Raw genomic sequence first — 55,510 nt, 5'->3', positions numbered from 1 at the left:
TTCGCCGATGAGGCGGGCCCTGCTCGAAGCGGTGGATTTCTGCATCGCTCGGGCGCGGTAGCCGCCCGCTCGTCGCTCGGAACGACCCGGGACGCGGCGCAAGCCGGAACGGCGAGGCTCGCCGCCTGCCGTCCCGGTCCGCGCGCTCCGCCGGCGGCGCGCGAATTCGGATCCTACCGCAGCAGCGTCGCCCGCACCCACCAGCCCGGCTGCGCCGCCGCGATGGTGCGCGCCGCCCGGACCGCCGCCGAACGGTGGCCGAACAACCCGAACACCGTCGCCCCCGAGCCCGACATCCGGGCGAGCCGGCAATCCGCCTGGTCGCGCAGGGCCGCGAGCGTGTCGCCGATCACCGGGGCGACCGTCAGGGCCGGGGCTTCGAGGTCGTTGCGGGCCGGCGCGATGCGGGCGATCACGGCGTCGAGACCGGACAGCCCGTCGACCGCCGGATGGGTCTCGGCGGCCAGGGGATGCGCCTCGCCGACCTTGAGCCCGAGGGCGCGGAAGACCGGCGCCGTCTCGACCGGGACGCCCGGATTGATCAGCACCGCCGGCATCGGCGGCAGGGGGAGGGCGGGGCCCACCGCCTCGCCGGCGCCCCGCATCATCCGGGCCCGTGGATCGAGGCAGACCGGCACGTCGGCGCCGGTGCGGCGCGCCGCCGCCATCAGGGCCGGGTGGTCGGGCGAGAGGCCGTTGAGGCGGCCCAGCAGCCGCAGCGCTGCCGCCGCATCCGACGAGCCGCCGCCGATCCCCGCCGCCACCGGCAGCCGCTTGACGAGGTGGAAGCGTCCGACCGTCAGGCCCGGCACTTCGGTGGCGAGGTGGCGGGCCGCCCGCACCACGAGGTTGTCGTCGAGCGGACCGGCCGGACCCGCGGTCGGGCCGGTGACCGCGAGATCGAGCGCCGGTCCCGGCTCCAGGCTCAGGAGGTCGCCCGCCGACGAGCCGGCGAAGACCACCAGGCTCTCCAGGGCGTGGTAGCCGTCGCCGGGGCGCCGGCCGAGGACGTGCAGGGTCAGGTTGATCTTGGCGGGCGCGCGGGTGGCGAGGGGGAGCACGGCGACGTCTCTCGAACGGCAGGTCTTCAACGGCGAAGGGGCGCGGTGCCTGTCCGGCACCGCGCCCGCGGTCGTAATTCCGATGGAGGAGAGGAGGGGCCTCAGCCCCCGCTCTTCGTCTCGGTGCCCATCGCCGGCGGCTCGGTCGGCGCCGGGGCGCCCTTCGGCATCTCGGGCTGGGGCGCCGGGGCGGGCTGGCTCTCGGCGGTGGCGGCCGGTTTTTCCAGCTCCGGCAGCCCGTCCTTGAGCTTCGCCTCGATCTTCGCCAGGTCCTCCGGCTCGGGGTTCAGGTCCTTGGCGTGCTGCCACTGGAACTTGCCCTCAAGCCGCCGGCCGGAGCGCCAGTAGGCGTCCCCGAGGTGGTCGTTGATCGTGGGATCGCCCGGCTTCAGCTCGATCGCCTTCTCGAGCTCGCGCACCGCGTCGTCCCAGCGGCCGAGGCGGTAATAGGCCCAGCCCAGGCTGTCGATGATCATGCCGTCGCGCGGCTGGAGGTCGACCGCCTGCTTCAGCATGCGGAAGGCCTCGTCGATGTTCATGTTCTGGTCGACCCAGGAATAGGCCAGGTAGTTCAGCACCTGGGCGCGGCCGTTCGGCTGCGTCGCCGGCACCAGCTCCAGCGCCTTCTTCAGGTCGGCCTCGGCCTTCGGCCAGTCCTTGGCCCGCTCGTAGGACGTGCCGCGGAAGTAGTACAGGGTCCAGTAGTTGCGTGCCGGCTGGTCGCCGATCAGGTCGATCGCCTTGGTGTAGGTCTGGGTCGACTCGATGTACTTCTTGCGCGAGCGCTGGACGTTGCCGAGCGCCGAGATCACGTCGATGTCGTTCGGGTAGGTCTTGGCGACCTGGTCGAGATGGGCGAGCGCCTCCTCGCCCTTGCCCATCTGCTCGAGGTTGAGCCCGATCTGGATGTCGGCGTTGAGCTTGAGCGGCGAGCTCGCCGGCATGCGGGCGAAGACCTCGTTCGCCCGGTCGGGCGCCTTCATCCGCTCCAGCGTGTCGGCCAGCGTCAGCAGCGCCAGGGAATGCTCGGGCGCGAGGTAGAGGGCGAGGCGCAGGTACACCACCGCCGGCAGCTCATCGCCCTGCGAGGTCCCGGCCGAGCCGAGACCGTAGAGCACCTCGGCGGCACCCTCCTGGGCCGAGTTGATCAGGGGGGTGAGCGGCTTTCCGGCCTTCAGCTTGTCGAGGGCGTCGCGCACGATCGGGTGGCGCGGCAGGACGTTGTCGAATTCCTGGTAGGCCGCCACCGCGAGGTCGGGCCGGCCCGACTCGGCCTCGAAGCGCCCGTAGGCGTCGACGATGCGCAGGGTGTTGCGGTCGGAATCGTAGGCCGATTTCAACCGGCGCTCCGCCTCGACCTTGTCGCCGACGAGCGCGGCGATCAGGCCCGCGTGGTAGTCGCGGAAGACGTTGTAGTAGCGCTCGCCCTTGAGCTTGTTGATCGTCTCCTGCGCCTTCTTGCCCTCGCCGGTCCCGGCATAGGACCAGGCGGTGAGCAGCGTCGAGGTCAGGTCGGCGGCCGCGCCCTTGCCGCCGCGCTGCAGGTTCTGGCGCGCCGCGGCGAATTGCTTGGCCTTGATCTTCTGCACGCCGAGCGCGAGCTGGGCGAGGCCGTTGGCCCCGTCGCGCTGCGTCAGCTTCTCGGCGGCGCGGAACGCCTCCGGCAGCGATCCGTCGGCGAGCAGCGCCACGAAGGAGCGCTCCAGGAGTTCCGCGTTGCGCGGATCGCCCTTCACCGCCTCGCGGTAGTAGGTGGCGGCGGCGGCCGTGTCGCGGGAGGCGCCGGCGATGTAGGCGGCGAGGAAGTTGCCCTCCAGCGAATCGGCCGGCTCGTAGGATTGCGGCGCCGCCACCTCCCGCATCGGAAGCCGCGCGGCGTTGGCCGGCGCCGTCGAGGCGGCGAGGAGCAGGGCCAGCGCGGCGAGCGCATGTCCGCGGCGGGGGGCGGGGATTCGGGTCTTGAGCACCAAACTCGTGGCTCCGTGGTCGCGCCGGCCGCGGCGCCGGCACGCGAAATCGGCGCGACATTGGACCCTGCGCGGGGCAGCGGCAAGACCAAAGGGCGGCGGCGATGTGTCGGGGTGGGCGGCGGCTCGCCCGCCCGGCGGGCGCCGCGGCGGCTAACCGTGATCTCGGTTGCAGTGCAACCTGTAAGATTAATTTTAAGCATTCGAAGCCATAACACGACACGGCATCAATCGAGGGTGCCTCTTCGGAGCCGCCGGGCATGTCGTTGCGTGCACAAATTTTCGTCATCTTGGGTTCGGTCGGCTGCCTTCTGGTCTGGCTCTCCGGTTATCAGGTCGCCGAGGCGTGGCGGCAGGCCGACGTCATGCGGCGGGCGGCCGACGCCAACCGCGCGACCGACGGATTCTCCGCCGCCGCCGCCGCGCTCGCGGCCGAGCGCGGGTTGACGAACGGCTGGCTCGCCAAGCCTCCGGCCGCCTCGGAGCACCCGGCGCTCGCCCGATTGCGGGAGGAGGGGGACCGCCAGCTCGCAGGCGCCCTCGATGGCCTGCGCCGGGACGCGGCCGTGACCCGGGCCGCGGCCGCCCTCGACGAGGCGCACCGCGACCTCGACGCCCTGCGCCGGCGGGTCGACCGTGTCCTGTCCGGCACGCCGGATGCCGACCTCGCCGCCGCCTGGTTCCCCGCCGCCACGGGCGTGATCACCCGCGAGCTCGCCCTGTTCGACGCGGTGCGGGCCGGGATCGCCGGCGCGGTGCCGGGCCCGATCCATCACGGCCTCGACGTGAAGCGGGCGCTGTGGGAGGCCGGCGAATATGCCGGGCGCGAGCGCGGGCGCCTCAACGGCGCGATCTCCGGGCGCCAGCCTCTCGCCGTCGACCAGATCCGCGGCCTGTCCGCCTTCGCCGGGCGCATCGAGGGCGCGCTCGCCGCCGCCCGCGCCTCCGGGGACGTGCTCGGCGACGGCGTCCGGGACGCTCTGTCCGCCGCCTCGCGCCGGGCCGAGGCGTTCGAGGCGACCCGTGCCGCCGTGTTCCGCGCCGGTGCCGCCCGCGAGCCTTATCCGGTGACCGCCGAGGAGTGGTTCCGCCAGGCGACCGAGGTGATCTCGGGCTTCGGCCAGGCCCGGGCCGCCGCCACCGCGGCGCTCGGCGCCGTCGTGGCCGAGGAGATCCGGGCGAGCGAGGGCTGGCTCGTCTCGGCCCTGGCGATCCTCGCCCTCGCCGTCGCCACGGTTGCCGGCGGCGCCCTGCTGCTGGTGCGGGGCGTCACCGGCCCGCTCGCCCGGATGATCGAGGCGATGCGCCGCCTCACCGCCGGCGACCTCACCGTCGCGATCCCGTCCGCCTCGTCCCGCAGCGAGATCGGCGCCATGGCGAGCGCGATGGCGCAGCTGCGCGACGGCCTCGCCCGCGCCGCCGGCCTGGAGCAGGATGCGGCCCTGGCCCGGGCGGGCGCGGAGGCCCAGCGCCGCGCGGCCCTGCGCGACCTCGCCGACCGGTTCGAGGGCGCGGTCGGCGGCGTCCTCGTCGCGGTGACGGCGGCCTCCTCGGAGATGGAGGCCACGGCGCGCGGCATGACCGAGATCGCCGGGCGCACCGCCGGGCAGAGCACCACGGTCGCGGCGGCCGCCGAGGAGGCCTCGTCCAACGTCGCCACCGTGGCGGCGGCGGCCGGCCAGCTCGGCGCTTCGGTGGACGAGATCGGCCGCCGGATCGGCGCCTCGGCCGAGATGGCCCGCACCGCCTCCGAGGCCGCCGGGGAGACGGCCCGCCTCGTCCACGACCTGCAGCAGGGCGCGGCCAGGATCGGCGACGTGCTCGGGCTGATCTCGTCGATCGCCGACCAGACCAACCTCCTGGCGCTGAACGCCACCATCGAGGCGGCACGGGCCGGCGCGGCCGGACGGGGCTTCGCGGTGGTGGCCGCCGAGGTGAAGGCGCTCGCCGGGCAGACCGGGCGCGCCACCGCCGAGATCGCCGAGCAGGTGACCCGCATCCAGGGCTCGACCGAGAAGGCCGTGGCGGCGATCGGCGGCATCGCCGGGCGTATCGGTGAGATCAGCGACGCCTCGACCGCCGTCGCGGCGGCGGTGGAGGAGCAGGGCGCCGCGACCCAGGAGATCGTGCGCAACATCGGCGAGGCGGCCAAGGGCACCGGCGAGGTGACGGGCGGCGTCGTCCAGGTCGCGGGCGCCGCCGACGAGACCGGCGCTGCAGCGAGCCAGGTTCTCTCGGCCGCCAGCGAGCTGGCGCGCCAGTCCGAGCACCTGCGCGGCGAGGTCGGCCGGTTCCTCGCGACGGTCAGGGCGGCGTGACGATCAGGCGCTCGCCGCGAGAGAGAAGTCGCGGGCTCCCCTCTCCCGTACGGGAGAGGGGAGGTGCGCTTCGGTCGGAAGCGCGGGTAGCGGAGAACAAGGTCTACATGTTCACGTAGTTCGGACCGCCCGGGCCTTCCGGGGTGACCCAGTTGATGTTCTGGTTCGGGTCCTTGATGTCGCACGTCTTGCAGTGGACGCAGTTCTGCGCGTTGATCTGGTAGCGCGGTGCGCCGCCCTCCTCGACCCACTCGTAGACGCCGGCCGGGCAGTAGCGGCCGGACGGCCCGCCGAACACGTCGTGCTCGGAGGATTTCTGCAGCCCCATGTCCTTCACCTGGAGGTGGACCGGCTGGTCCTCCTCGTGGTTGGTGTTCGACAGGTAGACCGAGGAGAGCCGGTCGAAGGTCAGCACCCCGTCGGGCTTGGGGTACTTGATCGGCGTCACGTCCTTGATCGGCTTGGTGCAGGCGTAGTCCGGCTTGCCGTGCTTGAGCGTGCCGAACAGCGACACGCCGGCGAGCTCGTTGAGCCACATGTCGAGGCCGCCCAAGCCCACGCCGACCATCGTGCCGTACTTCGACCACAGCGGCTTGACGTTGCGCACCCGCTTCAGGTCGTGACCGATCGGGCTCGAGCGCCAGCCCTCCTCGTAGGAGGTCAGCTCGTCCTGGGCGCGGCCGGCGGCGAGCGCCTCGTGGATCGCGCCGGCGGCCTGCATGCCCGACAGCACCGCGTTGTGCGAGCCCTTGATGCGCGGCACGTTGACGAAGCCGGCCGAGTCGCCGACGAGGCAGCCGCCCGGGAAGACGAGCTTGGGCACCGACTGCCAGCCGCCCTCCATGATCGCCCGGGCGCCGTAGCCGATGCGCTTGGCGCCCTCGAACACGTCCCGGATCATCGGGTGGGTCTTGAAGCGCTGGAACTCCTCGAACGGCGACAGGGTCGGGTTCTCGTAGTTCAGGTGCGTGACGAACCCGACCGAGACCAGGTGGTCGTCGAAGTGGTAGAGCCAGGAGCCGCCGCCGGCCTTATTCGGCAGCGGCCAGCCCATCGAGTGCCGCACCAGCCCCGGCTGGAATTTCTCGGGCTTGACCTGCCACAGCTCCTTCACGCCGAGCCCGTATTTCTGGTGGTCGGAATGCTGGTTGAGGCGGTAGCGGTCGATCAGCTTCTTGGTCAGCGAGCCGCGGGCGCCCTCGCCGAACACCGTGTACTTGGCGCGCAGCTCCATGCCGCGGGTGAAGTCGTCCCGCGCGTCGCCCGAGCGGGCGATGCCGAGGTCGCCGGTGGCGATGCCCACGACCGCGCCCGCCTCGTCATAGAGAATCTCGGCGGCCGGGAAGCCCGGGTAGATCTCGACGCCGAGCTCTTCCGCCTTGCGGCCGAGGAACTTGGTCACGTTGGAGAGCGAGCCGACGAAGTTGCCGTGGTTGCTCATCAGCTTGGGGAAGGCGATGTTCGGCAGCGAGAGGCCGCCCGCCGGCCCGAGGAACAGGAACTCGTCCTTCACCACCTCGGTCTTGAGGGGGCGGTCCGGGTCCTCGCGCCAGCCGGGCGTCAGGCTGTCGAGCCCGCTCGGGTCGATCACCGCGCCCGACAGGATGTGCGCGCCGACCTCGCTGCCCTTCTCGACCACCACCACCGACACCTCGGTGCCGGCTTCCGCGGCGAGCTGCTTCAGCTGGATGGCGGCAGCCAGCCCGGCCGGGCCCGCTCCGACGATCACCACGTCGAAGTCCATCGCCTCGCGTTCCGGCAGCTCCATCCTGTCTCTCCCTCTGTCTCGTATTAGTTCACATATAAACTATCGTGGACCGCCTCAAGCGGTTCCGTCGGCGGGACCGTGCGACGGCATGTCCCCCGGTGCAAGCGCCCGGGTCCGGGGCGGGGCACGAGATTGCCTGTGCGCGTCCTGTCGCGCCGGTTGTCCACAGCCGGGCGACACGCCACATCTCATCCCATGACGCCCGACGCTCCCGACAGCCGCGACCTGCTCTCCTTCCTCGACTTCCACGTCGAGGCCGGCGTCGACGTCGCGCTGGACGAGACGCCGCACGACCGCTTCGCCGAGCCGGAGGCCCCGCGCCGGGCCGTCCGGATGGCGGCCGCCGACGACGCGCCGTCCGCCGAGGCCGTGCCGCCGCGCGAGATGGAGCGCCACGGGGCGCAGGGCCAGGAAGCCGTTCGCCAGGAAGCATCTCGGCCGGAGACGTTTCGCCAGGAGACCTTCCGGCACGAGCCGGTCCGTCCGCCGCCGGCCCGGCCGGACGTTCCGCGTGCCGAACCGCAGACCACCTACGGCCGCTCCGCCGCCGCCGCCCCGGGCGAGGCGGCGGGCGATGCCCGGGAACTCGCCGCCACCGCGGCGAGCCTGGAGGAGCTCGAAGGGCTGCTCGCCCGGTTCGAGAGCTGCGCCCTGCGCTTCACCGCCAAGAACCTCGTCTTCGCCGACGGCAACCCGCAGGCACGGGTGATGTTCGTCGGCGAGGCGCCCGGCGCCGACGAGGACCGGATCGGCAAGCCGTTCATGGGCCGCTCGGGCCAGCTCCTCGACCGGATGATGGCGGCGGTCGGGCTCGACCGCACCAACGCCTATGTCGGCAACGTCGTGCCCTGGCGCCCGCCCGGCAACCGCAACCCGACCCCGCAGGAACTCGCGACCTGCAAACCGTTCGTCGAGCGCCAGATCGCGCTCGCCGATCCCGACATCCTGGTCTGCCTCGGCGGCGTCGCCACCCAGGCGCTCGCCGGCACCAAGGACGGCATCCTGAAATCCCGCGGGCGCTGGTTCCCGTACCGGACCGCCAAGCGTGAGATCCGGCTGCTCGCCACCCTGCATCCCGCCTACCTGCTGCGCCAGCCGCTCCAGAAGCGCCTCGCCTGGCGCGACTTCCGGGCCCTGCGGGCCGCCCTCGACGAGAGCGGGCAGTAGGCGCGTGCGGCGCGGCCGCCCAAAGCGGAACCGTGCCGGCTCCCGTTGATTACTCTTGAGCCTCAGGCCTGCGCCGCGTAGCCGTCGCGGCCAAGGTTCACGGGCCGACGGGACGCTGACATGCGCTGGGAAGATTTTCGCACCTCCGACAACGTCGAAGACCGCCGCGGCGAGGGTGGCGGCGGCGGTGGCGGATTCGGATTCCCCGGGGGCGGCGCCGGGGGGCTGGGCATCGGCACCATCGTGATCCTGTGCATCATCGGCTGGGTCACCGGCATCAACCCGGCGATCCTGATCGGCGGCGCCGAGACCGTGACGCGCCAGCGCGCCCCGCAGGAGCAGCAGGGCCAGCCGCAGCCCGACCGGCGCACCGGCGCGCCGAGCGACCAGACCGGCAAGTTCGCCGCCGCCATCCTCGGCAACACCGAGGACGTGTGGAAGACGGTGCTGCCGAACCAGACCGGCCGCCAGTACACCCCGACCACGATGGTGCTGTATACCGGCGGCACCCGTAGCGGCTGCGGCCAGGCGCGGGCCGCCATGGGCCCGTTCTACTGCCCGCTCGACAAGAAGGTCTATCTCGATACCTCCTTCTTCAAGGAGATGGAGCAGAAGTTCCACGTCAAGGGCGATTTCGCCTACGCCTACGTGATCGCGCACGAGGTCGGCCACCACGTCCAGGACGTGCTCGGCATCCTGCCCAAGGTGCAGCAGAAGCAGCAGCAGGTCGGCGAGCGCGAGTCGAACGCCCTGTCGGTGCGCGTCGAGCTGATGGCCGACTGCCTCGCCGGCGTCTGGGCCAAGAACTCGAACGACCGCTTCAACGCGCTGGAGCCCGGCGACATCGAGGAGGCGATGCAGGCGGCGAGCGCCATCGGCGACGACAAGCTGCAGAAGCAGAGCCAGGGCTACGTCGTGCCGGATTCCTTCACCCACGGCTCCTCGGCCCAGCGCATGCGCTGGTTCCAGACCGGCTATCGCAGCGGCCAGACCCAGTCCTGCGACACCTTCCGGGCCTCGCAGCTCTGATGGCAAGTCCCGACCAAGGCCGGCTCGACCAATCCCGGGACTTCGTCTCGCTCGGCATCGCGGTGCTGACCGTCTCGGACACCCGCACGCCCGCCGACGACCGCTCCGGCGACACGCTGGCGGAGCGGCTGACCGCGGCGGGCCACCGGCTCGCCGACCGGGGGATCGTGCCGGACGAGGTCGAGGCGATCCGCGCCCGGGTCCGGGCCTGGGCGGCCGATCCGGCGGTGGACGTGGTGATCACCACCGGCGGCACCGGCTTCACCGGGCGCGACGTGACGCCCGAGGCGCTGGAGCCGTTGTTCGAGAAGCGGATGGACGGCTTCTCGGCGATCTTCCACCGCATCTCCTACGACAAGATCGGCACCTCGACCCTGCAGTCGCGGGCGACCGCCGGGGTCGTGAGCGCCACCTACGTGTTCGTGCTGCCGGGCTCGCCCGGAGCCTGCCGCGACGCCTGGGACGGGATCCTGGCGGCCCAGCTCGACTACCGGCACCGACCGTGCAACTTCGTCGAGATCATGCCGCGCCTCGACGAGCACCTGAAGCGCGGGGCGGGCGTCAGCCCCGCAGCAGCGCCCCCCGCAGGGGCCTGACGGGCAGGCGGGCCCGGAGCGGCAGGCCGGCCCGCAGCGCCTCGACCCGCACGAGGTCGCCGGCCCGGACCTGCCGGGTTCCGGTCAGCGCCTCGCGCCGGCCGGCGATCCGCTCGAGGAGCGGCGCATGCGGGCGCCGCAGGCGGCCGACCGCCTCTGGCGTCGTCGTCGCGCCGAACCGGTCGAGCACCCGGATCCAGCCCTCCGCCGGCACGTCGCCCGCCTCCAGGCAGAGCATCCAGTGCCGGCGCGCCAGGCCGGCCGCCGCCACCCAGGGGCTGCGTCCCCGCGCCACCAGCGCCGCTCCGGTGCTCTCCGCCATGGTGGCGACCTCCGGGTCCTCGGGATGCGCCGCCGCGATCACCGCATCCCCCACCACCCCCGCCGCGACCCCGGCCACCAGGGCCGCGAGGGTATCGGCGAGGACGTCGATGCGCTCGGGATCGATCGCGCCGGGGAGATGGATGGCTGCCGTGAACATGATCGCGCCATAGCGGATGGCGGACGGCGCGTCCTGCCTCGATCGACGGCATTCTTACCGGCCCTTGCGTTTGTTCTTGTTATGTTCGATTTTCCGTCGCGGTTGCGGCGGAGGTTCGAATGGAAGCGGAATGCGGAGGGGAGGCGCGCCGTCTCGCCGGATCGACCCCGGCGGCGCAGACCCGCCGCGGACGCGGTGCGACCGCCAATCCGAGCGGCCGCTTCGAGCCCGCGGACCGGGAGGCCTTCGCGGATGGCTGGGACATCGACGAGGACCTGCCGCCCCTGCGCACCGAGGTGACCCTGGAGCGGGCGCGCAGCATCATCACCCGCAACACGTCGCCCGATATCGGCTTCGACCGGTCGATCAACCCGTATCGCGGCTGCGAGCATGGCTGCGTCTACTGCTTCGCCCGGCCGAACCACGCCTATGCCGGCCTCTCGCCGGGCCTCGACTTCGAGACCAAGCTCTTCGCCAAGCCGGACGCGGCGGCGCTCCTGGAAACGGAACTCTCGGCCCGGGGCTACGCGCCCCGCACCATCGCGCTCGGCACCGCGACCGACCCGTACCAGCCGATCGAGCGGCGCTACCGCCTGACGCGCCAGGTGCTCGAGGTGCTGGCGCGCTTCCGCCACCCCGTCGGCCTCGTCACCAAGTCCGACCTCGTGCTGCGCGACCTCGACATCCTGGGCGACTTGGCGAAGGACGGGCTGGTCAAGGTGGCGCTCTCGGTCACCACCCTCGATCCCGCCCTGGCCCGCCGGATGGAGCCCCGTGCCCCGCATCCCGAAAAACGCCTCGCGGCGATCCGGACGCTGGCCGAAGCGGGTATCCCCGCGATGGTCCTGGTGGCGCCGCTGATCCCGGGCCTCAACGACCACGAGATCGAAACGGTGCTGGCCCGCGCCCGGGAGGCCGGGGCGAGCGAGGCCGGCGGCGCATTGCTTCGCCTGCCGCACGAGCTCGCCGACCTGATGCGCGACTGGTTCGCCGAGCACTATCCCGACCGGGCCGGCCGGACCTTCTCGCTCCTCGCGCAGGCGCGCGGCGGCAAGGTCTACGACGCGACCTACGGGCGGCGCTTCACCGGGACGGGCCCGTATGCCGATCTCCTGGATCAGCGGATGCGCTTAGCGATGGCCCGGCTCGGCTATCCGCCGGAGCGGCTGCGGTTGCGAACCGACCTGTTCCGGGTGCCGGTGCGGGTGGGCGGGCAATACAGCCTGTTCTAACGGCAGATCTAAGTGAGATTTCCTGCTTACTGATAATTCTTTCGCTTGTTCCGGTCTTCAAATCATATCTTTCAACGAGGTTTCTATAAAAATCCACGGCCGCGCATCACGTCGCCGCTCGCCGCTCCGGATACAGCCCAAGCAGGCCCTCCGGCGTCGCCTCGGCCACGCCGCGCTCGGTGATGATGCCGGTGACAAGGCGGGCCGGCGTCACGTCGAAGGCCGGGTTCGCCACCGGGCTGCCCGGCGAGACCACCGCCACCGTCGCGAAGGCGCCGTCGTCGGTGCGGCCGGTGAGGTGGGTTACCTCGCGGGCGTCGCGCTCCTCGATCGGAATGCCGGCGACGCCGTCGGTGAGCGTCCAGTCGATGGTCGAGAACGGCAGCGCGGCGTAGAACGGCACGCCGCAATCGCGGGCGGCGAGCGCCTTCAGGTAGGTGCCGATCTTGTTGCAGACGTCGCCGGTCGAGGTCGTGCGGTCCGAGCCGACGATGCAGAGATCGACCTCTCCGTGCTGCATCAGGTGCCCGCCGGCATTGTCGGGGATGACCGTGTGGGGCACGCCGTGGGCGTTGAGCTCGAAGGCGGTGAGCGCCGCGCCCTGGTTGCGCGGGCGGGTCTCGTCGACGAAGACATGGACCGCCACGCCGGCATCGTGCGCGACGTAGATCGGCGCCAGCGCGGTACCCCAGTCGACCGTGGCGAGCCAGCCGGCATTGCAATGGGTCAGCACGTTGACCGGCCCGGATTTCCTACGCGCGATCGCAGCGATCAGCGCCGCCCCGTGCTCGCCGATCGCCCGGCAGCTCGCCACGTCCTCGTCGGCGATCCGGGCGGCCTCCTCGAAGGAGGCGGCCTCGCGCTCGCCCGGCGACAGCGGCTGCAGCATCCCTGCCACCCGGTCGAGGGCCCAAGCCAGGTTGATCGCCGTCGGCCGGGTCGCCGCGAGCCGCGTTCGCGCCCCGTCGAGGTTGCGGTCGGACGGGTCCTCCCGCATCGCCAGCGCCAGGCCGTAGGCGGCGGTGGCGCCGATGAGGGGAGCGCCGCGCACGATCATGGTGCGGATCGCGACCGCGGCCTCCGCTTCGCTCCTCAGCGTCTTCGTCTCGAAGGCGAAGGGGAGGCGGGTCTGGTCGATCACGCAGATCCCCTCGCCGTCGGGCGCGGGGAAGATGGTGCGGTAGTGGCGGCCGTCGATCTTCATGGACAGGGTTTAGCACGAGCTCGGTGCGCCGCGCGACCGCGTCGGGGGGACCGGATCGCTGCAACGCGTCCCGCCCCCGACCGCTTCAGAACCTCACCGCCCGCGCCCGCTTCACCTGCGGGATCGCCTCGATCGCCTTCAGCAGGTCGCCCGAGACCGGCTCGTCGACGGCGGCAAAGCAGATCGCGTCGCCGCCCGGCCGGTCGCGGCCGAGATGGAAGGTGGCGACGTTGACCCCGGCCTCGCCCATCAGCGTGCCGAAGCGGCCGATGAAGCCGGGCTGGTCGGCGTTGCGGATGTAGAGCATGTGCGGCGCCACCGCGGCCTCGAGCGCGATGCCGCGGATCTCGACGAAGCGCGGGCGGCCGTCGCCGAACACCGTGCCGGCGGCGTCGCGGGGCATGTCCTCGGCCTCGACCGTGAGGTGGAGGCGCGAGGCGTACGGCCCCTCGACGGCGGTGCGGGTCGCGGTCTCGACCTGGATGCCGCGGGCCCGCGCCACCTCGATCGCCGAGACCATGTTGACGCCCTCCAGGAACGGCCGCAGCGCGCCGGTCACCGCGGCGGCGGTGAGCGCCTTGGTGTTCAAGCCGGCCGCCTCGCCCTCGTAGACGATGCGGATGCCGCGGATCGGCGCCTCGGTGAGCTGGCCGAGAAACGAGCCGAGCTGCTCGGCGAGCGTCACGTAGGGCCGCAGCCGCGGCGCCTCCTCGGCGGAGATCGACGGGAAGTTGACCGCGTTGCGGATCGCCCCGTTGAGCAGGTAGTCGCTCATCTGCTCGGCGACCTGGAGCGCCACGTTCTCCTGCGCCTCGGTGGTCGAGGCGCCGAGATGCGGCGTGCAGACCATGTTCGGGTGGCCGAACAGCACGTTGTCCTTGGCCGGCTCCTCGGTGAACACGTCGAAGGCCGCGCCCGCGACGTGGCCGGATTCAAGAGCGGCGCGCAACGCCACCTCGTCGACGAGGCCGCCGCGGGCGCAGTTGACGATCCGCACCCCGGGCTTCGTGCGTGCCAGCGCCTCGGCCGACAGGATGTTGCGTGTCTTGTCCGTCAGCGGGACGTGCAGGGTGATGACGTCGGCCCGGCGCAGCAGCTCGTCGAGCTCGACCTTCTCGACGCCGAGCGCCACCGCGCGCTCGGGGGTGAGGAACGGGTCGTAGGCGACGACCCGCATCCGGAGGCCGATGCCGCGATCGGCCACGATCGCGCCGATATTGCCGCAGCCGATCACGCCCAGCGTCTTGGCGGTCAGCTCGATGCCGAGGAAGCGGTTCTTCTCCCAGCGGCCGGCTTGCGTCGAGGCGTCGGCCTGCGGGATCTGGCGGGCAAGCGAGAGCATCAGCGCGATGGCGTGCTCGGCGGTGGTCACGGCGTTGCCGTGCGGCGTGTTCATCACGATCACGCCGCGGGCGGTGGCGGCCGGCACGTCGATGGTGTCGACGCCGATGCCGGCCCGGCCGATCACGGTGAGGTTGCGGGCGCGCTCCAAGAGCGCGGCGGTGACCTTCGTGGTCGAGCGGACGGCGAGGCCGTCATACTCGCCGATCGCCGCGGCGAGGGCTTCCTTGTCCTTGCCGAGCTCGGGGCGGAGATCGGCCTGGATCCCGCGCTCGCGGAAGATCGCGATCGCCGCGGGAGAGAGGGTGTCGGAGATCAGGACTTTTTTGATGGGGGTGGGCATGGCGGCCTCGAATGGGGTCGCGCCATCGCCCCGCTGAGGGAGCGGGTCGGTCGGGGGCTGTCGTCACACCGGGTCGCGCGCATGTCTCCTCTCCCCGCCCGCGGGGAGAGGGCTGCGTTCCCGTTCAGGGAACGCAGCGAGGCGGCAGCCGAGGGCGAGGGGGTGATGCCGGAGGAGTCTCATCCGGAGACACCTCCTCACCCTCGCTCCGGCTTTCGCCTGCGCTCGTCACGGCCCCGACAGGGGGGCCGCGACCCTCTCCCCGCCCGCGGGGAGGGGAGAAACCCGCGCTTCATTAGGCGATGTATGATTGTCGTCAGCCTTGTTCGGCCGACACCGGCTCCCGCTCGCGCGGGGCTCCGGCGCCGAATCTTTGGCGATGATGGGCTCGGGGATCAGGCCGCCTTCGTCAGGCGGGTCTTCTCCTGGGCGAAGGCCCAGTCGAGCCACGGCGTCAGGGCTTCGAGATCCGAGGCCTCGACGGTGGCGCCGCACCAGATCCGCAGGCCCGGAGGCGCGTCGCGGTAGGAGCCGATGTCGAGGGCGACGCCCTCGCGCTCGAGCGCCGTGGTGATGCCCTTGGCCACCGCCGCCACCGCTTCGGGGCCGCGTCCGACCACGTCGGGATCGCCGACCACCAGGCAGACGCTGGTGTTCGAGGCGGTCGCCGGATCCTCGGCGAGGTTGGCGATCCAGGGCGTGCGGGCGACCCAGTCGGCGATCACGCCGGCGTTGCGGTCGGCGCGGGCGCGCAGGGCGGCCAGGCCGCCGAGCTTTTCGGCCCAGAGCAGCGCGTCGATGTAGTCCTCGACGGCCAGCATCGAGGGCGTGTTGATGGTCTCGCCCTGGAAGATGCCCTCGATCAGCTTGCCGCCCTTGGTCATGCGAAAGATCTTCGGCATCGGCCAGGCCGGGATGTGGCTCTCCAGCCGCGCGACGGCGCGGGGCGAGAGGATCAGCATGCCGTGCGCGGCCTCGCCGCCGAGCACCTTCTGCCAGGAGAAGGTCACGACATCGAGCTTTGGCCAGTCGAGGTCCTGCGCGAAGGCCGCCGAGGTGGCGTCGCAGATCGTCAGCCCCTCGCGGTCGGCCGCGATCCAGTCGGCGTTCGGCACGCGCACGCCCGAGGTGGTGCCGTTCCAGGTGAACACCACGTCGCGGGTGCGGGTATCGACGGTCGAGAGGTCGGGCAGGCGGCCGTAGGGCGCCTTGATCACGCGGGCGTCGAGCTTGAGCTGCTTGATCGCGTCGGTGACCCAGGTCTCGCCGAAGGATTCCCAGGCCAGCATGTCGACCGGGCGGGCGCCGAGCAGCGACCACATCGCCATCTCGACGGCGCCGGTGTCGGAGGCCGGCACGATGCCGATGCGATAGTCGTCCGGCACCTGCAGCACGCTGCGGGTCAGGTCGATCGCCTGCTTGAGCTTGGCCTTGCCGAGCTTGGCCCGGTGCGAGCGGCCGAGCGCCGCGTCGGAGAGGGCGTCGGGGGTCCAGCCGGGGCGCTTGGCGCAGGGGCCGGACGAGAAGAAGGGCGCGCGCGGGCGCGCCTCGGGGAGGCGGGTCGTCGTCATGCTGTGTCCATCCTTCCAGATGGGCGCCTCTCGGTGGGGAGAGGTGTCCCGCCGCCGGGGATGCGCCGCGCCGGCCCCCGCGTCAAGCCTGCCGTCGGCGCACCCTGGCCGGCCGGCGTCCGCCCGGATACGAGGAGACCCGGTGAGACGGGGGTGACATGGACGAGTTCGGGCGCGCGCTGGGGCTGGCGATGGCGATGATCCTGCGCGGGGATGCCGACCTCGTCGCCATCGTCGGCCTGTCGCTGCGGGTCAGCCTGACGGCGGCGGCCCTCGGCTTCGTCCTCGGCGCGCCGCTCGGCGCGCTCCTCGCCACCACGCGGTTTCCCGGCCGCGGCGCGGTGCTGGTGCTCGTCAACGCGCTCCTCGGCCTGCCGCCGGTGGTGGTGGGCCTGGTGCTGTACCTGCTGGTCTCGCGCTCGGGGCCGCTGGGGAGCCTCGGCCTGCTGTTCACGCCGGGTGCCATGGTGATCGCGCAAGGGGCGCTCGCCCTGCCGATCGTCGCGGCGCTCTCGCATCGCACCTGCGAGGCTTTGTGGGCGGAATACGGCGACGCGCTGCGGGTCGACGGGGTCGGTCCCGGGCACGCGGCGCGGATCCTGCTCGCCATGGCGCCCGCGCCCCTCGTCACCGCCTTCCTGGCGGCGTTCGGGCGGGCGATCGCGGAGGTCGGCGCCATCCTGATGGTGGGGGGCAACATCCGCGGCTACACCCGCACCATGACGACCAGCATCGCGCTCGAGACGAGCCGCGGCGACCTCGCGCTGGCGCTCGGCCTCGGGCTCGTCCTCGTCAGCCTGACCCTGGTGGTCAGCGCCGCCGCCTTCGGCATCAACCGGGTGGCGGCGGCGCCTCGCGGGTGATCACTGCGTCGGCATCGTGCCGGTCGGAAAGAACAGCTGCTCGCCGCCGACCTTGAACGAGGCGATGGCCGCACGGCCGCGCTCGGAGGTCAGCCACTCGTGCCAGATCCGGGCGTCGGCCGCGTGGATCTGCGGGTTCTTCGCCGGGTTCACCAGGATCGAGCCGTAGGGGTTGAACAGCGAGGTATCGCCCTGGACCAGGATCGCGAGGTTCTGGCGGTTCTTGAAGTTGGCCCAGGTCGCCCGGTCGGTGAGGGTGTAGGCGTCCATGGCGGCCGCGGCGTTCAGCGTCGGGCCCATGCCCTGGCCGAGCTCGCGGTAGCTCGCGCCCAGTCCGCGGGCCTCGATGCCGGCCTTCTTCCACAGGCGCAGCTCGGTGCGGTGGGTGCCGCTGTCGTCGCCGCGGCTGGCGAACGGTGCCTTGGCCTTGGCGATGCGGGCGAGCGCCTCGGTCGCGTCGCGCCCGCCCTTGATGCCGGCCGGGTCGGCGGCCGGCCCGACGATCACGAAGTCGTTCGCCATCACGTCGCGGCGGTCGAGGCCGTGGCCCTCGGTCACGAACTTGTCCTCGCCGGCCCGGTCGTGGACGAGGAGCGCGTCGGCGTCGCCCTTGGCGCCGATGGCGAGCGCCTGGCCGGTGCCGACCGCGACGACCCGCACCGCGATGCCGGTCTCGCGCTGGAAGATCGGCAGGAGGTGGCCGAACAGGCCCGACTGCTCGGTCGAGGTGGTGGAGGCGAGCGTGATCGCCCGCTCCTGCGCGGCGGCGGGCAGGACGGGGGCGAGGGCGAGAAGCGCGGCGAGCGCGAGGCGGCGCGAGATCGGCAGGCTCAAGGGCGGGTCTCCGGTGGCGGTATCGGCCAGCGATAGCCCGCGGGCCGGCCGCGGCGCCAGGGCGATTCGCGGCCGGGGGATCACCTCTTCGCGGGTGCCGCTGCCGCCGCGAGGCTGTTGGCGATCGTCGTCAGCAGGGCGGCGGCCTGGGTGGCGACCTCCGGTTCCTGCCCCTCCGCCGCCAGCCGGCGCTTGGTCTCGATCACGGTCTCGACCGCCTCGACGAGCTCCGCCGCCGGGACCGTCCCGTGCTCGACGAGGACCAGCATCAGGCTCTCGACCAGCATCAGGGCGGCCTGGGCCTCGGCGGCGTAGACCCGGTCCATCCCGGTCGGCTTCCCGTCGCGTTCAGGCTCCGACATCGCCGCCGCCCGTCCGCTCGCCGCCGCCGCCGGCTTCCCGCACGCCGACGAATTCCGGCCGGCCGCGCTCCGAGATGTCGAGGAGCGGCCCGGCGATCCGCACGAGCGCGTCGAGGTCGCCGATCGTCACCCGGCGCCCGCGCATCGCGACGACGCCGTTCTCCCGGAACGAGCGCAGGACCCGGTTCACGTGGACGTTGGAGATGCCGAGATGGTCGCCGATCTGCTCCTGGGTCATCGGCAGGTCGTAGGCCTGCGCGTCGGGGGCGATGGTGCCCGAGAGGATCAGGCGGCCGCGGAAATCGACCAGCAGCATCGCCAGGCGCTCGTCGGCGCTGCCGCGGCCGAGGCCGACGACCCAGTTGTGCAGCCGGCGCTCCTCCTCGATCACCTGCCACATGCAGCGGGTGGCGAGGTCGGGGTCGCGCTCGTAGGCCTCGCGCAGGGTCCGGTGGTCGACCTGCTCGACCATCACCTCGGACAGGGCCTGCACGGCGTCGGGGCTGTGGGTGGCAAACAGGCTTTTGACCGCGAACAGGTCGCCGGGCAGGAAGATGAGGATGAACTGGCTGCGCCCGTCCTCCAGGGTGCGCAGGCGCCCGACCCAGCCCTTGCGCAGGCGGAAGATCGTGTCGTTCGGGCTGCCGGCCTCCACCAGCAGGCGGCCGGCCGGGTAGATCCGGCCGGACCCGGCCATCACCCGGTCGAGCGCCACCTCGCCGCGACGCAGGGCCCCCAGGATCTCGGGCCGGTGCATCATGTAGCGGGCGGAATCGGGCATGGCGGCGGTGGGGTCCGGCGTGCGTCGCGAGGGGCGGCGCCCGGGAAGGACAGCGCCGATCGTTCCGGGCTCTAGGGAGCCTCGGCCGCGGCGGCATTCACCTGCGTTGTGTTCTGAACAGAGTCCGGTGGACGGCCCCTGCGATTCAGCCGATCAGGTCCGGGCGCCGCTCGCGGGTGAGCCGGGCGGATTCCGCCGCCCGCCAGCGGGCGATGGCCGCGTGGTTGCCGCCAGTGAGCACCTCGGGGATCTCGCGCCCCTCCCACTCGCGCGGGCGGGTGTAGTGCGGATATTCGAGGCCGCCGCTCTCGAAGCTCTCCTCGACGCCGGAGGCGTGCTTACCCATCGTGCCGGGCAGGAGGCGCACGCAGGCGTCGAGCACCACAAGCGCCGCGGGCTCGCCGCCCGACAGGATGTAGTCGCCGATCGAGAGCTCCTCGAGGCCGCGCCCGGCGATCACCCGCTCGTCGACGCCCTCGAACCGGCCGCAGACCACGACGACGCCCGGCCCTTCGCTGAGCGCCCGGACGCGGGCTTGCGTGAGCGGGCGGCCGCGGGGGCTCATCAGCAGGCGCGGGCGGGGATCGTCGGGCGCGCAGGCGGCATCGATCGCCGCGGCGAGCACGTCGCAGCGCAGCACCATCCCGGCGCCGCCGCCGGCGGGCGTGTCGTCCACCGCCCGGTGCCGGCCGATCCCGTGGTCGCGGATGTTGCGCGCCTCCAGACTCCAGGCCCCCCGCGCCAGCGCGTCGCCGGCGAGCGACAGGCCGAGATGGCCGGGGAACATCTCGGGGTAGAGCGTGAGGATCGTGGCGCGCCAGGGCGCGGCGGGGGAGGCGTCGCAGGTCATGCGGGTTGATGGCGCCGGAGGGGCGGGACGGTCAACCGGCCCGGCTCCATCCTCAGGCCTCCTCGGCCCGGCACAACTCGTCGACGGTCTTCAGGTAGGCCTTGGCGTCGAACTTCTTCAGGGTGTTCGGTCCGAGGTAGCGGACGGTGCCGAAAACCTTGCGCCGTCCCCAGGGCCGGTCGTGCAGGCCGAACAGCCAGGCGACGTTGGTGAAGGAGTTCGCGTCGCGCCCGTCGAGGAAGTAGCAGTTGTTGAGACGGAGCGCCACCGCGAACGCTTCCTCCGGCGAGGGCGACCACTCGAGGATCTTCTTGCCCCAGTACATGCGCAGGTGGTTGTGCATGTAGCCGGTGACGCGCATCTCGCGCATCGCGGCGTTCCAGTATTCGTCGTGGGTGCGCCCCTCGGCCAGCGCGTCCTCGTCGTAGATGTGGGGGCGGGGATCGTCGGCGTGCTCGGCCAGCGCCTTGCGCGACCAGTCCGGCAGGGCCGTATCGTAGGCCGCGTAGCCCGGATTGGTGTGGACGTGGTTCATTGCCAGCTCGCGCCGGACGATCAGCTCCTCGAGATAGGCCGCCCGGTCCTCCGGGCCGCCGGTCTTGGCCGCCTGCACCTTGAGGGCGATCGCCACCGGGGAGATCTGGCCGAAATGCAGGTAGGGGCTCATGTGCGAGGCCGCGCCCGCCTCGGGCTTGTTGCGCACCGTGCCGTACTCGCCGAACGGCCCGGCGAGGTAGGAAGCGAGGCGGCGATGCGCCTCGACCTCGCCGCCGCGGAATCGCCGCACCGGCGGCACGTCGCGGTCGAGCGTCATCGCGGCGAGCGCGGCGTCGGGATCGGAGACGTCGATGTCGCTCTTCAGGGACAGGTCTTCGGCCGAGTGCTTGACGGTGCGGGCCCGCAGGGACGCGAGATAGGGCTCCCAGGTCCGGTGCAGCTTCGGCCGAAGGGTGCGGGCGGCGAATTCGTGCTTGCCCGAGGCGACCTCGAGCGGCACCACCACGTCGCCCTCGACCTGGACCAGGCGGCCGTCGAACCCGGCCTCGATCTCGGCGTACCACTGCTTCTGGATCGTCAGGTAGCCGCGGTCGAGGACCAGCATCGCGGCTTTCTTGCCTAAAGTCAGGGCAGCCTTCGCCGGGGTGGCGCGGCGCAGCACGAAGGCGATGCCCCGGCGCTCCAGGCCCGCCTTGGCGTCGGCGAGGCCCTGCAGCAGGAAGGCGTAGTGCCGGGCATTGGCCTCGGGGAAATGCGCGCCGCCGTCGAGGAGGCCGAACCCCGCCACGACCGGCAGCCCGAGGCGGTTGGCTTCCTCTACGGCGTATTCGAGGGCCGGGTTGTCGCGGCTGCGCATCCCCTGCTGCATCAGGTAGAGCACGTAGGCGCCGTCCCGCGGCTCGACGTCCTTCAGAACCCGGATCCGCCCCGCCTGAATCGCCATGTCGCCGCCCGGATCCCGATGCTTGCCAGACCGGCGGAACTAGGCCGTGGCGAGGCGCGGTCCAGGGCGGCGCTGCGCCGCTGCCCGGAAAAGCGGCAGCGCTGCCACCAATGTCGCCTTGCCTTCCGGCGGGGCATCTCTATTTTTTGCAGTGCGGGAACGCGATGGCGTTGCGCTCCCGCAGCCCTCTCTTTGGGCGTTTCCTCCCTAGACTTCGGGCCACTCGCGAGAGTGGCCTTTTTTCTTGTCCTGGTGCCTGCGGGCCGGATCCCGATTGCTGTGCGGTGGAGCTTATGGCCGCGCTCCGCGTTGCCCCTCCGGCAATGGCCCGTCCCGTGCATCGCGGGAGGATCGGAGCCGGGCGTCAGGGGAGCGGTCGAACGATGCGGCAATTCACGTTGCGGGTCGAGGAGAGCGGCGAAGGCTTGGTCTGCATCACCAGCCCGGAGATCAAGAGCCTGTTCGTGGCCGACGAGACCCTGGCGGGCGCGCTGGAGGCGGTGCCGAGCGTGGTCCGCGCGCTGATGCGCGAGGAGGGCCGCGGCACCCTGCCGGGCGAGGAGGCCGCCGAGTAGGCGGCCCCCGCCGGGCTCAGCCCCTGGCTCGGGCCCGGATCATGAAGTTGTCGTAGGTATATTCCGCGACCTGGAACCACAGGTACTCTTCGTTGCGGAACGTCTTCAGCGCGTCGTAGACGCGCTTGAAGTCCGGGTTCTTGGCGCCGATCTCGGCATAGATGTCGTTCGCCGCCTTGAGGGCGGCCTCCATCACCTCCTGCGGGAAGGGCCGGAGCTGGGCGCCGCCGCCGACGAGCCGGCGCAGGGCCGCGGGGTTGCGGGCGTCGTACTTGGCCTGGAGGTCGCCGTTGACGGTCGCCGCCGCGCCCTGCGCGATCGCCCGGTAGGCCTTGGGCAGCTCGGCCCATTTCTGGGCGTTGAACCAGAAGTGCAGCATCGAGCCGCCCTCCCAGAAGCCCGGATAGTAGTAGAACGGCGCCACCTTGTTGAGGCCGAGCTTCTCGTCGTCGTAGGGACCGATCCACTCGGCGGCATCGAGGGTCTTGCCCTCCAGCGCCGCGTAGAGATCGGCGCCCGGCAGGGTCTGGGTCGCGACGCCGAGCTTCCCCATCACCTGGGCGCCGAGGCCGGCGATGCGGAAGCGCAGGCCCTGGAGGTCGGCGAGGCTCTTCACCTCGCGCCGGAACCAGCCGCCCATCTGGGTGCCGGTGTTGCCGCCGGGCAGGGCGTAGAGCTTGCTCTTCGCAAAGATCTCGTTGAACAGGTCGAGCGCCCCGCCCTGGAGCATCCAGGCGTTCTGCTGGCGCGCGTTGAGGCCGAACGGCGCCGCGGTGGCGAGCGCGTAGGTCGGGTCGCGACCGACCTCATAGGCGGCAGCGGAATACGCCGCCTCGACGGTGCCGGAGCCGACCGCCTCGAGGAGCGCGGACGATCCGCCCGCCGGCGCCGCCGACACCTCGATCTGGAAGCGGTTGTCGGTCGCCTCGGCAACGAGGCGGGCGAAGAGCTCGGGGGCGCCGTAGAGCGCGTCGAGGTTGCGCGGAAAGGCGGAGTGCAGGCGCCAGCGCAGCTCGGGGGCGCTCTGCGCGACCGCCGGTGCCGCGAGGGCGGTGCCTCCGGCAAGGCCCAGCCCGGCCGTCAGGATGTCGCGACGCTTCATGCTCTCCCCATCGGAGGATCGATCCCGTGGCGGGCCGCTCCGGGCCCGCCGGTCGAGAGGTAGGGCATCCGGCGCGAAAGCGCACCGGGGGCTGCCGAGGCCGGGTGCGGAGGCAGGGTGTGGAGCCTTGGGCGGGTCCCGGCCGTCCCGGGAAAGACCTCGTCCGGGCGGGTGGCCTATGCTACCTCCCGGGTCCGATCCCGCGGGCTCGTCGCCCCGGGGCATCTCATCGGCCCTGCCGGAGCGACCCGACCGTGAAGCCCGAACCGATCTCCCTGCACACGGTCTGCGGCCTCGAGGAGCTGGGCCACCATTCGGCCCGCGGCGTCACCCACGTCCTGTCGATCCTCGACCCGGCCTGGCCCGAGCCCGAGGCCTTCGGCACCTACGACGCGCATCACCGCATCACCCTGCGCTTCCACGACATCATCGAGCCGACGGATGGGCAGATCCTGCCCGAGCGCCGCGACGTCGAGGCGATCCTGCGCTTCGGCGAGGAGCTGACGGCCGAGACCGCGCGGCGCAAGACGCACCTGCTGATCCATTGCCACGCCGGCATCTCGCGCTCCACCGCCGCGATGACGATGCTGCTGGGCCAGGCCCATCCGGACCTCGACGCCGCCGCCGTGGTGGCAAAGGTCCATGCGCTGCGCGAAAAATCCTGGCCCAACGCTCGCATGATCGCCTTCGCGGACGAGGCGCTGGGCTACGACGGCACGTTGAACGAAGCGGTGCGCCGGCTGCACGCCGAGCAGCTGCGGATCCGCCCGAACCTCGTCGAGCTGATGCGGGGCCTGGGACGCGGGCGGGAGGTGGATGCGGCCCTGGCCTGACCGGCCCCACACCGAAGGTCGGCCCGCCTCGGGGTGCGAGACGGAATATCAGCCCGGATCGTCCAGGCTGAGAGCGTGTTTGATTGGCTGCTCGAGTCGATCAGGCGCCGACATTGCCGCTTCACCTCGTCATCCTGGGGCCGCGCAGCGGAACCCGGGATCCATAACCGCTGACGGTGGAGGATCAGGCGATCAGCGTTCCGTCTCTTCCTGCTTCGCCAGCGGTTATGGATCCCGGGTTCCCGGCTACGCCGGGTCCCAGGATGACGATGGAGGGCCTTGGATCTACTCTCGCAATCAAACAGGCTCTGATACTTCTACTGTCGTATCTCGTATCGTCCTTGCGTCGTCTATTGTCGGTCGGTAAGACTCTCGCAGCTGGTCGATCGCGAATCCCAGCAACACGCGAGATACATTCGATGCGAGCTCGACCCATCCTCTTGGCGGCCGGCCTCCTGTCTATGCTGCCGACAAGCGCATTCGCATGGCAGAGGCCCGTTCCCACCGTTGAAAAGGTCGTGAGGCCCGGGACGACTTTGAAGATCGGCTGGTTCATCTCCGTCGATCCGACATGCCGCTCGCTGGGTCCGATGACCGTCAACCTGATCGAGCCGCCCGAGAAAGGTCGGATCCTGGTCGAGCAGGGGCCGGAATTCTCGAGCTTCCCGCCCGGCAACCCGCGATCGGCCTGCAACAAGCGGAAGACTTCGGCCACCCGCCTGATCTACAGCGCGCCGCCCGGTCCGGCGGACGACGACCGGTTCACCATCGAGATCGTGGACTCCCTCGGCGATGCCAGGCGGGTGAACTACCACGTCGCGCTGCACTGACCGGCAGCCGATCGGGTCCAAGCATTCCGGGTTCGCCGCCAGAGCGACGGCGGCCCGAACGCGGGGACCGCTCCCGCCTGTTCCAAGGCGAGCGGCGACAGGGGAATGCCCCGGGACACGGCTATCGCCGATCGCCCGGCATCAGCGGCGCGGGACCCGTCAACCGAGCACGTACCGCTCGATCGCCTCCGCGAACCCCTCCGCCTCGTTCGTCGCCGTCACGCGGGTCGCCGCCCGCTGCACCGCCTCGCTGGCGTTCCCCATCGCGATCGACAGGCCGGCGCGGGCGAACATCGCCGTGTCGTTCGCCATGTCGCCGAGCACCGCCACCTGGGCCAGCGGGATGTCCAGCTCCCCGGCGAGGCGGGCGACGAAATGGCCCTTGTCGACGTGGGGCGGGGTGACGTCGAGATAGTAGGCCTGCGAGCGGTGGACCGCGGCGCCTTCGCCGATCTCTTTCGCAAGGCGCGGTTCGAGGGCGGCGAGCGCCGCGTGGTCGCGCGAGACCCCGACGAGCTTGGCGGCGCGGGCGAGATGGGGCGCGAGGTCGTCCACCACACGCGGTTCGGCCTGGAGGGTGCGGCGCTCGAGATCGGTGTAGGCCCCGGCGGGATCGGTCAGGAGCCAGGCTCCCTCGGAAAACACCCAGAGGTCGACGCCCTCGGCGGAGAACCGCGCCGCGGCCTTGCGGGCCGCCGCCTCGGGGATGAGCACCTCGTCGACGAGCGAGAGGTCGGGCCGCACCACCGTCGAGCCGTTGAAGGCGCCCATCGGCAGGGTGAGCCCCAGGGGCTCGACCAGCGCGCGCAGGCCGATCGGCGGCCGGCTCGAGGCCACCGCGAAGGCGATGCCGCGCTCGCGCAGAGCGGCGATCGCCCAAATGGCACGGGGCGTCAGCCGCTTGTCGCCGGTGACGAGCGTGCCGTCGACGTCGGTGACGACGAGGCGGATCGGCGAGAGGGCGTTCGTCATGCGGGGGCCTGCTCAGATTTCCCGGTGGACCGGCACCGGCTCGGGCGGCGTCTCGGGCCGCAGCGGGACGATGGCGGGGGTGAGCACCCGCTCGCGCAGGGCCTGCGGACCGAGCGTCAGGGCGAAGAAGTCGTACTCGCCGGGCAGGTCGTTGGCCATCAGGAACTGGAAATGCATGCGGAACGGCCGGAACGAGATCCGGCGGTAGACCTCCGTCACGATGATGTCGCGAAACTGCGTCGAGCGGATCACCGGGTTGCGGACCGGGCCGGCCGGGGTCTCGCCGAGGTCGCGGGCGGGATTGAAGCCCGGGAAGTTCATCCAGTCCTGCGGCGCCTGGTAATCGGCCCAGACCATTCGGTCGGTGGCGACGAGGCTCATCAGTTCGGCCCGCACGCCGCGGGCCCGCGGGTTGATGGCCACGAGGGGCAGCCCGGCCCCGAGGGTGAGGAGCGACAGGCGCGGCCCCGGCGCGCTCCCGGCGGTCGCGGGCAGGACCCGGGCGGCGACCTCGGCGGCGGTGAGCCCGCCGGAGGAATGGCCGACGATCAGGATCTCGTCGACCGCACCGGCCTTGTGGATCCCGGCGACGTGGGCGGCAAACAGCGCGAGGCGATCCTCGTAGTCCCGGCGCCAGCCGTTGCTGTGCTGCCAGTTGAACACCCAGTCGTTGATGAGCTGGCGCAGGAAGATCCGGTCGAGGAGCGGGGTCGCCGCCAGCACGAGGCCGATGCCGGCGAGCGCCCCGACGAGTCCCGCGGCGAGGCCCGGCAGCCAGCCGGCGGCGAGATGGGCGACGCCCTGGCCCAGCACGGCGGCGAGGGCGGCGAGGATCAGCGTCATGCCGAACGGGTAGAGGATGACGTTGCCGTACTTCCAGTTCAGCCCGTAGAGCCGGAAGAGCTTGCCGGTCGCCACGCCGTGCATGATGCCGGCGGTGAGGAGCGCCATCGAGGCGATCAAGGGCCGGCGGAAATCCGCCCGCACGAGGTCGTCCCAGAGCAGGACCTCATAGGTGGTGTGGGTCTCGGTGCCGGCCCGCCCGGTCTCCACGGTCCAGGTCTGGACCAGGCCGTCGGGGCGGGTCTCGGCCCGGGTGATGCTGCGCTTCGCGAGGTCGAAGCGCTTGGCGTAGCGGGCGAACTCGCGGGCGAACAGCGCCCGGTAGCGCTTGCCCGCCTCGGGATCGTAGCCCGGCAGGTAGACGACGTGGCGCCGCCGCACCGGCCCGGGGGCCTGCGGCGCCAGGTCCGGCGGCGTGAAGCCGATCTGTGTGGTCATCTCTGTCCCGCCATCCGCTCGTGCCCGGCCCCGTCCTGACCCGTGGCCGGTGCCCGCGCCGTCCTAAAGCCGTGATTTGGTAACCAGTGTCGTGGTTGGACGACAGGACGAAGGACACGCCCCGGCCCGTCGCCGCCCTGTGTCTAGCGGGGAAGACGGCCCTAGGGGAGGGCTCCCGAAGCCACTGTGACACGCCGGCCACGGACAGCGGTCCTCGACTCGGCTAGGGACCACTCTCAAGCGAAGGACGAGCAATCTCCCTGATGCGCGCAATCCCGATCGCCCTGTGCACCGCGCTCGCGGTGTCGGGCTGCTCCAACTTCCTGCCAGCGGCCGGCCCCACGGCGAGCGCGGTGGAGACGGGCGCCGACGTGGCGACCGACCAGGGCCTGCTCGCCCGCTACGAGATCGTCGACGTCAACGCCGCGACGGTCGAGGCCCTGCGCGGCCGTCCCCTCGACAGCCTGCTCGCGTCCTTCGGCGACCGCCGTCCCTCCGTCGAGCCGGTGATCGGCGTGGGCGACACCGTGGCGGTGACGATCTACGAGGCCAGCACCGGCGGCCTGTTCTCCGGCTCACTGTCGATCGACCGGTTCTCCTCCGGCTCGAAATCGGCCACCATCCCGCCCCAGACCGTGACCCGCGACGGCGCCATCACGGTGCCGTATGCCGGCCGCGTCCAGGTGGCGGGCAAGCGCGTCCAGGACGTCCAGACCCAGATCGAGCAGGAGCTCGCCGGCAAGGCGATCGAGCCGCAGGTCATCGTCACCGTCGTCCAGCCGACCAGCACCGCCGTGACGGTGACCGGCGAGGTGACGGCGGGCGCCCGCGTGCCGCTCTCCACCAAGGGCGACCGGCTGCTCGACGTGGTGGCGGGTGCGGGCGGCGTGCGCGCGGCGGTCTCCGAGACCTTCGTGCGGCTGTCGCGCGGCGGCACCACCGCGACGGTGCCGCTGACGGCGGTCGTCTCCAACCCGCGCGAGAACATCTTCCTGCGGCCGGGCGACACCCTCACCCTGGTGCGCGATCCCCAGACCTTCCTGGCGGTGGGTGCGCTCGGCGCGCAATCCGAGATCCCGTTCTCGGCCGAGGGCATCACGCTCGCCCAGGCGCTGGCCAAGGCCCGCGGCCTCTCGGACCTGCAGGCCGATCCGGCCGGCGTGTTCCTGTTCCGGTTCGAGCCGGCCTCGGTGGTGCGTCGCATGCGCCCGAACAGCCCGCTGCTCTCCTCGAACTTCGTGCCGGTGGTCTACCGGATCAACATGCGCGACCCCAACAGCCTGTTCGTCAGCCAGGCGTTCCGGATGCGCAACCGCGACCTCGTCTACGTCTCGAACGCCCCCTTCACGGAAGTCCAGAAGGTGCTCGGCGTGTTCTCGACGATCACGGCGCCGGTCTCGGCCGGCGCCTCGGTCTACGCCGGCGTCCGGTAGGGGCGATCGGGCGGGCGTCCGGCGTCCGCCCTTCGCGTTCAGGCCGTCGCGACCCGCACCGGCGTGCCCCGCCGCCAGGCCGCGATCGCCTCGACGGTGTCCTCGTAGAACATCCGGAACGTGCTGTCGGTGACGTAGCCGAGATGCGGGGTCAGCACCGCGTTCGGCAGGCTCCGCAGCGGATGGTCCGCCGGCAGCGGCTCGCGGTCGAACACGTCGAGCCCGGCCCGGATCCGGCCTTGCGCCAAGGCCGCCACCAGCGCCGCCTCGTCGATCAGCGGTCCGCGCGAGGTGTTGACCAGGATCGCGCCCGGGCGCATCCGGGCGATCTCCGCCGTCCCGACGATCCCGCGGGTCGAGGGCGCCAGCACCATGTGCAGGCTGATCACGTCGCTCTCCGCGAACAAGGCCTCGCGGGTCGCCAAGGCCGCGCCGCCGGCCTCCGCCCGCTCGGGCGTCAGGTTCGGGCTCCAGGCCGTCACCCGCATGCCGAGCGCGCGGCCCACCGCCGCGACCCGGGCGCCGATCCGCCCGAGCCCGACGAGGCCGAGGGTACGCCCCTCCAGCCCTTCGCCCAGCGTCTCCTGCCAGCGCCCCTGCGCCATGTTGGCGAATTCCCGCGGCAGGGCGCGGGCGCAGGCCAGCATCAGGGCGACCGTCAATTCGGCGGTGGCGATCCCGCCCTCGCCGTTGCGGGTGTTGCAGACGATGACGCCGCGGGCCTGGAGCGCCGCGGTATCGACCGAGGGGTTGCGCCCGCCGGTGAACACCACGAGCTTCAAGGCGGGGAGGGCGGCGGCCAGGCCCGCGTCGAGCGGCATGCGCTCGCGCATCAGGCAGAGCACGTCGTAGGGGGCGAGCCGCGCGGCGGCCTCCGCCGCCGGCACCGGCTCGTGAAAGAAATCCACCGCCACGTCGGGACCGAGGCCGGCCCAGTCGGCGAGCCCCGCCGCCACGCCCTGGTAATCGTCGAGCACCGCGACCCGGATGCCGTGAGAGTGTGTCATCGCGCGCGTCCTCCTGTTGATCCGTCCCTATCCCGGCGCCGGCGGGCATTCCAGCCGCGCCGTCCGTGCTATGCTTCTCGCCGCACCCTGACGCGTCGCGGCCCCCTTGCGCCCCCGCGGGCTCGCGCCCGATAGAGCGGGTGGTCGGCCAAGCCCGTCGGTCTCGCCGGACAAGGGGGCTGCGGTCGTGCTAAGCGGCCGGCGAGACGCCGAGGAAGCCGAGCCGGAGGTCGGAGTGGGTCGTTGCATGCGGGAGCGCCGGGGATGACGCGCACCAGGGCCGTCGCCGCCCTGTGGCTGGCGATCGGGGCGCTCGTGACCGGGGCGGGACCGGCCCGGGCCGACGTGACCGTCGGGGTCGCGGTTCCGCGCACCGGCGCGGTCGCGGGGATCGGCGAGCAGGTGCTCCAGGGCGTGCAGGCCGCTGTGCGCGACGCCAACGCCCGCGGGGGCATCAGCGGCGAGCCGATCGTGCTCGACGTGCAGGACGATGCCTGCGACCCGGGCCAGGCGATGGCGGTGGCGGAGCGCTTCGTGCGCGCCGGCGTGCGGCTGGTGATCGGGCACGTCTGCTCGAGCGCCTCGCTCGCCGCCTCCGACGTCTACGCGGCGGCCGGCGCCGTGATGATCAGCCCGGCCTCCAACGCCGCGCGCCTGACCGACCGCGGCCTGCCGACCATCTTCCGGGTCTCGGGGCGGGAGGACGACCAGGGCCGGCTCTCGGCCACGGTCCTGGCCGAGCGCTTCCGCGACAAGAAGATCGCGATCCTCTACGACGACACGCCGCTGTCGCGGAACCTCGCCGAGTCGACCAAGGGCAACCTCAACAAGATCGGCCAGAACGAGACCCTGTTCGCCGCGATCGTGCCCGGGCAGACCGACGACGCGGCGCTGATCAAGCGCCTGCAGGGCGCGGGGATCGAGGTGGTCTATTACGGCGGCCACTACCAGGAGATGGGCAAGCTGGTGCGCAAGGCCGCGGAAGCGGGCTTCCGCCCGCAATGGTTCGGCACCTCGGGCATCGCCACCAAGGAGTTCGGCGCGCTCGCCGGCCCGGCGAGCGACGGCGTGCTGATGACCTTCAATCCGGACCTGCGCCGCAAGCCCGAGGCGGCCGCCGCCGTGAAGGCGCTGCAGGCCGACGGGATCGATCCCGCCGGTTTCACCCTCTACGGCTACGCCGCGCTCCAGGCGCTGGTCGAGGCCGGCAACTTCGCCAAGTCGACCGACCCGAAGGCCATTGCCGAGACGCTCCATTCCGAGCGATTCACCCTGGTGCTCGGCAATGTCGGCTTCGACCAGAAGGGCGACGTCACGGCACCCGGCTACGTGCTCTACGTCTGGCGCGACGGCGTGTTCACCTACGCGAATTGAGGTCGAGGGGGAGGACCCCTTCCGCCACCGTGAGGGTACGGCCGCCGATCCAGTCGGCGCCGTCGTAATCGACGAAGATCCGGCCGCGGCGGCCGAGCTTGGTCCCTTGCGCGGCGACGTAGGGACCGGCGGCGCGGCCGGTCTCGCGCAGCCAGCCCGCCACCGCTGCGTTGAAGCTACCGGTCACCGGATCCTCGACCAGCGCGCCGGCGCCGCCGTCGAACAGGGTGCGGATCTCCCAGGCCACGTCTGCGCCCGGAGCGTGGGCACCGACGAGACCGACATCGATCCGGCCCTCGATCCGTCGGACCGGCTCGACCGCCAGCACCTCCTCGGCCGAGGCCAGCATCACCCCGACCCAGCCCGGGCCGTTGTCGCACCAGCGCGCCTCGACGACCCGCTCGGGCGCGATGCGCAGCACCGCCAGGATCTCCCGCATCAGGGCATCGTCCACGGGCCCCTCGCGCAAGAGCTTCGGCGCCGCGAAGGCCAGGCGGCCGGCCTCCTGCCGGATCGGCACGAGGCCGGTCCCGCATTCCTGGACGATCCGCCCGTCCCGGCGCGGCACGCCGCCGGACGCCAGCCAGGCGTGGCAGGCGCCCAGCGTCGGATGGCCGGCGAACGGCAATTCGTGCGCGAGGGTGAAGATGCGTGCCCGGTAATCGGCCCCCGGATCGGTCGGCGGCAGCAGGAAGACCGTCTCCGACAGGTTGAACCACCGGGTCATCGCCTGCATCGTCGCGGTGTCGGGCTCGACCCCGCTCACCACGGCGAGCGGGTTGCCGGTGAAGGCGCCGTCGTGAAAGACATCGATCAGGGCGAAGCGGGCGGTCATGGATCGGGCCTCCGGGCGGCTGCCGGTACCGCCGCGGATCGGTTTGCCCGATTCTCTCGCTCTTTCACACCCTGAACCTCCTTCAGGGTCAGCCGATCTCCGATCGTCAACATCTCGGGATGCGGTCGCCGGTATCAACCCTCGTACAACCCCTTGTGCGTCTCGCGCAGCAAGTTCTTCTGCACCTTGCCCATTGTGTTACGCGGCAGTTCGTCGGCAACGATGACGCGCTTGGGCAACTTGAACTTGGCGAGCCGGCTCTCGAGCGCCGAGAGGATGTCCGCCTCGCTCGGGGCTTCCGCCCCGCGCGGCACCACCACCGCCGTGACGCCCTCGCCGAAATCCGGGTGGGGCACGCCGATCACCGCCGATTCGAGCACGCCGGGCAGCCCGTCGATCTCGGTCTCGACCTCCTTCGGGTAGACGTTGAAGCCGCCGGTGATGATCAGGTCCTTGCCGCGCCCGACGATGTGGACGTAGCCGCGCGGATCGACCTTGCCGAGGTCGCCGGTGATGAAGAACCCGTCGGCCTTGAACTCGGCGGCGGTCTTCTCCGGCATGCGCCAGTAGCCCTTGAACACGTTGGGGCCGCGCACCTCGATCATCCCGACCTGGTCGGCTTCCATCGCCCGGCCGGTCTCCGGGTCGACCACCCGCAGCGAGACGCCCGGCAGCGGGAACCCGACCGTGCCGGCGACCCGGTCGCCGTCATAGGGGTTCGACGTGCTCATGTTGGTCTCGGTCATGCCGTAGCGCTCGAGGATCGCGTGGCCGGTCTTCTCCTGCCACTCGCGATGGGTCTCGGCGAGCAGCGGCGCCGAGCCGGAGACGAACAGGCGCATGCCGGCGGTCGCCTCGCGGGTCAGGCCCGGTTCCTTCAGCAGGCGGGTGTAGAAGGTCGGCACGCCCATCAGCGCGGTTGCGCGGCCCATCAGCGACAGGATCCGCGGCGGATCGAGCTTGGGCAAAAAGATCATCGCGGCACCCGACATCAGCACCGTGTTGGTGGCGACGAACAGGCCGTGGGTGTGGAACACCGGAAGCGCGTGGATCAGCACGTCGTCCGGCGTGAAGCGCCAGTACTCGACCAGCGTGAGCGCGTTCGACGACAGGTTGTCGTGGGTCAGCATCGCGCCCTTCGAGCGCCCGGTGGTGCCCGATGTGTAGAGGATCGCCGCGAGATCGTCGGGGCTGCGAGCCACGTCGGCGAAGTCGCCGGTCTGGCCGGCGGCCTCGGCCGCGATCGTGCCCTCGCCCTCGGCGTCGAGGGTGCCCACCTGCTTGACGCCGGCCTGCTCCGCCACGGGTTTCAGCGCGTCGAGCTTGCCCGGATCGCAGACGAACAGGGCCGGCTCGGCGTCGCCGAGGAAATAGGCGATCTCGGCCGGGGTGTAGCCGGTGTTGAGCGGCAGGAAGACCGCGCCGGCCCGCACGCAGCCGAGATAGAGCGCGATCACCGCCGGGCTCTTCTCGACCTGTACCGCCACCCGGTCCCCGGGCGCGACGCCGAGGCCGACCAGCGCCGCGGCGTAGCGGCCGGATTCGGCGACGAGATCCGCGTAGCTCCAGCGCAGGCCCTCGGGTGTCTCGAGGAACGTTTTTCCAGCCGGATCGGCGGGGAGACGGGAGCGGACGATGTCGAAGAAGTGGTTGGACATGGGAGGACTCTTCAATCGTCGGCGAGATGGCGGCCACGCCGTCCACTCGAAGAACGGGGGGTGTCTCCTCTCCCCGCAACGAAGTCGGGCTCGCCCGACTTCGTTGCTTGTTTGCAGATCCCGGGCACGCCCGGGATCTGTCGGGAGAGGGGAATGCTCTCTACGCTTCCGCCAGCGCCACCGACCGGGCCGGCGGCAGGTTCTGGCGCAATTCGCGGTTGACGGTGAGGGAGGCCGAGACCGTGCCGAGATTGGCGTAGGTCTCGTGGTTCTTCTCGATCGCCGCGAGGTCGTAGAGGTAGTTCACCATCAGGCCGTAGCCTTGCGACAGGCCCTTGGGCGAGACGTCGCCCAGGAAGTTCAGCCGCTCCAGCCGGGCGCCGTTGCCGAGGTGGAAGCGGGCCACCGGGTCGACCGGCTTGCCGCGCGGGGTCTTGGCGCGCAGGAAGTAGTAGGCGGCGGCCGGCAGCAGGGCCTTCTTCACCGCGTCGGCCTTGGCCTTGTCGGTGTGCCAGTCGGGCTGGTCGAGGGCGCGCAGGATCTCGACATCCTCGCGGGTCAGCCCCTGCGGCGCGTCGGCCCGGCGCTCGCGGTCGAGCCAGGCGCGGAAGCCCGGCACCGGCGAGAGCGTCACGAAGGTCTTGAGCGCCGGCATCTCGCGGCAGAGGTCCTCGACCACCTGCTTGATCAGGAAGTTGCCGAAGGTGATGCCGGCCAGCCCCTTCTGGCAGTTCGAGATCGAGTAGAAGATCGCGGTCGTCGCCTCGCGGGTGTCGGTGTGCCGGCGTTCGTGGGCGAGGATCGGGTCGATCGCCGCCGCGATGGCGGTGGTGAGCGCCACCTCGACGAAGATCAGCGGCTCGTCGAGGAGCGCCGGGTGGAAGAAGGCGAAGCAGCGCCGGTCCGGCGGCTCGATGCGCCGACGCAGGTCGTCCCAGCCCGAGATCGCGTGCACCGCCTCGTAGCGGATGATCTTTTCCAGGATGTGGGCCGGGGTGGTCCAGTCGATCCGGCGCAGCACCAGGAAGCCGCGGTTGAACCACGAGGCGAACAGGTGCTCGAAGTCGGAATCGAGGCTGTCGACGGCCTCCGCCAGCGCCGCATCCGGCTTGTCGGCCTTGCGGGCGGCGTCGCGCAGCAAAAACAGGTCCTCGCGCATCCGCACCAACGCGATGGTGCCGTCGCGGGCGAGGTTGAGCCGGCGGATCAGCTCCTGCGAGCGCGGCTCGGCCGCCTCGTGCAGCCGGCCCAGCGTGGCGCGCGACGGCGCCTTCTCGTAGGCCGCGATGGCGCTGCCCACCGCGTCGTGGTCGGCCCCGAACTCGAGGGCGATCCGGCGCAGGAAGTCGTGCCGGTCGGATCGGCCGAAGCTGTCGTAGCGGTCGAGGATGATGCGGGCGAGCGCGACCCCGGAGGCCTCGCCGCGCCGCGAGATCAGGTCCTCGCAGAGCTTCACCACCTCGGCGACGCTCGCCTTGGCGGGGTCGTCGCGGCCGAAGGCGATCAGCCCGCGGCCCCGGTCCGAGATGCTCTGGAGGAGGTCGCCGAGGAACGAGATCGCCGCCATGGAGCCTTGCTCACCATCGGGTTGCCGGGGACGGCCGCGCGCAACCCGCGCACCGCCCGGCGTTAGATAGGGCTCCGCTGCGTCAGCGGAGGGGAGGACGGAGCGCTGCCGGGTGTCGCGGACGGGCTCCGGCGGCGGTCCCTGCATGGTGGCGCCCCTACTTGGTCGAGGGCAAGAGCAGATCCGGCAGCCAGAGGGCGATACCGGGCATCAGGCAGAGCAGGAGGATTGCCACCGCCATCAGGATCACGAAGGGCAGGGTGCCCCAGATGATGTCCGAGAGCGGGATGTCGGGGGCGATGTTCTTGATGACGAAGATGTTGAGGCCGACCGGCGGGTGGATCAGCCCCATCTCCATGGTGATCGTCATCACGACGCCGAACCAGACGAGATCGAACCCGGCGGCCTTGAGCGGCGGCAGGATGATCGGCGCGGTCATCAGGATGATCGAGACCGGCGGCAGGAAGAAGCCGAGGCCCACCACCAGCAGCAGGATGGTCAGCAGCAGCAGCCAGGGCGAGAGCTGCATCGCCACGATCGCGGCGGCGGCGGCCTGCGAGATGTGAAGGTAGCTCATCACGTAGGCGTAGAGCAGTGACATGCCGATGATCAGCATCAGCATGGTGGATTCGCGCAGCGTCGCCGTCAGGATCGGGCTCACGTCGCCGGCCCGCCACACGCCGTAGATCGCCGCGATGAGCGCGAGCGCCAGGAGGCCGCCGAGGCCCGCCGTCTCGGAGGGCGTGGCGTAGCCGCCGTAGAGCGCCACCATCACGCCGGTCAGCAGCACCACGAAGGGCAGCACCCGCGGCAAGGTCGAGAAGCGCTCCGCCATCGAGTAGCGGTCCTCGGCCAGGATCGGATGCGCGGTCCCGCCGGTCTCGTAGGCCGCCCGCGCGGCGGCGAATTCGCGCCGGAAGCGCCAGGCGGAATAGCCGGCGAAGAGCAGCACCAGCAGCAGGCCCGGGCCGATGCCGGCGAGGAAGAGCCGCCCGAGCGACTGCTCGGCCGCCACCGCGTAGAGGATCATGGTGATCGAGGGCGGCAGGAGGATGCCGAGCGTGCCCCCCGCCGCGATGATGCCGGCGGCAAACCCCCCGGAATAGCCGCGCCGGCGCATCTCCGGGATGCCGGCCGAGCCGATCGCCGAGCAGGTCGCCGGGCTCGATCCCGCCATGGCGGCGAACAGCGCGCAGGCGAACACGTTGGCGATGCCGAGCCCCCCGGGGATCTTGTGCATCCAGGCGTGCATCGCCGAGTAGAGGTCCTGGCCCGCCTTCGACCGGCCGATCGCCGCGCCCTTCAGGATGAAGAGCGGGATCGACAGCAGCGTGATCGAGGCCATCTCCTCGTAGACGTTCTGCGCCACCGTATCGAGGGAGGCGCCGGGCATGAAGGCCAGCATGAAGACGAGGGCCACCGCGCCGAGCGCGAAGGCGATCGGGATGCCGGCGAGCATCGCGCCGAGGGTGGCACCCGCGTAGAGCGTGCCGATGATCGCGGTGCTCATCGGGCGGAATCCTTCGTGTCTTGCTTCTTCGCCCGGACGAGGTCGGGCCCGAGGCCGACCTTCGGATCGGCGAAGCCGGCGGCCGCCGGCCCGCGGGCGAGGGCTTCGGCGATCTGGAGCAGGAATTGCAGCGCCAAGAGCGTCATGCCGAGCGCCATCAGCGAATAGGGGATCCAGAGCGGCGGCCCCCAGGTCGATTGCGAGATCTGGCCGTCGACCCAGGCCTCGTGCAGCAGCGTCCAGCTCTTCCAGGCGAAGAACGCCACGAATCCGAGGCTGACGACGTCGGCGACGATGAGCCGGATGCGGTTCGCCCGCGGCGAGAGGAGGCCGGTCAGCGCCTCGATGGCGACGTGGCCGCGCCGGGCCTGGACGCCCGCCGCCGACAGGAAGGTGGCGCCGACGATCAGAAACACCGCGGTCTCGTCCTGCCACTCCGTCGGGACCTTGAGCAGGTAGCGGACGACGACGCTGTAGCTCAGCACCAGGCAGGCGGCGACGAGGGCGATGCCGCCCAGGAGCAGGATCGCCCGGTTGAGGCCGCCCATCGCGGCCTCGATCGCGGCGAGCGGCCCGGGCAGCCGGGCCCGCGCGGCGCGGTGCTCCGGCTCCGCGGCGGCGGAGGCCGCGTCGAAGGCGTGGCTCACGCGACCGCCTCCGCGAGCTTGAGCATCTCGGCGCAGGAGGACGACTTCGCCGCGTAGTCCTTCCAGGCGGAGTCGCGGGCGATGTCGCGCCACTTGCCCAGGGTCGCCTCGTCCAGGGTCTCAACCTTGGCGCCGGCCTTCCCGAAGATCTGCTCGACCCGGGTGTCGTCGGCCTGCGCCCCCTCCTGGCCGAAGGATTCGAACTCGGCGCCGACCGCCATGATCAGCTCCTGCTGGTCCTTCGGCAGGGCGTCGAACACGGTCTTCGACATCATGATCGGCTCGAGCATGAACCAGTACGAGCGGCCCCGCCCCGAGGTGAGGGACTTCGACAGCTCCTCCAGCCGGAACGAGATCAGGCTGGTCGAGGAGGTGATGACCGCGTCGCAGGCGCCGGTCTGCATCGCCGCGTAGGATTCGTTCGAGGGCAGGCTGAGCGTCGCGGCGCCGGCGGCCTTCATCATCAGGTCCATCTCGCGCGAGCCGCCGCGGACCTTCAGGCCCTTGGCGTCCTCGGGACGCACCAGAGGCCGCTCGCGGCTCGCGACGCCGCCCGCCTGCCAGACCCAGGAGACCAGCACGATGTTCTTGGCGAGCAGGATCTCGGTGAGCTTGCGGCCGACCGGCGCCGACTTCCAGGCCATCGCCTGCGGGTAGGAGGTCACGAGCGCCGGCATCAGCCCGATATTGGTCTCCGGCACCTCGCCGCCGGCATAGGGCAGGGGATAGAGGCTCATGTCGAGCGCGCCCTTGCGCATCGCGCTGAACTGGGCGTTCGTCTTCATCAGCGAGGAGCCGGGATAGACCTGGACCTCGATCGCCCCCTTCGAGCGCTCCTTCACGGCGGCGGCGAACTTGCGGCACATCCGATCGCGAAAGTCGCCCTCGTCGATCGTGCCGCCGGGGAACTGGTGCGAGATCTTGAGCGTCGTGGCGGCCTGCGCGGCGCGGCCGAGACCGATCAGCGCGGGCGCGGCGAGGCCGGCGGCCACGAGGGTGCGGCGGGTGAGAGCCATGGCGTTTCCTCCGGTCGGAGCGCGGATTCTTTTTCGCGTCTCGCGCTGTCGGCGTCGGACCGGTCGTGTGCCCGCCACCTCGTGTACGCAGGTGACACCGATCTTGTATATTTTGTCAACGCCGGTGCATAATATCGCCGCAAGGGAAGGCGGGACCGGCCATGAGCGAAGCCCGGACGAACGAGACCCGCACGGACCGGGCCCGCGTGAACCACGCCCAGAGACTGCGCCAGACCATCGAGGACGAGATCGTGGACGGGGTCCTGCGCCCCGGCGACCGGCTCGACGAGTGCCAGCTCGCGGCTCGGTTCGGCGTCTCGCGCACGCCGATCCGGGAGGCGCTGCTCCAGCTCGCGGTGACCGGCCTGATCGAGGTCAAGCCGCGCCGCGGCGCGCTGGTGAGCACCCCCGAGCCGGCCCGCCTGTTCGAGATGTTCGAGACCATGGCGGAGCTGGAGGCGGCCTGCGGGCGCCTCGCCGCCCGGCGCCTGACCGAGGCGCATCAGAGCGCCCTGGTGGCGGCGCTCGACGCCTGCCGCGTCGCCGCCGGGGAGGGTACCGAGGCCTACTACGCCGAGAACGCGGTCTTCCACGCGGTGATCTACCGGGCGTCCGGCAACGGCTTCCTGTGCGAGCAGGCGCTGACCCTGAGCCGGCGGCTGGCGCCGTTCCGGCGCATCCAGCTGCGCGTCCGCCATCGGCTGCGCCAGTCGCTCGCCGAGCACGAGGGCGTGGTCGCGGCGATCCTGGCCGGGGACGAGGCGGCGGCCGGCGAGCGGCTGCGCGCCCACGTCCTGGTCCAGGGCGACCGCTTCGCCGAGCTGATCCGCAACTTGGCGGACGGCAGCGCCGCGGCGTGACCCTGCGCGAGGTCAACCCTTTGACCCGACGGCATTTTATCGGAACCGGAACGACCCGTGGGGCGCGACGTTGAGAACTCGTGCGCTCACGCTTGTGGGCTGCCGAGATCCTGCCCCAGCCCGGTGTCGCGATGCCGTCCGAACCCCGACCCGGTCCCGCCGCCTCCGGCGCGACCTCGATCCTGTGGACCGCCCTCCTGGGCGTCGCCCTGGTGCGCCTCGTCACCGCGCGGCGGCCGGCTGGCGTCGCCGAGGTCGAGCCGGACCCGACCAGCCATCTCGGCCGCGGCGCCAAGTCGTATTCGGGACGCCCGGCCCAGTGGGTCGCCGATACCGAGGGCGATCGCGGCCGCAAGGCCGACACGCCGACCGACATCCCGGCCAAGGGCTGGAAGGACGTGCTCACCCGCGTCTACCTCGAATTCCAGAAGGACCGGGTGCTGTCGGTGGCGGCCGGCGTCACCTTCTACACCCTGCTCGCCATCTTCCCGGCGGTGGCGGCGCTGGTCTCGCTCTACGGGCTGTTCACCGATCCGAGCACCATCAACGATCACCTCTCGCTGCTCCAGGGCGTGCTGCCCTCCGGCGCGCTCGAGATCATCGGCGATCAGGTCAAGCGCATCACCGCCAAGGGCAGCACCACCCTCGGCATCACCTTCTTCACCAGCCTCGCGATCTCGCTGTGGAGCGCCAACGCCAGCATGAAGGCGATGTTCGACGCGCTCAACATCGTCTACGAGGAGCGCGAGAAGCGCAGCTTCATCCAGCTCAACCTGCGCTCGCTCGCCTTCACCTTCGGGGCGTTGGTCTTCGTCATCGCGGCGCTCGGCGGCATCGTGGTGCTGCCGGTGGCGCTGAACTTCCTGGGCGATTTCGGCATCCGGATCAGCCCGACCGCCTGGTACGTGGCGCTCCTGCGCTGGCCGGCCCTGCTGGCGGTGCTGCTGTTCGGGCTGGCGCTGCTCTACCGCTACGGTCCCAGCCGCGACCTGCCGCGCTGGCGCTGGGTCACGCCCGGCAGCCTCACCGCCGGGGTGGTCTGGCTCGTCGCCTCGATCGGCTTCTCCTGGTACGTCGGGCATTTCGGCAGCTACAACGAGACCTACGGCTCGCTCGGCGCCGCGATCGGCTTCATGACCTGGATCTGGATCTCGTCGACCATCGTGCTGCTCGGCGGCGAAATCAACGCCGAGCTCGAGCACCAGACCGCGCGCGACACCACCGTCGGCCCCGAGGAGCCGATGGGCACCCGCCGCGCCCGGATGGCCGACACCGTCGGGGCGCCGGCGTAACCGGCGCGGGCGCCGGTCCCGCATGGCCTCCCGGCGCCGCAGCCCCTCGCCAGATGCGGTGCGCGCCACCATCTTGGGGATCAGGAGAATCAGGCAATCCCCGAGGAGCGGCCCGTGGCCAGCCAAGAGACGACCCATCGCGACATGACCGACACCGCAGAGACCCGCACCGAGGCCGAGTGGCGCCAGGAGCTGACGCCCGAGCAGTACCGCGTGCTGCGCGAGCACGGCACCGAGCGGGCCGGCACCAGCCCGCTCAACAATGAGAAGCGCGCCGGCACCTTCGTGTGCGCCGGCTGCGGCCAGCCGCTGTTCGAATCCGCCACCAAGTACGAGTCCGGCTCCGGCTGGCCGAGCTTCTTCGCGCCGATGGAGGGCGCGGTGGAGACGCAGACCGACCGCTCGTTCTTCATGACCCGCACCGAGGTGCATTGTGCCCGCTGCAAGGGCCATCTCGGCCACGTCTTCGAGGACGGCCCGGCCCCGACCGGCCTGCGCTACTGCATGAACGGCGCCGCGATGGGCTTCGAGCCGCAGGAGTGAGACGTACCGGGAGGGGGCGTCCCTCCCGGTCGCTCGTCCCGGGGCAGCGGGCTACGCCGCCCCGTGCAGCGAGACCCGGAACAGCTCCCGGAACTCCTCCGCCCCGACAGGCCGGCCGTTGGTCGCCGTCGAGTGGTCCTCGACCGCCCGCGGCACCAGCGCCTCGCACTCGGCCTGCGTCACCCCCATGGCGGCGAGATCGGCCGGCAGGCCGAGGTCGCGGTTGAGCGCCTCGATCGCGGCGGCGAGGTCGGCGCCCTCGGGCAGGCCCATCGCCCGGCGCAACACCGCGTATTTGCGCTCGCAGGCCGGTGCGTTGAAGCGCAGGACGTGCGGCAGGATCACGGCGTTGAGGGTGCCGTGATGGAGGCGCTTCGCCTTCAGCCCGCCGAGCGCGTGCGACATCGAGTGGACGGCGCCGAGCCCCTTCTGGAAGGTCATCCCGCCCTCGAGCGCGGCCATCATCATGTCCTCGCGGGCCTCGATGTCGGCGCCGTCCCGGACCGCGCGGGCGAGCGAGCGGACGGCGCGGCCCAGGCCGTCGAGGGCGATCGCCTCGGCCGGCGGGTTGTGGCGCGGGCTCAGGTACGTCTCGATGCAGTGGGTGAGCGCGTCCATGCCGGTGGCGGCGGTGAGGCCCGCCGGCAGGCCGAGCGTCAGCTCGGGATCGCAGATCGCCACGTTCGGGATCAGGTGGGGCGAGATGAAGCCGAGCTTGCGCCCGTCGGCGAGCGTGATCAGCGCCGCGCGGCCGACCTCGCTGCCGGTGCCGGCGGTGGTCGGCACCGCGACGACCGGAGGCCGGTCGGCCCGGATACGCGGGATGCCGCCGAGGATCGCCGCGTAGGTGGCCAGCGGTTCCTCGTGGGTGGCGAGCAGCGCCACGCCCTTGGCGAGGTCGAGGGGGGAGCCGCCGCCGACCGCGATCACCGCGTCGCAGCCCTCCGCCTTGAAGCGGTCGCGGGCCTCGATCGTCGCCTCCTCGGTCGGGTTCTCGGGCGTGCCGTCGAAGACCGGAGTCGCCGCCGGTAGGCCGGCGGCCTCGATCACCCGGGCGATCAGCCCCGCCGCGACGACGCCGCGATCGGTGACGATCAGCGGCCGGCGCGCCCCGAGGAGCGCCAGTTCCTCGCCGAGCAACCGGACGGCGCCGCGCTCGAACTGGATCCGGGTAAGGTAGGTGATGAGGCTCATGGGGGGCTGCCTGTCGGGACCGGTCCCGGCTCGCCGCGCGCGAGCGACCGGAGGGCGCCGCGAAAGCTCCCGATCCGCTCCTCCCGCGCGCCTCTCGTCCGGGCGTTGGCCGCGAGCCTAAGCAGATTTCGCGAAAGTGGCAGCCGGTTTTTCGACAAAAATCTGCGACGAGACAAGAACCTGAGCCGGTGAAGCGTTGGTTTGCCGATGCAAGCCTGCTCGGGCCGCGGGTGCGCCGTGCGGCAAGAGGCCGGCCGCGCCGATCCGCGTCAGGCGCTAGGCCAGGCCCGCCGCCTCCAGCAGGGCCTGCGTCCCGAGGCTCGTCGAGTCGAGCAGCGGCACCCCGTCGAGGGCGGCCGGCAGGCGCCAGCCCGGCAGGTTGGTGCTCCAGATCAGCACCGCGTCGGCGCCTTCGCCCACCTCCCAGGCCGCCGCGGCGAGGCGGGCCGGCGCGACCGTGGCGGCGTCGCGGTTCTCGGCGATGCCGAGATGGGCGGTCGCGCCGATTCCGATCCCCGCCTCCCCGAACCGGCCGGCCACCCGGTCGGCCTCCTCGGCATCGCCCTGGACCACGAGGCCGACGCGGCGAAACCCCTCGCGGCGCATCCGGTCCCGGGCGGCGAGCGCCGTCGTCACCATCGGCAGGCCGGTGCGGGCTTTGACCGCCCGGCATAGGTCCTCGTCCGGGGTGAAGCCGAGGGCGGCGCCCCGGGTCGCGTTCCAGCACAGGGCGGCGACGCCCGCCTCGGCCAGGAGGTCGGCGGCGGCGAGGAACACGGCCTCGTCGTAGCCCGCGCCCTTGAGCATCGAGCGGTAGGGCACGCGGGCGTAGCAGGCTTCGGCGCGACCGGCGAGGCGGGCCTCCGTTGCCCGCTCGACCACCCGGTTGGAGGAGGGCAGGATCACCCCGAGGGCCGGGAGCAGCGGGGAGCTCATCGCACGGGTCCTTCGGTCAGCCGGGCCACCATCAGGGCTTGGGTGCGGGCGACGTGGGCCTGCATCACGGCGCGGGCGCGGTCGCCTTCGCGGGCCCGCAGGGCGTCGAGGATCGCCCGATGCTCGGCCAGGGATTCGGCGACGCGGCCCTCGGCCGCCAGCGCGAAGTTGCGGGCCCGTTCAAGGCGCGGGAAGGCCCGGCCGTGCGCCTCGGCGATGGCCGGGCTGCGGGCTGCGGTCACGATCAGCCGGTGGGCCTGCCGGTTGAGGCGCGTATAGGCGTCGCGGTCGTCGTGGGCCGCCTCCAGGGCGTCCTGGATCCGCGCGAGACGGTCGAGTTCCGCGGCGGTGATCCGCTCGGCGGCAAGGCCTGCGCAGAAGCTCTCCAGCGCCACTTCCAGCTCGAACAGCGGCACGAGGTCGGCGGGGTCGAGCGGCGTCACCAGGGCGGCCCGGTTGCGCCTGAGCGTCACCAGCCCCTCGCCGGCCAGCAGCTTCAGCGCCTCGCGCACCGGCGTGCGCGACACGCCGAGGCGCGCCACGAGGTCGGGCTCGTTCAGCACCTCGCCGGGGCCAAGCAGGTTGAGCAGGATCAGCCGGCGCAACGCGGCCGCGGCCTGCTCGGTCAGGGGGGGCTCGGGGCGCTGCGGGCGAGGCGGCGCGTCGTCGGGGGAGGCGGGACGGGGGGCAGCCAAGACACTCTCTTGCTGGGACACTCTCTTGCAATCAGGCCCTTCGACGATCGCTACACCAGCCGCCGCGACAGGCCGGTCAGCCGCTCCATCACGGCGATGCCCCCGATCGTCGCGACGATCAGCACGCCCGACAGCGCCGCGATGGTCACGTCGAGGCGGCCCTCCAGGTCCTGCCACATCCGGATCGGCAGCATGTCGGTGGCGGCGTCGCGCAGGAAGAGCGACACCGGGATGTTGTCGAACGAGGCCATGAAGGCAAGGAAGCCGCCCGACAGGATGCCGGGGCGGATCAGCGGCAGGGTGATGCGGCGGAAGGTGTAGAACCGCGAGGCCCCGAGGCTCGCCGAGCCCTCGAGCAGGCTGGGCTGCAGCTGGGTCAGGGCCGCCACGGTGTTGCGCACCACGTAGGGCACGCAGACCACCGTGTGACCCAGAACCAGCGTGAAGACCGAGACCGGCCAGCCGACCAGCGAGAAGAACATCAGGCTCGACAGGCCGAAGGCGAGCGCCGGCAGGATCAGCGGCGAGAGGAAGAAGCTGTCGAGGAGGCGGGCCGAGAGGCGCGGCGAGCGCGCCACCGCCAGCGCCGCCAGCACCCCGAGCCCGATGGCCATGAGGGTGGCCAGCACCGCCACCGTCAGGCTGTTCTTGAGCGCGTAGTGGAGCTGCCAGGCCTCCATCAGCTCGCCGTACCAGCGGAGGGAGTAGCCCGGCGGCGGGAAGCGCAGGGACAGCCCGTCGGTGAAGGACACCACCAGCACGATCACCGTGGGGGCGAGCAGCAGCACCACGGCGAGGAGCGCCATCAGGTGCAGGAGGATCTCGAAGCTGAGGCGGTCGAGGGCGGCAAAGAGACGGGACATCGCGAGCGACCTCAGGCCTGGGCGTAGCCGCGGGCGAGCCGCCCGAGCGCGTTGAAGGACAGCACCACGGCCAGCACCGCGACGAGGAAGATCACCGACATCGCCGCCGCGAAGGGCCAGTTCTGCAGGGCGATGGCCTGCTGGTAGATGTAGCCCGGCATGAACAGCATCTGCCCGCCGCCGATCAGCGACTGGGTGATGAAGCCCGAGATCGCCGCCGCGAAGGTGAGCACCGCGCCGGCGATGAGGCCCGGCAGGCAGAGCGGCAGGGTCACGCGGAGGAAGGTGCGCCAGCGCCCGGCGCCGAGCGCCTCCGAGGCGTCCCACAGGCTCGGGTCGATGCGCGAGAGCGCCGTCATCAGCGGCAGCACCATCAGGGGCATCTGGACCTGCGCCAGCGCCGCCACGAGGCCGCCCTCGGCGTAGAGGAGCCGCAGGGGCGTGTCGATCAGCCCGAGGGACGAGAGCAGGCTGTTGAGCACCCCCTGGCGCCCCAGGATCACGATCCACGCGAAGGTGCGGATGACGACGCTGGTGAGGAGCGGCGTCAGCACCGCCAGGATGATCAGGCCGCGCACCCAGCCCCCGGCCCGGGTGGCGACGAGCGCCAGCGGCAGGCCCAGCACCAGGCAGGCCGCCGTGACCTTGAGCCCGAGCCACAGCGTGCCGAGGAGCACGCCGAGGCTGAACCCGTCGCCGAGAAAGGCCGCGTATTGCGACAGGCCGATCCCCCCGTCCGCGCCCTTGAGCGACAGCCCGAGGAGCGCCACCAGGGGCGCGGCGAAGAACGCCGCGAAGAACAGCGCGAGCGGGCTCGCCAGCCGCAGCGGGTAGGTAGTGACGTCCGGCAGAGCCACGGCAAAGATCCTCTAGAGCTTGATCTCGCGGTTGAACCGCTCGATCCAGGCCGGGCGCTGGGCGTTGATGGTCTTCCAGTCCTGGAACACGAACTTCTTCTTCAGGTCGTCGGTGTCCTTCGCCAGCACCTTGGCGATCTCGCCGGTCATCTTCACCTTGGCGTTGGTCGGCACGATCAGGTAGGGCGCCTGCATCAGCCGGGTCTGGACCGGCTCGGAAATCGCCGCCTCGATCAGCTTGAAGGCGAGCTCGCGGTTGGGCGAGTTCCTGACGATCTGGATCGCGGTCTTGAAGGCGATGGCGCCCTCCTTGGGCGCCACGAACTCCACCGGCACGCCCTTGGCCTTCAGGATCTGGATCGCGTTGAAGTTGCCGGGCGAGATGTCGACCTGGCCCTGCTGAAAGAGGGTGGCGAGCGCGCCGGGATTGGCCGCCACCGCCGAGAGGTTGGGCTTGAGCGCCTCCATCGCCTTGAAGGCGGGATCGATGTTCGCTTCCGAGCCGCCATGCATCTTGGCGATCTCGACCATGAAGCCGGTGCCGAGCGTCGAGTTCATGTTGGTGATGCCGACCCGGCCCTTGTATTCGGGACGCCACAGGTCGGCCCAGGAGGTCGGCGGGGTCTTCACCGTGTCGGGGTTGTAGGTCAGGCCGACGACCTGGAAGAAGGCCGCGGGTCCGTGCGGATCCTGCGCGTCGGGGATCAGGTCCTTGAAGGCGGCGCTGCGCTCGACCGGGAAGGGCTCGACCAGATCCTGGGCCAGCGCGGTGAGCGCCGGGCCGGGATCGTGCAGCATCACGTCGATCGGCGGGTTGGCCCTGGCGGCCGAGACCTTGGCGATCTGGTCGACCGACAGCATCGGGTCGAGGACGATCGGCGCGTTGCTCGTCTCCTTTCGGAAGGCCGGCACCAGCACGGCCTTGTGCGCCTCCTCCCAGCTCCCCGTGAAGGTGGCGAAGACGAGGGGCCGCGCCTGCGCGAAGGACAGGCCGGGAAACAGCTCCATGGCGCCGAGCGACAGGGCGGTGGTGAGGAGGGTACGGCGATTGAGCATCGACAGGGCTCCTTGGTCGGAAAAAATCAGGCGGCGGCCGGGAAGGCGGAGGCGAGGCCGGGGGCGACGGCGATGCGCACCGGCGTGCCGGGCGCGCGCAAGGTGCCGCCGCCGAGGCGCGGCTCGGCGATCTTGAGCGGGCGGCCCGCCCCCACCCGGACCTCGTGGACGACGGTGGGGCCGAGGGGCAGCGCCATCTCGACGACGCCCGCGATGCCGTCCTCGCCCTCGGTGAGGCGCAGGTGCTCGGGCCGCAGGCACAGGGTCACCCGCGTTCCCGGCGCCATCGGGCGGGCGAGCGGGCGCGCCACCACCTCGCCGCCGGCATCGAGGGCGATGCGCGGGCCCCGTGCGTCCTGCCCGACGAGCACCCCCGGCACGGCATTGGCCGAGCCCACGAAGGTGTTGACGAACAGAGAGTCCGGCGCGTCGTAGACGGTGGTCGGGGCGGCGAACTGCTCGAGCCGCCCGTTCGAGAGCACCGCCACCCGGTCGGAGAGCGACAGGGCCTCCTCCTGGTCGTGGGTGACGAGGAGCGTCGTCACCCCGGCGACGCGCTGGAGCCGCTTCACCTCGATCTGCATGTCGAGGCGCAGGTTCTTGTCGAGGGCCGCGAATGGCTCGTCGAGGAGCAGCACCGCCGGCCGGATAGCGAGCGCGCGGGCGAGCGCCACCCGCTGCTGCTGGCCGCCGGACAGCTGGCGCGGGTAGCGCGCCCCGGCATGGCCGAGCTGCACGAGGTCGAGCAGGCGCCTGGCCTCCGCCGCCTGCTCCGCTCGCGGGGCGCCCCGGGCCGCGAGGCCGTAGGCGACGTTCTCGGCCACCGTCAGATGCGGGAAGAGGGCGTAGTTCTGGAAGACGATGCCGACGGCGCGCCGGCTCGGCGGCAGGGCGTCGATCACCTCGTCGGCGACGATCACCCGCCCCTCGGTCTGGCGCAGGAAGCCGGCGACGATGCGCAGCAAGGTGGTCTTGCCGCAGCCCGAGGGCCCCAAGAGCGAGATCAGCTCGCCGCCGCGGATATCGAGGTTGATGTTTTCCACGGCGACCGCGCCGCCGTACCGGTGGGTGATGCCGTCGAGCACGACGGACCGGCCCTCCGCCTGACCCTGGCTGCGTCGTCCGGTTGCTGTCACGGTGGGGCCTTCCTGCGGCATCGATCTTGCTGCCGAGGTCATCGCAAATCGTATGCCATTTTTGGGAAAGCCCATGCCCAGCCACCACTTGCATAATCGAGGTCTCGCATGAGCACGGAGCTGTGGCGTCTCCCGGCCATCGAGCTCGGCCGGCTCTTCGCCGATGGACGTGCCTCGCCGGTCGATGCCCTGGAGGCCGCGCAGGCCCGGGCCGCCGCTTGGGAGCCGCACCTGAACGCGCTCTCGCGCGACAATCCCCGCGCTCGATCTGAGGCCGAGGCGAGCGCTGCCCGCTGGCGGGCGGGCGCGGCCCTCTCGCCTCTCGACGGCGTGCCGATGACCGTGAAGGAGTTCTTGGTCACCGAGGGTATGCCCTCGACCTATGCCGAGCCGGGCGAGGCGCCGTCGGCGGCGCAGGACGAGCTGCCGGTCGCCCGCATGCGGCAGGCCGGGCTCGTGACGCTCGCCAAGACCACGATGCCGGAATTCGCCGTGCAGGGTTTTACGGCATCTGCCCGTTTCGGCGTCACCCGCAACCCCTGGAACCCGGCCCTCACCCCCGGCGGCTCGACCGGCGGGGGCGCCGCCGCGACGGCCGCCGGCTACGCGCCGATCGCGCTCGGCACCGATGGCGGCGGCTCGCTGCGCCGGCCCGCGGCGCATACCGGCCTCGTCGGCCTCAAGAGCAGCCTCGGCCGGGTGCCCCGGCTCGGCGGTCTGCCTTCGCCGCTCCTCGATTTCGAGGTCGCGGGGGCGCTCACCCGCACCGTCGCCGACACCCGGGCGGTGCTGCGCCTGATGCAGGGGGCCGATCCGCGGGTGCTGTGGTCGGGCTTCGCGGTCGCGCCACGCGGCGCCCGGCCCCTGCGCGCCCGCTACGTCGAGCGCATCGGCGAGGCTCCCCTCGATCCGGTCGTCGCCGCGTCGTGCCGGCGGGCGCTCGGCGAGCTTCGGGCGATCGGGGTCGCGGTCGAGGAAGGCCCGCTGCCGGTCGACATCACCGGGCTCAACGGCCTGTGGCCGGAGATCGGCAAGATCGGCATCGCCCGGCTGTTCGCGGCCGACCCGGCGCTCGCCGCCCGGGCGAGCACGCCCTACAGGGCGATGGCGGAGGAGGGCGCGCGGGCGCCCGCGACGCTGCTCTGCGACATCGTCGAACGGGTCCAGGCCCTGCGCAACGCGGCGAGCGCAGCCTTCGCGGAGATCGATCTCCTCGTCACGCCGTCGGCCGCGGCGATGCCCTGGGCGGCGGACGCGGTCTACCCCGAGGTGATCGACGGGCAGCCGGTCGGTCCGCGCGGCCATGCGGTCTATTCGGGCTGGGTGAACGCCGCGGCGCTGCCGGCCGTGAGCCTGCCGGTCGATCCCGCGCCGGACGGAATGCCGATCGGCCTCCACCTCGTGGCCGGGTTCGGCCGCGACGACCTTCTCCTCGACGTGGCCGAGGCGCTGGAGAGCCGCCGGCCCTTCGCGGATCGCTGGCCGGTCCTGCCCGGGGAGGTCTCCCGATGAGCGGCGGCATCTCGGTCCACGCGGTCGACGTGGCGGAGGGCCGCCCGGCGCTCGGCCTCGCGGTCACCCTGGCGGTGATCGAGGCGGCGGGCCCGCGCCTGGTCGCCGAGGGGGTGATCGGGCCGGACGGCAGCTTCGACCACCCGGTGGTGCGCGGCGTCGGGATCGGGCCCGGCACCTACGAGGCGGTCTTCCACCTCGGCGACTACTTCACCGCGCAAGGACGGCCGGGCCCGCACTTCCTCGACCGGGTGCCGTTCCGCTTCACGGTGGTGGCGGCGCATGAGCACCACCACCTGCCGCTGAAGTTCACGCGCTTCGGCTACGCGGTGTTCCGGGGCATCTGACCCCGCCGCAGAGCAGGGGGGCGAGCTCGCCGAAGGGCACGGGCCGGCCGAACAGGAATCCCTGCGCCGCGACGCAGCCCGCCTCCCGCAGGGCGGCGAGCTGGGCTTCGGTCTCGACGCCCTTGGCGGTCGCCCGCATGCCCAGCGCGCCCGCGAGGGCGACCACCGCCCGCACGAAATCCGCGGTCTCCGGCGTCGCCACCGAGGCGGCCAGCGCCCGGTCGAGCTTGACCTGGCCGAAGGGCAGGCGCCGCAGGGCGCCGAGGGAGGATGCGCCGGCGCCGAAGGCGTCGAAGGCGATCCCGATCCCGAGGGCGGCGAGGTCCTTCAGCCGTCCGCTCTCCGCCGCGATGGCCGCCTCGGCGACGTCGAGTTCGATGCGCTCGGGGGCCTGGCCCGTCGCCTGGAGCGCGTCCCGGATCGCAGGCACGAAGCCCGCCTGGCGCAGCTGCCCACCCGCGACGTTCACCACCAGGCGGATCTCCGGCGGCATTTCGCGCGTCTCGGCGAGCGCGGTGCGCAGGACCCACTCGCCGAGACGCGCGATCAGACCGGTCTCCTCGGCGAGCGGCAGGAAGGCGGCCGGCGCTAGGGTGCCGCGGGTCGGGTGGTGCCACCGCGCCAGCGCCTCGAGCGCGGTCACCCGCCCGCTCGCGAGGTCGAAGACCGGCTGGTAGTGCAGGGAGAACGCGCCGCGGTGCAGGCCCTCGCGCAGATCGGATTCGTTGCGCCGGCGCTCCTCCGCCGCCCGGTCCATGGCGGCGGCGAAGTGCCGGAAGGTGTTCCGGCCCTCGGACTTCGCCCGGTAGAGCGCGAGGTCGCCGCGCTTGAGCAGGGTGTCGGCGTCGAGGCCGTGCTCGGGCGCGAAGGCGATGCCGATGCTGACGCCGATCACCGCCTCCTGCCCGCCGAGATCGACCGGCCGGCGCAGGGCCGCGACCAGCCGCTCCGCGGTGGCGGCGGCGGAACGATCGTCCGCCTCGCCGCCGAGCAGGATCGCGAACTCGTCGCCGCCGAGGCGCGCCGGCAGGTCCTCACGGCGCAGGCAGGCGCGGATGCGCCCCGCCACCTCGCGCAGCAGGGTATCGCCGGCGAGATGGCCGAGCGTGTCGTTGACCGCCTTGAAGGCGTCGAGGTCGAGGCAGAGCAGGCCGCAGCTCCCGCCGTGGCGCCGCAGGGCGGCGAGGCGCTGGTCGAGGCTGTCGCGGAAGAGCGCCCGGTTCGGCAGCCCGGTCAGGGCGTCGTGCCGGGCCATGTGGGTCACCTGCGCCTCGGCCGCCTTGCGGGCGGTGATGTCGGTGTAGGTGCGCACCGCCCCGCCGGTGGGCAGCGGCACGGTGCGGATCTCCAGCACGGTGCCGTTCGCCCGCTCGTGCTCGTAGGTGCGGGGCTGGATCGCCAGGGGGGCGTGCATCAGGACCTCGCGCAGCGTGCCGTCGCACCGGGCGAAGTCGTCCTGCGCCAGCTGGTGGCGGCGCACCGCATCGAAGCTCGGGGCGGCCCGCATCATCTCCCGCGGCAGGTCGAGGAGCGCGAGGGCGCGCTCGTTGCACACCCGTACCGCCCCGGCCTCGTCGATCATCAGGAGGCCCTGATCCATATGCGCCAGGGTGGCGTCGAGGAGGGCGGTGCTGGCGCGCAGCTCGGTCTCGGCCCGGTCGATCTCGGTCACGTCCTGCACGGTGCCGAATAGGGCGGTCGCGGTGCCGGCCGCGTCCTCGTTGCAGATGCCGTGCGAGACGACGACCCGCTCCTCGCCGTCGCGCCGCACGAGCCGGGCCTTGAAGTGGAAATCCGTCCGGTTCTCGCGCGCCGCGGCCACGAGGTCCGCGACCCGCGCCCGGTCGTCCGGGTGATAGTAGGACAGGGCCTCCTGGACGCCGGCAGGGGGGGCGCCCGGCGCCAGCCCGTGCATGCGGCAGACCTCGTCCGACCAAGTCATGACGCCGGAGGCGAGATCGACGCGCCAATGGCCGATATGGGCCATTTGCTCGGCGAGCGTCAGGTAGCGGTTGGCCTCCGACAGGGCCGCCTCGCTCGCCCGCCGCCGAGCGGCCTCGGTCTCGCTGGCGACGCGGGCCTCGTAGTGGCGCAGCTGGGCCACCACCACCTCGCCGAGGTCGCGCAGGCGCTCCACCTCGGCATCCGGCATCCGCCGCGGCACCGTGTCGGCGATGCAGAGGGTTCCGAGCGGCAGGCCCGTCGCGAGCGAGAGCGGGATGCCGACGTAGAACCGCACTGCGAACGGCCCGGTGACGATCGCCCGGTCGCGGAACCGCGGATCGGCCGCGGCGTCCTCGACCACCAGCGGGGCCTCGCTCATGACGGCGTGATCGCAGAACGCCGCGCCGCGAGGGGTCGGGCCGAAGGCGATGCCGGAGGCCGCCTTGCACCACAGCCGGTCGGCGTCGACCAGCGAGATCCAGGCATGCGGAACGGAAAACAGCGTGCGGGCGAGCCGGCAGACCGCGTCGAAATGCGCCTCCGGCGGCGTATCGAGGATGCCGAGGGCGCGCAGGCTGGAAAGGCGGTCGGCCTCCCGCGGCGGAACGAGATGCATTGCGACGCTCCTCTCCGGCCCGGCACCGGGATGCGATCTTTGGGGCAGACCAGGAATGTCGAAAACCCTAAGGACGCGTTAACCAGGGCGGCAGCACCGGCTGCCGGGGGGGCGCCGCCCGCCGCCCCGCGCAGGCGGCGCGACCGCCCGTCAGGCCGTCAACGCCCGGCTGATCACGATCCGCTGGACGTCGCTCGTCCCCTCGTAGATCTGGCACACCCTCACGTCGCGATAGATCTGCTCGACCGGATAGTCCGCCAGGTAGCCGTAGCCGCCGTGGATCTGGATCGCGTCGGAGCACACCGCCTCCGCCATCTCGGAGGCAAAGAGCTTGGCCATCGCCGCTTCCTTCAGGCAGGGCTGCCCGGCATCGCGCAGCCGCGCCGCGTTCAGCACCAGGAGGCGCGCGGCCTCGATCCGCGTCGCCATGTCGGCGAGCCGGAAGGCCACCGCCTGGTGCGCCATCAGCTTCTGGCCGAAGGTCTCGCGCTCGCCCGCGTAGGCGAGCGCCGCCTCGAACGCCGCGCGGGCCATGCCGACCGCCTGGGCGGCGATGCCGATGCGCCCGCCCTCGAGGTTGGCGAGCGCGATTCTCAGCCCCTCGCCTTCCTGGCCGAGCATCAGGTCCGGGGTGAGCTCCATGTCCTCGAACACGATCTGGGCGGTGTCCGAGGCGCGCTGCCCGAGCTTGTGCTCGATGCGCGCCACCTTGTAGCCGGGGGTCTTCGTCGGCACGATGAAGGCCGAGATGCCGCGCTTGCCGGCCTCCGGATCGGTCACCGCGAACACGATGGCCAGATCCGCATTCGCCCCCGAGGTGATGAACTGCTTGGTGCCCGACAAGACCCAGGCATTGCCCGAGCGCCGCGCCCGGGTCTTGAGCGCGGCGGCGTCCGAGCCGGCGCCGGGCTCGGTGAGGCAGAAGGCGCCGAGCTGCTCGCCGCGGGCGAGGGGGCCGAGGAACCGCGCCTTCTGCTCGTCGCTGCCGAACTTCAGGATTGGCATGCAGCCGACCGAGTTGTGCACGCTCATCACCGTCGAGACCGCGCCGTCGCCGGCCGCCACCTCCTCGATGGCGAGCGCGTAGGCGACGTGGTCGGCGGCGGCCCCGCCATGCTCCTCGGGCACCAGCATGCCCATGAAGCCGAGCGCCCCCATCTCGGCCATCGCCTCGCGGGGAAAACGCGCCTCCCGGTCCCATTCGGCCGAGAACGGCTTCAGCCGCTCGCGCGCGAAGCTGCGGGCGGTGTCGCGGATCAGGATCTGGTCGTCGCTCAGCATCCGGCTCTCTCCTGGGGGTGTTCGCGTCGGCACGTCGATGCGAACACGTTCGGCGCACTGGCGCCGGCGCCCGTTCGGGCTTGCCCGGCGCGGTCGAACGGATCCGTTCGGCCGCGCGGGGAATCCTCACTTGGGCTGCATGCGCAAGGCCCCGTCGAGGCGGATGACCTCGCCGTTGAGCATCGGGTTGTCGATGATCGCCATCGCGAGCCGGGCATATTCCTCCGGCCTGCCGAGGCGGGAGGGGAACGGCACCGCGGCGCCGAGCGAATCCTGGACCTCCTGCGGCAGGCCGCGCAGCATCGGCGTCTCGAAGATGCCCGGCGCGATGGCGCAGACCCGGATGCCGGAGGGCGCGAATTCCCGCGCCGCCGGCAGGGTCAGCCCGACGATGCCGGCCTTCGAGGAGGCGTAGGCCGCCTGGCCCACCTGGCCCTCGTAGGCCGCGATCGAGGCGGTGGAGATGATGACGCCGCGCTCGCCCCCCTCCAGCGGGTCGAGGGCGAGCGCGCCGGCCGCCACCAGCCGCATCAGGTTGAAGCTGCCGATCAGGTTGACCTGGATGACCTTGGCGTAGGCCTGGAGTTCGAGGGGGCCGTTACGCCCGACGATCCGGCCGGCGGTCGCGACGCCCGCGCAATTGACCAGGATGCGGGCCGGGCCGAGCGTCTCGGCCGCCCGGGCGACCGCCGCCTCGGCGCTGGCGGCGTCGGCGACGTCGCAGGGGAGGGCGAGCCCACCGATCTCGGCGGCGACCTCCGCCGCGGCGGCCTCGTTGAGGTCGAGGAGCGCGACCCGTGCGCCCGCCGCGGCCAGCGCCCGGCCGGTCGCCGCCCCGAGGCCCGACCCGCCGCCCGTCACGATCGCGGCTACGCCGTTGACGTTCATGCCTCATCCTCCCGTGATCGAAGCCCCACTCGTCCGGTGGGTGAGCCCCGTCGCGTGCGGCCCGTGCTCCCGCCCGTGGCGAAGGGCGGACCGGTCTGCTACGCGATCGTATCGTTGGCCCCATCGCTATGGGGCGGACCTGCCATCGTCAAGGCGCGCCGGATCAAGCGACGACAAGCGCCGGACGACAACCATTCGGGGGGAGGGCAGCGCATGGACCCGTCGTCGCACGAGGCCGGTCAGGGCGGACCGCTCGCGGGCCTGCGCATCGTCGAGTTCGCCGGGATCGGCCCAGGGCCCTTCGCGGCGATGCTGCTCGCCGACATGGGCGCCGACATCGTCCGGCTCGATCGGCCCGGCGGCGCCGACCCTTATTCCAGGAACGTGGTGGCGCGGGGCCGCCCGACCGTGACGGTGGATCTCAAGGACCCGGACGACCTCGCCGGCACCCTGGCGCTGCTCTCCCGGGCCGACGCCCTGATCGAGGGGTTTCGCCCCGGCGTGATGGAGCGGCTCGGTCTCGGGCCCGACGCGGTCCTCGCCCGCAACCCGCGCCTCGTCTACGGCCGCATGACCGGCTGGGGCCAGGACGGCCCCCTCGCCAAGGCGGCGGGGCACGACATCACCTATCTGGCGGTGACCGGTGCGCTGGCGGCGATCGGTCCCGAGGAACGGCCGGTGCCGCCGCTCAATCTCGTCGGCGATTACGGCGGCGGCGCGCTCTATCTCGTCGCCGGGATTCTCGCCGGCCTGCTCTCGGCCGGGCGGACCGGGCGGGGCCAGGTGGTCGACGCCGCGATCTGCGACGGGGCCGCGTCCCTGATGGCGATGTTCTCCGAGCTCGCCTCGCAGGGTCGCTGGAGCGACCGGCGCGAAGCCAACCTCCTCGATGGCGGCGCGCCCTGGTACCGCACCTATGCCTGCAGCGACGGACACCACGTCGCCCTCGGGCCGCTCGAACCGCAGTTCTACGCCCTCTTTCGCCGCCTGACGGGCCTCGACGCCGACCCCGATTTCGACCGGCGCGACGATCCGGCGATGTGGCCGGTCCTGCGGCGCAAGCTCGAGATCCTGTTCGCCGGTCGGACGCGGGACGAGTGGTGCCGGCTTCTCGAAGGAACGGATTCCTGCGTCGCGCCGGTCCTCACCCTGGGCGAGGCGCCACACCATCCCCATCTCGCCGCGCGCCGGAGCTTCGTCACCCATGACGGCACGGTCCAGCCCGCCCCGGCGCCCCGGTTCTCGGCGACGCCTTCCGAAATCCGGTCGGTGCCCGCGCCGGTCACCCTCGCCGAGGCTCTGCGACGGTGGAGCGGGGAGGGGAGTTCCGGAAGCTGAGCCGGAGAAAGGGTGTTGACGGGCCGAAACCCGGAGCCTATACGACCACCCATCGGCGCCGGCCGCGACAGCGGCCCGGGCGCTGAGCCATCTTCGAGACAGTCCGGGCCGGCAAGCCTGACCTTGGTCAGGTGCTGGTCCTGTTTTCGCCGATGGATGCCGGGTTCGCCCGGCGCGCTCTTTGACAAGTTCATCTGAGAAAGAGAAGCGTGGACGGCGTCGTCCCTGCGGATCGGATCTTCGGGTCTGGTCGTGAGTAGGATGATGCTGGTCTGACGTTTCGGTGCTCACACGATTTGGCGG

Annotated in this window: 50 protein-coding genes (1 of these 50 cut by a window edge); 18 read left to right on the top strand and 32 right to left on the bottom strand. The window is 72.0% G+C overall.

The genetic code is table 11. The annotated features are described in order from the left end of the window. A protein-coding gene (locus tag V3T34_RS23875; RefSeq protein WP_060850265.1) for a polyprenyl synthetase family protein crosses the window boundary here: on the top strand, positions 1 to 61 show its 3' end. 968 nt of this gene lie to the left of the window's left edge; only the last 61 of its 1,029 coding nucleotides appear in the window; its start codon lies off the left edge, out of view; it ends in the stop codon at positions 59 to 61. 112 nt (positions 62 to 173) lie between these two features. Here the strand turns inward: V3T34_RS23875 and V3T34_RS23870 are convergent, their stop codons facing one another. Beyond that, positions 174 to 1,061 carry a 4-(cytidine 5'-diphospho)-2-C-methyl-D-erythritol kinase gene (locus V3T34_RS23870; protein WP_305078192.1) on the bottom strand — a complete coding sequence of 296 codons (888 nt, stop codon included), beginning with the start codon at positions 1,059 to 1,061 and terminating at the stop codon, positions 174 to 176. Between the two features lie 101 nt (positions 1,062 to 1,162). Then, a complete protein-coding gene (locus V3T34_RS23865) occupies positions 1,163 to 3,028 on the bottom strand; it encodes a tetratricopeptide repeat protein (RefSeq protein ID WP_244533625.1) in 1,866 nt (621 codons plus the stop codon). A gap of 260 nt (positions 3,029 to 3,288) precedes the next feature. Between V3T34_RS23865 and V3T34_RS23860 the strand changes: the two genes are divergently transcribed. Continuing rightward, positions 3,289 to 5,346 (top strand): methyl-accepting chemotaxis protein, encoded by a 2,058-nt coding sequence (locus tag V3T34_RS23860; RefSeq protein WP_305078875.1) that lies wholly within the window; start codon positions 3,289 to 3,291, stop codon positions 5,344 to 5,346. Between the two features lie 103 nt (positions 5,347 to 5,449). On the opposite strand, the gene V3T34_RS23855 is transcribed toward V3T34_RS23860, so the two are convergent. Beyond that, the gene (locus tag V3T34_RS23855) at positions 5,450 to 7,114 is read right to left on the bottom strand and encodes an electron transfer flavoprotein-ubiquinone oxidoreductase (protein WP_305078874.1); all 1,665 of its coding nucleotides are present in this window, start codon (positions 7,112 to 7,114) and stop codon (positions 5,450 to 5,452) included. Positions 7,115 to 7,309: 195 nt separating this feature from the next. Here V3T34_RS23855 and V3T34_RS23850 point away from each other — a divergent pair, with 195 nt between their 5' ends. The 3 genes from V3T34_RS23850 to moaB all read left to right on the top strand — a co-directional run bounded on the left by V3T34_RS23850 (position 7,310) and on the right by moaB (position 9,906). Continuing rightward, the gene (locus tag V3T34_RS23850) at positions 7,310 to 8,281 is read left to right on the top strand and encodes a uracil-DNA glycosylase (RefSeq protein ID WP_331369306.1); all 972 of its coding nucleotides are present in this window, start codon (positions 7,310 to 7,312) and stop codon (positions 8,279 to 8,281) included. Between the two features lie 120 nt (positions 8,282 to 8,401). Then, a complete protein-coding gene (gene ypfJ, locus V3T34_RS23845) occupies positions 8,402 to 9,310 on the top strand; it encodes a KPN_02809 family neutral zinc metallopeptidase (protein ID WP_060850260.1) in 909 nt (302 codons plus the stop codon). Then, entirely contained in the window at positions 9,310 to 9,906 is a 597-nt protein-coding gene (gene moaB / locus V3T34_RS23840) for a molybdenum cofactor biosynthesis protein B (RefSeq protein WP_305078872.1), read from the top strand. Before ypfJ ends, moaB begins: the two co-directional genes overlap by 1 nt. On the opposite strand, the gene V3T34_RS23835 is transcribed toward moaB, so the two are convergent. Continuing rightward, positions 9,872 to 10,387 carry a hypothetical protein gene (locus V3T34_RS23835; protein WP_305078871.1) on the bottom strand — a complete coding sequence of 172 codons (516 nt, stop codon included), beginning with the start codon at positions 10,385 to 10,387 and terminating at the stop codon, positions 9,872 to 9,874. The genes moaB and V3T34_RS23835 overlap by 35 nt on opposite strands. A 119-nt stretch (positions 10,388 to 10,506) precedes the next feature. On the opposite strand from V3T34_RS23835, the gene V3T34_RS23830 reads away from it, so the two are divergent. Beyond that, the gene (locus tag V3T34_RS23830) at positions 10,507 to 11,619 is read left to right on the top strand and encodes a PA0069 family radical SAM protein (RefSeq protein ID WP_305078870.1); all 1,113 of its coding nucleotides are present in this window, start codon (positions 10,507 to 10,509) and stop codon (positions 11,617 to 11,619) included. Positions 11,620 to 11,725: 106 nt separating this feature from the next. Here the strand turns inward: V3T34_RS23830 and mtnA are convergent, their stop codons facing one another. The 3 genes from mtnA to V3T34_RS23815 form a co-directional block, all read right to left on the bottom strand. Next, a complete protein-coding gene (mtnA, locus tag V3T34_RS23825) occupies positions 11,726 to 12,823 on the bottom strand; it encodes an S-methyl-5-thioribose-1-phosphate isomerase (RefSeq protein ID WP_305078869.1) in 1,098 nt (365 codons plus the stop codon). An 85-nt stretch (positions 12,824 to 12,908) separates the two neighbouring features. Beyond that, positions 12,909 to 14,507: a phosphoglycerate dehydrogenase gene (serA, locus tag V3T34_RS23820; RefSeq protein WP_305078868.1), complete on the bottom strand. Its 1,599-nt coding sequence runs from the start codon at positions 14,505 to 14,507 to the stop codon at positions 12,909 to 12,911. 395 nt (positions 14,508 to 14,902) lie between these two features. Further along, positions 14,903 to 16,078, bottom strand: a complete 1,176-nt coding sequence (locus V3T34_RS23815; RefSeq protein WP_305078867.1) for a phosphoserine transaminase — start codon at positions 16,076 to 16,078, stop codon at positions 14,903 to 14,905. 158 nt (positions 16,079 to 16,236) lie between these two features. Between V3T34_RS23815 and V3T34_RS23810 the strand changes: the two genes are divergently transcribed. Then, the gene (locus tag V3T34_RS23810) at positions 16,237 to 16,941 is read left to right on the top strand and encodes an ABC transporter permease (protein ID WP_305078866.1); all 705 of its coding nucleotides are present in this window, start codon (positions 16,237 to 16,239) and stop codon (positions 16,939 to 16,941) included. Here V3T34_RS23810 and V3T34_RS23805 read toward each other — a convergent pair whose 3' ends face one another. The 5 genes from V3T34_RS23805 to V3T34_RS23785 form a co-directional block, all read right to left on the bottom strand. Beyond that, positions 16,942 to 17,775, bottom strand: a complete 834-nt coding sequence (locus V3T34_RS23805) for an ABC transporter substrate-binding protein (protein WP_407942760.1) — start codon at positions 17,773 to 17,775, stop codon at positions 16,942 to 16,944. It abuts the gene before it with no gap. 80 nt (positions 17,776 to 17,855) lie between these two features. Next, positions 17,856 to 18,137: a hypothetical protein gene (locus V3T34_RS23800; protein ID WP_305078865.1), complete on the bottom strand. Its 282-nt coding sequence runs from the start codon at positions 18,135 to 18,137 to the stop codon at positions 17,856 to 17,858. Then, positions 18,124 to 18,918 (bottom strand): Crp/Fnr family transcriptional regulator, encoded by a 795-nt coding sequence (locus V3T34_RS23795; protein WP_305078864.1) that lies wholly within the window; start codon positions 18,916 to 18,918, stop codon positions 18,124 to 18,126. Before V3T34_RS23795 ends, V3T34_RS23800 begins: the two co-directional genes overlap by 14 nt. 145 nt (positions 18,919 to 19,063) lie before the next feature. Further along, a complete protein-coding gene (gene trmD, locus V3T34_RS23790) occupies positions 19,064 to 19,768 on the bottom strand; it encodes a tRNA (guanosine(37)-N1)-methyltransferase TrmD (RefSeq protein ID WP_305078863.1) in 705 nt (234 codons plus the stop codon). 52 nt (positions 19,769 to 19,820) lie between these two features. After that, on the bottom strand, positions 19,821 to 21,209 hold the full coding sequence (locus V3T34_RS23785; protein ID WP_305078862.1) for a deoxyribodipyrimidine photo-lyase: 1,389 nt from the start codon (positions 21,207 to 21,209) through the stop codon (positions 19,821 to 19,823). 383 nt (positions 21,210 to 21,592) lie between these two features. On the opposite strand from V3T34_RS23785, the gene V3T34_RS23780 reads away from it, so the two are divergent. Further along, complete coding sequence (locus V3T34_RS23780; RefSeq protein WP_048429329.1) at positions 21,593 to 21,784, top strand: hypothetical protein; 192 nt, start codon at positions 21,593 to 21,595, stop codon at positions 21,782 to 21,784. A gap of 16 nt (positions 21,785 to 21,800) precedes the next feature. On the opposite strand, the gene V3T34_RS23775 is transcribed toward V3T34_RS23780, so the two are convergent. Beyond that, on the bottom strand, positions 21,801 to 22,886 hold the full coding sequence (locus V3T34_RS23775; protein WP_305078861.1) for a TRAP transporter substrate-binding protein: 1,086 nt from the start codon (positions 22,884 to 22,886) through the stop codon (positions 21,801 to 21,803). 254 nt (positions 22,887 to 23,140) lie between these two features. On the opposite strand from V3T34_RS23775, the gene V3T34_RS23770 reads away from it, so the two are divergent. Both V3T34_RS23770 and V3T34_RS23765 read left to right on the top strand, forming a co-directional pair. Beyond that, a complete protein-coding gene (locus tag V3T34_RS23770) occupies positions 23,141 to 23,719 on the top strand; it encodes a tyrosine phosphatase family protein (RefSeq protein ID WP_060850247.1) in 579 nt (192 codons plus the stop codon). Positions 23,720 to 24,159: 440 nt separating this feature from the next. Next, a complete protein-coding gene (locus tag V3T34_RS23765; RefSeq protein WP_305078860.1) occupies positions 24,160 to 24,549 on the top strand; it encodes a hypothetical protein in 390 nt (129 codons plus the stop codon). Positions 24,550 to 24,708: 159 nt separating this feature from the next. Here V3T34_RS23765 and V3T34_RS23760 read toward each other — a convergent pair whose 3' ends face one another. Continuing rightward, on the bottom strand, positions 24,709 to 25,521 hold the full coding sequence (locus tag V3T34_RS23760) for a Cof-type HAD-IIB family hydrolase (RefSeq protein ID WP_305078859.1): 813 nt from the start codon (positions 25,519 to 25,521) through the stop codon (positions 24,709 to 24,711). 12 nt (positions 25,522 to 25,533) lie between these two features. Further along, a complete protein-coding gene (locus V3T34_RS23755; protein WP_305078858.1) occupies positions 25,534 to 26,802 on the bottom strand; it encodes a lipase family protein in 1,269 nt (422 codons plus the stop codon). Between the two features lie 263 nt (positions 26,803 to 27,065). Between V3T34_RS23755 and V3T34_RS23750 the strand changes: the two genes are divergently transcribed. Further along, a complete protein-coding gene (locus V3T34_RS23750) occupies positions 27,066 to 28,235 on the top strand; it encodes a polysaccharide biosynthesis/export family protein (protein ID WP_305078857.1) in 1,170 nt (389 codons plus the stop codon). 38 nt (positions 28,236 to 28,273) lie between these two features. Here the strand turns inward: V3T34_RS23750 and V3T34_RS23745 are convergent, their stop codons facing one another. Then, positions 28,274 to 29,242: a D-2-hydroxyacid dehydrogenase family protein gene (locus V3T34_RS23745; protein WP_305078856.1), complete on the bottom strand. Its 969-nt coding sequence runs from the start codon at positions 29,240 to 29,242 to the stop codon at positions 28,274 to 28,276. A 264-nt stretch (positions 29,243 to 29,506) separates the two neighbouring features. Between V3T34_RS23745 and V3T34_RS23740 the strand changes: the two genes are divergently transcribed. After that, positions 29,507 to 30,616: a branched-chain amino acid ABC transporter substrate-binding protein gene (locus tag V3T34_RS23740; protein ID WP_060850241.1), complete on the top strand. Its 1,110-nt coding sequence runs from the start codon at positions 29,507 to 29,509 to the stop codon at positions 30,614 to 30,616. On the opposite strand, the gene V3T34_RS23735 is transcribed toward V3T34_RS23740, so the two are convergent. The 6 genes from V3T34_RS23735 to dctP all read right to left on the bottom strand — a co-directional run bounded on the left by V3T34_RS23735 (position 30,600) and on the right by dctP (position 37,849). After that, complete coding sequence (locus V3T34_RS23735) at positions 30,600 to 31,451, bottom strand: PhzF family phenazine biosynthesis protein (protein ID WP_305078855.1); 852 nt, start codon at positions 31,449 to 31,451, stop codon at positions 30,600 to 30,602. The two genes, V3T34_RS23740 and V3T34_RS23735, sit on opposite strands and share 17 nt — an antisense overlap. 134 nt (positions 31,452 to 31,585) lie before the next feature. Next, on the bottom strand, positions 31,586 to 33,109 hold the full coding sequence (locus V3T34_RS23730) for a malonate--CoA ligase (RefSeq protein WP_305078854.1): 1,524 nt from the start codon (positions 33,107 to 33,109) through the stop codon (positions 31,586 to 31,588). 160 nt (positions 33,110 to 33,269) lie between these two features. Beyond that, positions 33,270 to 34,676: a malonyl-CoA decarboxylase gene (locus tag V3T34_RS23725; protein ID WP_305078853.1), complete on the bottom strand. Its 1,407-nt coding sequence runs from the start codon at positions 34,674 to 34,676 to the stop codon at positions 33,270 to 33,272. Positions 34,677 to 34,833: 157 nt separating this feature from the next. Continuing rightward, positions 34,834 to 36,186, bottom strand: a complete 1,353-nt coding sequence (locus tag V3T34_RS23720; protein ID WP_060850237.1) for a TRAP transporter large permease — start codon at positions 36,184 to 36,186, stop codon at positions 34,834 to 34,836. Next, positions 36,183 to 36,833: a TRAP transporter small permease gene (locus V3T34_RS23715; protein ID WP_060850236.1), complete on the bottom strand. Its 651-nt coding sequence runs from the start codon at positions 36,831 to 36,833 to the stop codon at positions 36,183 to 36,185. The genes V3T34_RS23720 and V3T34_RS23715 overlap by 4 nt, the downstream gene beginning before the upstream one ends. Continuing rightward, complete coding sequence (gene dctP / locus V3T34_RS23710) at positions 36,830 to 37,849, bottom strand: TRAP transporter substrate-binding protein DctP (protein ID WP_305078852.1); 1,020 nt, start codon at positions 37,847 to 37,849, stop codon at positions 36,830 to 36,832. Before dctP ends, V3T34_RS23715 begins: the two co-directional genes overlap by 4 nt. A gap of 206 nt (positions 37,850 to 38,055) precedes the next feature. Here dctP and V3T34_RS23705 point away from each other — a divergent pair, with 206 nt between their 5' ends. From V3T34_RS23705 to msrB, 3 genes are all read left to right on the top strand, one after another. Further along, positions 38,056 to 38,709 carry a GntR family transcriptional regulator gene (locus tag V3T34_RS23705; RefSeq protein WP_060850886.1) on the top strand — a complete coding sequence of 218 codons (654 nt, stop codon included), beginning with the start codon at positions 38,056 to 38,058 and terminating at the stop codon, positions 38,707 to 38,709. Positions 38,710 to 38,840: 131 nt separating this feature from the next. Next, complete coding sequence (locus V3T34_RS23700) at positions 38,841 to 40,001, top strand: YihY/virulence factor BrkB family protein (protein ID WP_060850234.1); 1,161 nt, start codon at positions 38,841 to 38,843, stop codon at positions 39,999 to 40,001. 144 nt (positions 40,002 to 40,145) lie between these two features. Next, positions 40,146 to 40,544 (top strand): peptide-methionine (R)-S-oxide reductase MsrB, encoded by a 399-nt coding sequence (msrB, locus tag V3T34_RS23695; protein WP_091889087.1) that lies wholly within the window; start codon positions 40,146 to 40,148, stop codon positions 40,542 to 40,544. A gap of 51 nt (positions 40,545 to 40,595) precedes the next feature. On the opposite strand, the gene V3T34_RS23690 is transcribed toward msrB, so the two are convergent. The 7 genes from V3T34_RS23690 to V3T34_RS23660 form a co-directional block, all read right to left on the bottom strand. Beyond that, positions 40,596 to 41,738, bottom strand: a complete 1,143-nt coding sequence (locus V3T34_RS23690; protein ID WP_305078851.1) for an iron-containing alcohol dehydrogenase — start codon at positions 41,736 to 41,738, stop codon at positions 40,596 to 40,598. 276 nt (positions 41,739 to 42,014) lie between these two features. Further along, the gene (locus V3T34_RS23685) at positions 42,015 to 42,674 is read right to left on the bottom strand and encodes an aspartate racemase/maleate isomerase family protein (protein ID WP_305078850.1); all 660 of its coding nucleotides are present in this window, start codon (positions 42,672 to 42,674) and stop codon (positions 42,015 to 42,017) included. Then, positions 42,671 to 43,369, bottom strand: coding sequence for a GntR family transcriptional regulator (locus V3T34_RS23680; protein WP_305078849.1), 699 nt, complete (start codon positions 43,367 to 43,369; stop codon positions 42,671 to 42,673). The genes V3T34_RS23685 and V3T34_RS23680 overlap by 4 nt, the downstream gene beginning before the upstream one ends. Positions 43,370 to 43,419: 50 nt before the next feature. Next, positions 43,420 to 44,232 (bottom strand): ABC transporter permease, encoded by an 813-nt coding sequence (locus tag V3T34_RS23675; protein ID WP_091889089.1) that lies wholly within the window; start codon positions 44,230 to 44,232, stop codon positions 43,420 to 43,422. Positions 44,233 to 44,243: 11 nt separating this feature from the next. After that, positions 44,244 to 45,098 carry an ABC transporter permease gene (locus V3T34_RS23670; protein WP_060850229.1) on the bottom strand — a complete coding sequence of 285 codons (855 nt, stop codon included), beginning with the start codon at positions 45,096 to 45,098 and terminating at the stop codon, positions 44,244 to 44,246. A 3-nt stretch (positions 45,099 to 45,101) separates the two neighbouring features. Beyond that, on the bottom strand, positions 45,102 to 46,145 hold the full coding sequence (locus tag V3T34_RS23665; protein ID WP_305078848.1) for an ABC transporter substrate-binding protein: 1,044 nt from the start codon (positions 46,143 to 46,145) through the stop codon (positions 45,102 to 45,104). Positions 46,146 to 46,171: 26 nt separating this feature from the next. Continuing rightward, positions 46,172 to 47,281, bottom strand: coding sequence for an ABC transporter ATP-binding protein (locus V3T34_RS23660; RefSeq protein WP_244533622.1), 1,110 nt, complete (start codon positions 47,279 to 47,281; stop codon positions 46,172 to 46,174). A gap of 108 nt (positions 47,282 to 47,389) precedes the next feature. Between V3T34_RS23660 and V3T34_RS23655 the strand changes: the two genes are divergently transcribed. Next, positions 47,390 to 48,793: an amidase gene (locus V3T34_RS23655; RefSeq protein WP_305078847.1), complete on the top strand. Its 1,404-nt coding sequence runs from the start codon at positions 47,390 to 47,392 to the stop codon at positions 48,791 to 48,793. Further along, a complete protein-coding gene (locus V3T34_RS23650; RefSeq protein ID WP_060850226.1) occupies positions 48,790 to 49,140 on the top strand; it encodes a hydroxyisourate hydrolase in 351 nt (116 codons plus the stop codon). The genes V3T34_RS23655 and V3T34_RS23650 overlap by 4 nt, the downstream gene beginning before the upstream one ends. Here V3T34_RS23650 and V3T34_RS23645 read toward each other — a convergent pair. The 3 genes from V3T34_RS23645 to V3T34_RS23635 form a co-directional block, all read right to left on the bottom strand. Further along, positions 49,103 to 51,700, bottom strand: a complete 2,598-nt coding sequence (locus V3T34_RS23645; RefSeq protein ID WP_305078846.1) for a sensor domain-containing phosphodiesterase — start codon at positions 51,698 to 51,700, stop codon at positions 49,103 to 49,105. The two genes, V3T34_RS23650 and V3T34_RS23645, sit on opposite strands and share 38 nt — an antisense overlap. A 150-nt stretch (positions 51,701 to 51,850) precedes the next feature. Beyond that, positions 51,851 to 52,981, bottom strand: coding sequence for an acyl-CoA dehydrogenase family protein (locus tag V3T34_RS23640; RefSeq protein ID WP_305078845.1), 1,131 nt, complete (start codon positions 52,979 to 52,981; stop codon positions 51,851 to 51,853). A gap of 126 nt (positions 52,982 to 53,107) precedes the next feature. Further along, complete coding sequence (locus V3T34_RS23635; protein WP_305078844.1) at positions 53,108 to 53,869, bottom strand: SDR family NAD(P)-dependent oxidoreductase; 762 nt, start codon at positions 53,867 to 53,869, stop codon at positions 53,108 to 53,110. Between the two features lie 213 nt (positions 53,870 to 54,082). Between V3T34_RS23635 and V3T34_RS23630 the strand changes: the two genes are divergently transcribed. Then, positions 54,083 to 55,207, top strand: coding sequence for a CaiB/BaiF CoA transferase family protein (locus V3T34_RS23630; protein ID WP_305078843.1), 1,125 nt, complete (start codon positions 54,083 to 54,085; stop codon positions 55,205 to 55,207). Positions 55,208 to 55,510: the final 303 nt, after the last annotated feature.

The organism is Methylobacterium ajmalii, from assembly GCF_036448855.1.
Taxonomy (GTDB): Bacteria; Pseudomonadota; Alphaproteobacteria; order Rhizobiales; family Beijerinckiaceae; genus Methylobacterium; species Methylobacterium ajmalii.
The sequence above is the reverse complement of the archived record's forward strand: the minus strand, read 5'-3'. Positions and strand labels throughout refer to the sequence as shown.

What these genes read in the sequence shown, in the direction of transcription:
- moaB (WP_305078872.1), top strand. Translation starts at nt 9,310, where the DNA reads ATGGCAAGTCCCGACCAAGGCCGGCTCGACCAATCCCGGGACTTCGTC.
- V3T34_RS23750 (WP_305078857.1), top strand. Translation starts at nt 27,066, where the DNA reads ATGCGCGCAATCCCGATCGCCCTGTGCACCGCGCTCGCGGTGTCGGGC.
- V3T34_RS23835 (WP_305078871.1), bottom strand. Translation starts at nt 10,387, where the DNA reads ATGTTCACGGCAGCCATCCATCTCCCCGGCGCGATCGATCCCGAGCGC.
- V3T34_RS23685 (WP_305078850.1), bottom strand. Translation starts at nt 42,674, where the DNA reads ATGAGCTCCCCGCTGCTCCCGGCCCTCGGGGTGATCCTGCCCTCCTCC.
- V3T34_RS23630 (WP_305078843.1), top strand. Translation starts at nt 54,083, where the DNA reads ATGGACCCGTCGTCGCACGAGGCCGGTCAGGGCGGACCGCTCGCGGGC.
- V3T34_RS23800 (WP_305078865.1), bottom strand. Translation starts at nt 18,137, where the DNA reads ATGTCGGAGCCTGAACGCGACGGGAAGCCGACCGGGATGGACCGGGTC.
- V3T34_RS23780 (WP_048429329.1), top strand. Translation starts at nt 21,593, where the DNA reads ATGCGGCAATTCACGTTGCGGGTCGAGGAGAGCGGCGAAGGCTTGGTC.
- V3T34_RS23640 (WP_305078845.1), bottom strand. Translation starts at nt 52,981, where the DNA reads ATGCTGAGCGACGACCAGATCCTGATCCGCGACACCGCCCGCAGCTTC.
- V3T34_RS23815 (WP_305078867.1), bottom strand. Translation starts at nt 16,078, where the DNA reads ATGACGACGACCCGCCTCCCCGAGGCGCGCCCGCGCGCGCCCTTCTTC.
- V3T34_RS23785 (WP_305078862.1), bottom strand. Translation starts at nt 21,209, where the DNA reads ATGGCGATTCAGGCGGGGCGGATCCGGGTTCTGAAGGACGTCGAGCCG.
- V3T34_RS23810 (WP_305078866.1), top strand. Translation starts at nt 16,237, where the DNA reads ATGGACGAGTTCGGGCGCGCGCTGGGGCTGGCGATGGCGATGATCCTG.
- V3T34_RS23645 (WP_305078846.1), bottom strand. Translation starts at nt 51,700, where the DNA reads ATGCATCTCGTTCCGCCGCGGGAGGCCGACCGCCTTTCCAGCCTGCGC.
- msrB (WP_091889087.1), top strand. Translation starts at nt 40,146, where the DNA reads ATGACCGACACCGCAGAGACCCGCACCGAGGCCGAGTGGCGCCAGGAG.
- V3T34_RS23795 (WP_305078864.1), bottom strand. Translation starts at nt 18,918, where the DNA reads ATGCCCGATTCCGCCCGCTACATGATGCACCGGCCCGAGATCCTGGGG.
- V3T34_RS23655 (WP_305078847.1), top strand. Translation starts at nt 47,390, where the DNA reads ATGAGCACGGAGCTGTGGCGTCTCCCGGCCATCGAGCTCGGCCGGCTC.
- V3T34_RS23700 (WP_060850234.1), top strand. Translation starts at nt 38,841, where the DNA reads ATGCCGTCCGAACCCCGACCCGGTCCCGCCGCCTCCGGCGCGACCTCG.
- V3T34_RS23650 (WP_060850226.1), top strand. Translation starts at nt 48,790, where the DNA reads ATGAGCGGCGGCATCTCGGTCCACGCGGTCGACGTGGCGGAGGGCCGC.
- trmD (WP_305078863.1), bottom strand. Translation starts at nt 19,768, where the DNA reads ATGACCTGCGACGCCTCCCCCGCCGCGCCCTGGCGCGCCACGATCCTC.
- V3T34_RS23830 (WP_305078870.1), top strand. Translation starts at nt 10,507, where the DNA reads ATGGAAGCGGAATGCGGAGGGGAGGCGCGCCGTCTCGCCGGATCGACC.
- ypfJ (WP_060850260.1), top strand. Translation starts at nt 8,402, where the DNA reads ATGCGCTGGGAAGATTTTCGCACCTCCGACAACGTCGAAGACCGCCGC.
- V3T34_RS23635 (WP_305078844.1), bottom strand. Translation starts at nt 53,869, where the DNA reads ATGAACGTCAACGGCGTAGCCGCGATCGTGACGGGCGGCGGGTCGGGC.
- V3T34_RS23745 (WP_305078856.1), bottom strand. Translation starts at nt 29,242, where the DNA reads ATGACACACTCTCACGGCATCCGGGTCGCGGTGCTCGACGATTACCAG.
- V3T34_RS23735 (WP_305078855.1), bottom strand. Translation starts at nt 31,451, where the DNA reads ATGACCGCCCGCTTCGCCCTGATCGATGTCTTTCACGACGGCGCCTTC.
- V3T34_RS23675 (WP_091889089.1), bottom strand. Translation starts at nt 44,232, where the DNA reads ATGTCCCGTCTCTTTGCCGCCCTCGACCGCCTCAGCTTCGAGATCCTC.
- V3T34_RS23720 (WP_060850237.1), bottom strand. Translation starts at nt 36,186, where the DNA reads ATGAGCACCGCGATCATCGGCACGCTCTACGCGGGTGCCACCCTCGGC.
- V3T34_RS23740 (WP_060850241.1), top strand. Translation starts at nt 29,507, where the DNA reads ATGACGCGCACCAGGGCCGTCGCCGCCCTGTGGCTGGCGATCGGGGCG.
- V3T34_RS23755 (WP_305078858.1), bottom strand. Translation starts at nt 26,802, where the DNA reads ATGACCACACAGATCGGCTTCACGCCGCCGGACCTGGCGCCGCAGGCC.
- V3T34_RS23690 (WP_305078851.1), bottom strand. Translation starts at nt 41,738, where the DNA reads ATGAGCCTCATCACCTACCTTACCCGGATCCAGTTCGAGCGCGGCGCC.
- serA (WP_305078868.1), bottom strand. Translation starts at nt 14,507, where the DNA reads ATGCCCACCCCCATCAAAAAAGTCCTGATCTCCGACACCCTCTCTCCC.
- V3T34_RS23850 (WP_331369306.1), top strand. Translation starts at nt 7,310, where the DNA reads ATGACGCCCGACGCTCCCGACAGCCGCGACCTGCTCTCCTTCCTCGAC.
- V3T34_RS23665 (WP_305078848.1), bottom strand. Translation starts at nt 46,145, where the DNA reads ATGCTCAATCGCCGTACCCTCCTCACCACCGCCCTGTCGCTCGGCGCC.
- V3T34_RS23760 (WP_305078859.1), bottom strand. Translation starts at nt 25,521, where the DNA reads ATGACGAACGCCCTCTCGCCGATCCGCCTCGTCGTCACCGACGTCGAC.
- V3T34_RS23855 (WP_305078874.1), bottom strand. Translation starts at nt 7,114, where the DNA reads ATGGAGCTGCCGGAACGCGAGGCGATGGACTTCGACGTGGTGATCGTC.
- V3T34_RS23730 (WP_305078854.1), bottom strand. Translation starts at nt 33,109, where the DNA reads ATGTCCAACCACTTCTTCGACATCGTCCGCTCCCGTCTCCCCGCCGAT.
- V3T34_RS23775 (WP_305078861.1), bottom strand. Translation starts at nt 22,886, where the DNA reads ATGAAGCGTCGCGACATCCTGACGGCCGGGCTGGGCCTTGCCGGAGGC.
- dctP (WP_305078852.1), bottom strand. Translation starts at nt 37,849, where the DNA reads ATGGCTCTCACCCGCCGCACCCTCGTGGCCGCCGGCCTCGCCGCGCCC.
- V3T34_RS23725 (WP_305078853.1), bottom strand. Translation starts at nt 34,676, where the DNA reads ATGGCGGCGATCTCGTTCCTCGGCGACCTCCTCCAGAGCATCTCGGAC.
- V3T34_RS23860 (WP_305078875.1), top strand. Translation starts at nt 3,289, where the DNA reads ATGTCGTTGCGTGCACAAATTTTCGTCATCTTGGGTTCGGTCGGCTGC.
- mtnA (WP_305078869.1), bottom strand. Translation starts at nt 12,823, where the DNA reads ATGAAGATCGACGGCCGCCACTACCGCACCATCTTCCCCGCGCCCGAC.